The sequence below is a fragment of the Spiroplasma endosymbiont of Seladonia tumulorum genome, assembly GCF_964020235.1.
GTDB lineage: Bacteria > Bacillota_I > Bacilli_A > Mycoplasmatales > Mycoplasmataceae > Spiroplasma.
In genome coordinates, this window is record NZ_OZ026545.1 from 1,614,802 (window position 1) to 1,672,472 (window position 57,671).

The following is a 57,671-nucleotide window of genomic DNA, read 5'->3' on the forward strand; positions in this document are numbered from 1 at the left end:
TACTAATAAAATTAAAAAGAAAGTTTATCATGCGGCATCAACATCAAAAGCAGATATTATTATTACTGAAATTGGGGGGCAGTTGGGGATATTGAATCGTTGCCTTTTATTGAAGCAATTCGTCAAGTTCGCATGGAACAAGGACGAGAAAATGTTATTTATATGCATGTTTCATTAGTTCCATATATTGCAGCATCAAAAGAATCAAAGACAAAACCAACGCAACATTCAGTGCGAGAACTATTATCACTAGAGATTCAACCAGATATTGTTGTTGCTCGAACTGAACAAGTTTTAGAGGATAATGTCCTTGAAAAAATGCGCTATTTTGTAATATTGAAAAAAATAATGTTTTAGTAGCTACTGATGTTGCTAGTATTTATGAAGTACCATTAAAAATGTATGAACAAAATGCTCAAATAGTAATTAGCAAGTTATTAAACTTAAAAGTCACAAAAACTGATATGTCAGGATGAAAACAATTTATTGAAAAAATTAATCACTCACAAGAAGTAATTGAGATTAAATTAGTTGGAAAATATATTGAGCTTCCAAATGCTTATTTATCAGTTAGTGAATCGTTTCGAATTGCTGGATATGAAAATAAGGTTAAAATTAAAATTGATTGAATTAAAGCCGAAGATATTAATAAAAAAAATTATCAACAATTATTAAAAAATGAAAAAGGGATTTTGGTTCCTGGTGGTTTTGAAGGGAAAATTTTAGCATGTCAATTTGCTCGTAAAAATAACATTTCATTCTTTGGAATTTGTTTTGGGATGCAAGCAGCTGTAATTGAATTTGCCCGTAATGTTTGTCACATTCAGGATGCTAATTCTTCAGAATTAACAGAAACAAAAAATGCAATTATTGATATTATTCGTGGCAAGGATAAAACCGATGCTTTAGGAGGAACATTACGCTTAGGTAATTATAAGACAACTTTAGTTCCAAACACATTAGCACATAAGTTATATGGGAAAGATGAGATTTTGGAACGTCATCGCCATCGTTATAAAGTTAATAATGATTTTCGTGAACAATTAGCACAAGCAGGATTAGTATTTAGTGGTCTTTATGCTGAGAAAAACTTAGTGGAAGTTATTGAAATCCCGAACCATCCTTTTTATCTTGCTGCACAATATCATCCGGAGTTTACTTCTCGGCCAAATAAACCAAATCCATTATTTAATGGTTTTGTGCAAGCAGTAATTAACAATAAATAAGATGAAAAATTTGAAAAAATAGGTAGATTTATATTAAGATTAAACCGTAGAAAGGTTGGAAATAAGTTATGAGTGGTACAAATTATCGAACACTAGCGATTGTTGGGAGCCAGTGGGGTGATGAAGGAAAAGGCAAAATTACTGATTATTTTGCTCAACAAGCAGATGTTATTGTTCGTTGAGCTGGTGGTGATAATGCTGGACATACAATTGTCATTAAAGGAACAAAATATAAGTTAAGTATTGTTCCTTCTGGTGTTTTTAATAAAAAATCAATTAATGTAATTGGGAATGGTTGTGTTGTTAATTTACGTAAATTAGTTAGTGAAATTAATTATTTACAAGAACATGGTTTTGATTGTAAAAATTTACGAATTAGTGATCGTGCCCATTTAATTTTTCCATATCATATAAAAATTGATGAATTGCAAGAAGAGTATCGCCAAAAAGATTCAATTGGAACAACAAAAAAAGGAATTGGTCCTTGTTATCAAGATAAAGCAGAACGAATTGGGATTAGATTAGGTGATTTATTTGATGAAAAAAGATTTTTACAAAAATTAGAAAATAATTTAAAATTTAAAAATGAAGTTTTAACAAAAGTTTTTAATAGTGAAGGATTTGACCCAAAATTAATTTGAAAAGAATATTTGGCGTTATTTCAACAAATTAAAACACTAGTAACTGATACTTCAATTTTAGTTGATAATGCAATTCATACGCATCAAAAAGTTTTGTTTGAAGGCGCACAAGGAGTAATGTTAGACTTAGATCATGGTACTTATCCTTTTGTTACGTCATCAAATCCAACAGCAGCTTCAATTCCGGTTGGTGTTGGGATTGCACCGCGTTATATTAATAATGTTTTAGGAATTGTTAAAACATATAATACTCGTGTTGGAACCGGGCCATTTCCATCAGAAATTTTTGGCGAAGTTGAAGCATATATTCGTGAAACAGGACGTGAATATGGGACTGTATCGAGGCGTGCGCGCCGAATTGGATGATTTGATGGTATTTTAATGAAACATTCGTTGCGAATTAGTGGTTATACTAGTATGGCAATTATGTTATTAGATGTTTTAACTACTATTAAGGAATTAAAAATTTGTATTGGCTATGAATATCAAGGACAACAAATTGATTATGTTCCAAGTACAATTAAAGAATATGAGATGTGTAAACCAATTTTAATAACAATGCCAGGCTGAGATGAGGACATTAGTAATGTTACAACATTTGAAGATTTACCACATAATGCTCAACAATATTTAATGAAGTTAGAAGAAATCGTTGGTGTTCCAATTAGTTTATTTTCTGTTGGTCCTGACCGTGAACAAACTATTTTAATGAATAAGGAGATTTTTTAATGATTGAACGTTATTTTGTTCCAGAAATTGGAAAAATTTGAAGTGATGAAAATAAATATAATACCTGAGCAAAAGTAGAATTATTGGTTTGTGAAGGATGGACACAATTAGGATTAATTCCCACAACAGATATTGAAAAAATTAAAACTAATTTAACAGTAAACTTACCACGAATGTTAGAACTGGAAGCTGAAACAAAGCATGATGTTGTTGCTTTTACTCGAATGTTATCAGAAACATTGGGACCAGAAAAAAAATGAATTCATTATGGTTTAACATCAACTGATATTGTTGATACTAGTCAAAATTATTTGATTAAAGAATCAAACTATATTGTTAAAAAATATATGCTTGAATTAAAAGAAGCGTTAAAAGAAAAAGCTCTTACTTATAAAAATCAATTAATTATGGGTCGTACCCATGGAATGTTCGCCGAACCAACCTCATTAGGATTAAAATTTTTACTTTGATATGCTGAATTAGAGCGTAATATTACGCGGTTTGATGCTGCAGGTTCAGCAATTGCTGTTGCAAAAATATCAGGTTCAGTTGGTAATTTTGCGCATGTTGAAGTTCAAGTTGAAGAATATGTAGCAAAACAATTAGGGCTAAACCTTGACCCAATTACAACGCAAGTAACATCACGTGATTATCATATTGCATTATTTACAAGTTTTAGTCAAATTGCTAGTTTGTTAGAAAAAATGGCGCTTGAATTTCGCCATTTCCAACGTTCAGAAGTGGCTGAAATTGCGGAAGGATTTAGCAAAAGTCAAAAAGGTTCATCTTCAATGCCACATAAAAAAAATCCAATTAGTGCGGAAAATATTGCTGGTTTAGCTCGTTTAGTGCGTAGTAATATAAATGTTACATTTGAAAATAACTTATTATGACATGAACGTGATATTTCCCATAGTAGTAATGAACGAATTATTATTCCCGACACATATCATTTAGTAGTTTATTTATTGAAACGAATGATCGGTGTTATTAATAATTTGGTTGTTAGTCCGGAGAAAATTATTGAACATTTACAACAAGCCAATCAAATTTATTTTAGTCAAGTTGTTTTAACAAATATTTTAAAAGAAACTAATTATTCACGTGAAGAAGTTTATGATTTTATTCAAAAATGTACTTTAATAGCACAACAACAGCAAATTGATTTTAAAAATGTTTTGATTGATAATAATATAGCAAAATATTTAGCCTTACCAAAATTAGAAAAATTATTTGATAACAATTATTTTTTACGAAATATTGAACAGATTTATCAACGAGTGCTAAATTAAAAAAGGAGCGAGATAATGAAGTTAATTGTGGGTTTGGGGAATCCAGGTAATGAATATACTTATACAAGACATAATATTGGTTTTTTAGCCATTGCTAAGTTGGTAGATAAATTTAATTTAGCAAAGCCAAAAAATGCTTTTAATGCTTTAATATGAGAAACAACAATTAACAACGAGAAAGTTCTTTTTTGTCAACCACAGACTTTTATGAATCTAAGTGGATTTGCAGTTTATCAAATTAAACAATTTTATAAATTAACATTAGAAGATATTATTGTCATTTATGATGATAAAGATATTCCTTTCAATGTTATTAAGTTAAAAAAGAATGGTTCAAGTGCTGGTCATAATGGAATTAAAGATTTAATTCAAAAACTAGGTAGCGAAAATTTTTTACGGATTCGTTTAGGAATTGGCAAGGATGTCCAAATTCCAACCCGAAACTGAGTACTAGGAAAGTTTTCTCCTAGTCAGTTAGAACTTATTAATAATAATTTATTAGAAAGAGTTTATCAAATTATGGTGCAATATTTAAAAAAAGCAACTAGTTTTGATAAATTAATGAGTCTTTATAATGGCAAATAAAATTAAACAATATAGTTTTAAAAGTAATAATCCGAAAATTTACTTAATTGCAACTCCAATTGGTAATTTGCAAGAAATGACACCACGAGCAATTGAAGTTATTAAACATGATGTTCAAAAAATTTATTGTGAAGATACGCGGAACACAATTAAACTATTAAATTATTTTAATTGTAAAAAACAGTTAATTTCTTTAAATAAAGAAAATGAAATGCAACGCTTAACAGAAATGCTAAATGATTTAGCACAAAACTTATCAATTGCAATTATTAGTGATGCCGGTTATCCACTGATTAGTGATCCAGGTTATTATGCTGTTAACCATATTTTGGAACATTATCCCTATGATGTAATTCCGATTAGTGGTGCTAATGCTGCTTTAAACGCCATTGTTAGTTCGGGTCTTAATCCGCACCATTTTTTATTTTTTGGTTTTTTAAATAAAGCAAAAACAAAAAAAATTAATGAGTTAGAACAACTGCTATCATTTCCATATTCTATTATTTTTTATGAAGCACCGCATCGAATTTTAGAAACATTAAAAATAGTTAAATCAGTTTTTGGTGAGCGTAAAATTGTCATTGGTAAGGAAATTACAAAAATTCATGAGCAATGATATCGTGGACAGTTAAGTGAAGTGCTTTTGTTTTTACAACAAGAAGAAAATGCTGCTTTTGGTGAGTATGTCCTTGTTGTTGATGGGGCGGCGAATCTTCCAGTTCCTATTATTGCAGATGAAATTTTAGTTGCCGAAATTGACCAATTAATTACAAAGCAAAATTATCGCGTTAAACAAGCAATTGATTTTGTTGCAAATAAATATAAAATTAGTAAAAATGTTTTATACAATAAATATCATCAACAAAAGGAGCACGATGGAAAAAACAGAACGAATTAAACACTTAGTGTTTTGTAGCATTCTTTTTAGCTTAGAAATTATTGTTTTATTCTTAACTTATTTTTATAGTTTAATTTATTATCAATTAAATTGATTAAGTTATTTGTGATATTTTGTTAGTTGATGAAGTGTCCAAACTGATTTTTTAATTTTATTATTTGCCTTCGGAGGATTAATTTACTTTACAAAATTACAAAATTGTCATTTTGTAACAAACCAGTTTTTTATTTTATACATTGTCTTTGCTGCCTTGTTAACATTTTTATTTTTTTACACTTGGGACAGTTATCGGTGCCATTACTGGTGAAAAGTTTACTGCAAGTTGGTATAGCTTCGCAATTTATTGAATTAGTACAACAGTGCAGCATTGATTGTGTCCCGCGATTTTCATTATCTATTTTTGCATTGTGGTTGAAAAAGAATGTATTAATTATAAAAATTTTTATTTACAAAAGTTATATAAGTTTTATCTTCATCCAATTTTTTATACTATTTTTATTGCTGTTCGGGAAGGAGTTTTATTATTAATTCCAATTGATGAAAAATTGTGAAATTATAGTATGCCAGCAAGTAACTACTATGTACCATATTTTTTTTCAAGATTTTCGTCGGTTAGAATATTATCTTTTATATTTAATTGTGTTAAGTATCATTATTGCTTTATTAATAACATTCGTTGTTAATTTAAATAATTTATTAGTTAACCACCAAAAAATTAAAGAAAGTCAAGAAAAAATAAATTAAATTTAAATAATTCTTATTTTACGGTAAAATTGAAATACATAAAAATTATAAAAGAATAGAGGGAAAAAAATGACAGAACAGAGTAATTTCTGAACAGATGTTGAAAAAGGAATGATGAGTTATTTAACAAAATATATTAATCTTTTTGAAACAGACTATGCAAAAGACACAGCGGAAAAAAATCCAAAAATAGAAGCTTTTTTAGCAGGAGCAAAGTTTAAAACTAATTTTGAAGATTTATTTAACTTTGTGAAAACAGAAATCAAACCATTATTTGATGATATTAGAACAGAATATTTACAAGATAAAAAACCAGAAGAAATTGATCAGAAAAAAGTTACAACATTAATTGAAGTAAGCAAATTATTTAACGCAATTATTCCATTGCCACGATTTTTAAATGATTTTATGACTAGTGCAAAAGAAACTAGTCCGGTTGATTTAAATAAACTTTTTGTAAATATGATGAAAGTAGAAATTGGTGAGTTAACAAAAATTTATGATGATGAGATTAAAGAACTTGACCCAGCGCTTGATAAATGTTTAAAAGAGATTAATAATGCTAATGATGCCTTGGAAATTTGAAATTTAGTAAATCAATTAGGTTTATTTTTACAACGTGATATTATGTTAACTGATTTTTCTCCTGAAAAAGAAGAAGAAAAGTTAAAAGGACAATTAGCAAATATTGATCAAATTGAAAAAGATTATAATGATGGAAAAATTAAATTACCAGAATTTAATAAAGAAAAAATTATTGAAGAGGTCCAAGCATATCATAATTTTGTCATTGCATTAAGTCCGGGAAAACGATTAAAAATTGCTGAAAAAACAACAGAATATCGTAATAAAGTCGTTCCTTTAGTTCAAATTATTCAATGCTTACATGATTTATTAATTAATATCTTAACTGCAACAAATATCATTAATACAGCAAAACAATAAAAATTTATTGTTTTTTTATTTCTAGTAATAAAAAAATAATAAAAAACTTTAAAGACTTGTTTTTAAAATTAAAAAGAATAATATAAAAGTATAAGGATAAAAAAAGTAAACAATGGCATTTTTATTTATGCAATATCGAAAAGTGTATTGCTTAAATATATTTGATAAAAGGATAGCATAATCAATTTTAAGTATATTTATTTTAATGGCATTAAAGGACATTACAATTTGATAGGTATTCTGTGTATTTAACAGCAATTTGCATTTTTTTAGTTTTGCATGTTTATCTTTAATTTTTATTAAAGGATTTTAATAAAAATGGACGTAAAAAGAGAAAGAGGACAAGTAACATGACAGAAAAATATGGTATTAATGTTTATTCAGAAATAGGTAATTTAAAAACAGTATTGTTACATCGCCCTGGTGATGAATTAGCTAACTTATCACCAGATTTATTGGAACGATTATTGTTTGATGATACACAAGATTTAGCAGTTGCACAAAAAGAACATGACTTTTTTGTGCAAACTTTTAGGAACTTAGGTGTTGAGGTGTTGTATATTGAAAAATTAGTCGCTGAAGTTTTAGACACTGATTCAAAAATGCGGCAAGAATTACTAGAACAGTTTTTAAAAGAATCTGGTGCAAAAGAAGAATACATTAGTAAGTTACGTACTTATTTAGGCAAATTAGATAATCAAGATCTTGTTAATAAAATGATAGCATGGGTAACAAAATACGAGTTAGGAGTAGAAATTACAGATAATTATCCGCTAGCGGTTGATCCAATGCCAAATATTTTATTCAAACGTGATCCATTTGCATCAATTGGAAATGGAGCAACTATTCATAAAATGTTTACGGTTACTAGAAATCGTGAAACATTATTTTCTGATGTTGTTTTAAGACATCACCCCCGTTTTAAAGGAAAAATTAATTTTTAATATGATCGTAATGAAAAAGAAACTTTAGAAGGTGGAGACATTTTAGTTTTAAATGCAAAAACATTAATTATTGGTGTTTTACAAAGGACATCTCAATGAAAGTTATTAAAATAGTAGCAAAAAATCTAATTGAAAATAATTCAGTTAGTTATGAAAAAGTTATTGCATTAGATTTAAAAACAAAAAATCGTGCTTTTATGCATTTAGATACTGTTTTTACTAATATTGATTATGATAAATTTATCGCACACCCATTAATTTTTGAAGCAATGGGTGAGTTTAAAATTTTTGAAATTACAAAAAATGGAGTTAAAGAAATTAAAGAAACAATTAAAGATTATTTATCAGAAGAAGTTGGTAAGCCAGTTCAAATTTTTAAATGTGATGGAGAAGATCCAATTGCACAGGCAAGAGAACAAAGAAATGATGAGACAAATGTTATTACAATTCGTCCTGGTGAAGTGATTGCCTATTCAAGAAATCAAATTACAATTGAAATTTTAAAACAAGCTGGTGTTAAAGTGCACATTATTGATTCAGCTGAATTATCACGTGGACGTGGGGGACCTCGTTGTATGTCAATGCCAATTTGAAGAGAGGATATCTAAAATCTTAATATTATATTTTAAAAGGAGAGAAAAAATAATATGGCTGTAAATTTAAAAGGAAGAAGTTTTCTAACTTTATTAGATTTCACGCAAAGAGAAATCTATTATTTATTAGATTTAGCAAGACAATTGAAAGAAGCAAAATATGCTGGAACTGAGCAAAAACCATTAGCTGAAAAATCTGTTACTTTATTATTTGCAAAAGATTCAACACGAACAAGATGTGCTTTTGAAGTCGGAGCATTTGATTTAGGAATGCACCCTGTTTATTTAGGACCAAGTGGTAGTCAAATGGGGAAAAAAGAATCAATTGAGGATACTGCAAAAGTATTAGGAAGAATGTTTGATGGAATTCAATTTCGTGGGTTTAAACAAACTGATGTTGAAGCATTAACAAAATATTCAGGTGTTCCAGTATGAAATGGATTAACTGATGAATTTCACCCAACGCAAATGTTAGCTGATATTTTAACATTGCAAGAAGAAAAAGGACAACGCAATATGAAAGGGCTAAAATTTGTTTATTTTGGTGATTCTCGTTTTAATATGGCAAATAGTTATATGGTTGTTAGTGCTAAATTAGGAATGCATTTTGTTGCTTGTGCGCCAAAGGATTTATGACCAAATGCAGAATTATTGAAAAAAGTACAAGCAATTGCAAAAGAACATGGTGGGTCAATTACGTTAACTGAAGACCATAAAACAGCGGCAAAAGATGCTGATGCAATTGCCACTAATGTTTGAGTATCAATGGGAGAAGATCCTGCTGTTTGAGGAAAAAGAATTAAGGATTTAACACCATATCAAGTAACAATGGAAAAAATGAAACAAACAAAAGAAGATGCTATCTTTTTACATTGTTTACCAAGTTTCCATGATGGAAATACGGATACTGCGCAACAAGTGATTAAACAATTTGGTGGAACTGGCGAATTAGAAGTTACTGATGAAGTTTTCCAATCAAAATATTCACGTGTTTTTGAAGAAGCAGAAAATCGTTTACATACTATTAAAGCAGTAATGCTAGCAACAATTCGTGGCTAGGTTATTAATTATGAAAGGTTAAAGGGGGTGCAAAAATGGATGTAAAAAAGAAAAAAAAGTTTAAATTTAAATTGCCGACAGCATTTACAATTTTATTAGGAATTACGCTCTTAATTATTATTGTCTCTTGAATTCCAGGAACAACTGGTTCATGAAAAGATGCTGATGGTGAACTTCACAATGGTGGACCTGCCGGAATTTTTGACTTATTTTTAGCTCCGATGCAAGGATTTAAAAGTAAAGTTGATGTTATTGTCTTTATTTTAGTTTTAGGAGGTTTCTTAGGCATCGTTATTGAATCAAAAGCATTAGATGCTGGGATTGGGCGTTTAGTAGCAAAAAAGAAAGGCCGTGAAATTTGAATTATTCCAATTGTAATGTTTTTATTTTCAATTGGTGGTACAACTTATGGAATGGGGGAAGAAACAATCGCTTTATACCCAGTTATTATTCCTGTTTTATTAGCTGCTGGTTTTGATGTGTTAACACCGGTAATGGCAATTTTATTTGGTGCTGGAATTGGTTGTATTGGTTCAACATTAAATCCATTTGTTATACAAGTTGTTGTTGTTGTTGTGCCTGATTTAACATCAACAACAGGAATTATTTGAAGAGCCGTGTCATGATTATTATTGACAGCAGCTGGAATTTTATTTGTTGTTTGATATGCGTTACGTGTTCGTCGTACACCAGGGAAATCACCATTATTTGATAAAAAAGATTTTTATGAAGCAGAATTTGCAATTGTTGATGATTTACCAGCATACAATGGTAAACGAAAAGCAATTATGGCGATTTTTATGATTAGTTTTGTCTTAATGATTTTTTCATTAATTAAATGGGATAAATTTGGAATTCCTGTCTTTGTTAATTTTACAAAATTAGTTAGTGAGCATGCCCCATTTATTGCTAATTTCTTTGCTCCATTAGGGCAATGATCATTTATGGAAATTTCAGCATTATTCTTTATTGCATCAATTAATTGAAAAGGAGAAGAAAAATACGTTAATAGTTTTATTAGTGGTTCAGCTGATATTCTATCTGTTTGCTTGGTTATTGCCCTTGCAGCTGGGATTAGGTTTATTATGACAAATACTGGAATGCAAAACAAATTAGTTAGTGGATTATCTACACCAATGTCAACATTAGGAAAACAGGCTTTATTATGGTAGCCTTCTTCTTCCTAATTATCTCATTTGTAATTCCATCTAGTTCAGGATTTGCCCAAACTGTTTTCCCAATTTTGGGTCCTGTTGCTAATGGGGTAGCAACAGGTTTAACATCAGGAACAATTACTGCCTTTTAATTCGCAAGTGGAATTATTAATTTAATTTCACCAACAAGTGCAATTTTAATGGCAGCATTATCAATTTTAAAAGTTCCTTATGGTAGTTTTATAAAAGCATCATGACCATTAATTGTTGGAATTATTGTTGCAACAATCATCTTGTTAGGAATTGGAACTTTATTACCAATTTCAAACACTACTCCTTGATTCTCAATGCCAATTGAGTAAGCAAGTTTTCATTTTAAGAGAAAGGATATGTAAATTATGGCAAGAATAGTTGTTGCGTTAGGAGGAAACGCATTAGGAAATTCCCCCAGTGAACAACACGAAATTGTAAAAGATACTGCGAAGGCAATGGTCGACATTGTTGAAAATAGTGATGAATTAATTATTGCGCACGGGAATGGACCACAAGTTGGAATGATTAACAATGCTTTTGATGAAGCAGCCCATGTTAATAATAAAATTCCAATGATGCCATTTCCCGAATGTGGAGCAATGTCACAAGCCTATATTGGCTATCATTTGCAAAATGCAATTTTAAATGAATTAAATAAACGTAAAATTAAGAAAAATGTTGTAACAATTTTAACACAAGTTGAAGTTGACCAGAAAGATCCTGCTTTTAATAATCCAACAAAGCCAATTGGCGCATTTTATCCTGAAGCAGAGGCAAAAGCATTAGCTGAAAAAAATGGCTTTACTGTTAAGGAAGATGCTGGACGGGGATGACGCCGAGTAATTGCATTACCACAACCAATTGATATTGTTGAAAAAGAAATTATCGAAGATTTAATTAAGCAAGGACATATTGTAATTACCGTTGGTGGTGGAGGTATTATCATTGTGAAAACAGGAACTGCTTATCAAGGAGTTCCTGCTGTTATTGATAAAGATTTTGCTAGTGCAAAGTTAGCAGAATTAATTAAAGCTGATAAATTGATGATTTTAACAGCGGTAGCAAAAGTTGCAATCAACTATGGAAAACCTAACCAAAAAGCATTAGATGTTTTAACTTTAACTGCAGCGGAAAAATATATTACAGAAAATCAATTTGCGCCAGGTAGTATGTTACCAAAAGTACAAGCTGCAATGAAGTTTGCTAGTTCTGGATTGCAAAAAATAGCAATCATTGTTGAATTAGCACAAGCTAAAGCAGCATTAGCTGGTAAAGCTGGTACAACAATTAGTAAATAAATTCATAGGAATTATTTAAACCTTTTTTTCTAAAAATTACACTTTGTAGGAAGTATAATTAAGAAAAAAGGTTTTTATTATCGTAAAGTTAATAAGAATAAGGGTTAAATAACAATTAGAATTTTTTTAAAAAAAAATATTTTTCTCAAAATTTGAGTAATAATTAAATTAAGAAAAAACAATTAATCAAACTGTTTATTAATAGCTTATAAAATAATAAAATTTAATACAACCATCATTTTAAGGAAGAAAAATGTGATATAATCAAGTCTAAAACAATAGAAGATATTAACTATTTTAGGCACAGAGGTAAAGAATGAAAGAGGATTTAAATAGTATTCAACATCAAATATTAACACAAGAAGATAATTTGGATAATTTTGTTACTGATTTATATTATTTTAGTACACTATTAGAAACCTTAAAAAAAGATTTTAAAAATCATTTAACAGATTTAACCAGGTTAAAAAAGAATAAAAAAATAACTACAGAAGAATATCAAACTAATTTAAAAATATTAAAAAATTTATATAAATCCAAAATGATGGAATTAAAACAAGATATACTAAAAATAGCTGATTTATGTATGCTTACATTTGAAAAAAATATTGCTTTTAAAAAAGCACATAAAATAGAAGTTTCAGCAGAACTTATAAAATTAAATAGTGAAATCAAAAGTTTAAAGAAAAAAATAAGTCAAGAGCAAGCAACAATGTTACAAGCTCTAAAAGAGGAAAAGTTAAAAACCAAAAAACCAATTAGTACTAAAACTTTAGTCTTAATAAGCATTATTAGTTTACTACTATTAATTATTGGTACGTTATTAATTAATTATTTACTTTATTTTCCAAAAACAAGAAGTGAAAGTTTTGATTTAACAAAAAAAAAAGAATATTTAATTGCTTTTATTATTGTTTTAATAACCTTAATAGTTATTATTGGTTATTTTATTTTAATGTTAAAAGTTATTAAAAAAACTTATATGGATCGTGAAAAAAATATTTTTAAAATAACTGCAATTGGTCTTGTTGGGTCATTTTTATATACAATTGGAGTTGGTAGTTTTGCGGTTGCAACGGCAGGATTAAAAGCAACAAAGATTATTAAAAATGATTCATTATTACCAGGAACACTAAATATTGGGTTAGGGATACCAAACTTAATTGCTGGAACCATTTTTGTTGCGGCAATTAATGTTGAAGTATTAACGTTAGTATTACTAGTTGTTGGTGCAATTTTAAGAAGTTTTGTTGGTGCTGAATTAACAAAAAGAGTTAGTGCCAAACATATTAGTTTAACGATGGCCATTGTGCTAGCAATTGTTGCGATTTTATTGATTTTAACACAATTAGATGTTTTACCAAGTGGAAATAAAACTGGTTTAGAAGGATGACAATTAGGGCTTGCCTTTCTTTTATTTATGGTTTATGGTGGTTTACAAGCATTCGGAATAGGGTTATATGCTCCGGCGTTAGCGACAATTGCATTATTAGGAATGGATATTAAAGTTGCTTTTCCAATTATAACATTAGCATCAGGGTCAGCTTTTCCAGTTGCGGCATATTCTTATAATAATAAATATCAGCCAAAAACAGGTTTTGGTTTAATGCTAGGGGGGCTCTTGGTGTAGTATTAGCTTTTTTAACAGTTTTTGTTGGCATTGAAGTTGGATTAGATGTTAAGCCATCTGTTTTTACTAATTATTTAAAATGATTAGCAGTTATTGTTGTTTTTTATGTATCTATTATGTTATTACTATCTTATTTAAAAATTAGAAAAAAACCAGATACTAATAAATTAGCAACAAGAAAGACAATATTTTCACTTGAAAGTTATGATCAGTGAAATGAAAAATTAGTTAATCAACTTGATGATTATTTACTATCATATTATGACAAACGACAATTTTATAATGATTTAATGAATAAGTCATTAGGAAAGGAAACAAAAATATGAAAATAGGAATTCCAAAAGAAATTAAAGCACAAGAAAATCGTGTTAGGGTAACACCAAGCGGCGTGATTGAACTAGTAAAACATAAGCATGAAGTTTATGTTGAAAAAAATGCTGGTCTTGGTAGCGGTTTTACTGATGATGATTACAAAAAAGCAGGAGCTATTATTTTAGATAATCCGACCGAAGTTTGAACAAAGGAAATGATTATTAAAGTGAAGGAACCATTAGAAAGTGAATATAAATATTTTTATGAAGGGCAAATTATTTTTACATACTTTCATTTGGCTTCAGATAAAGCATTAACTAAAGCATTACTTGATGCAAAAGTAACATCAATTGCTTATGAAACAATTCAACTTAAAGATAATTCATTGCCATTGTTAAGATTAATGAGTGAAGTTGCTGGAAGGTTAGCAGTTGCTAATGCAATGTATTTTATGTTTAAAACAACTGGTGGTAGTGGTTTATTAATGAATGGAACACCTGGAACAGAACGAGCGAAGGTTACTGTTATTGGTGGTGGTGTTGCCGGAACAGCTGCAGCAAATATGACAGCAAGCATTGGCTGTGATGTTACATTAATTGAATTTAATGAAAATAGAATTCGACAATTGTATCACTTGTTTGGCAAATAAGTCCATATTTTAAAATCTAACCATGCTAATATTGAAAAATCAGTTTTAGCAAGTGATGTTGTTATTTCAACGGTTTTAATCCCAGGAGCATCAGCACCAAAATTAGTAACGGAAGAAATGGTCAAAAAAATGAAAAAAAATAGTATTATTATTGATGTTGCTATTGACCAAGGTGGTAGTGTTGAAACAATTACTAAGGCAACAACCCATGATAATCCAACTTTCATTATGCATGATGTCATTCATTACTCAGTAGCAAATATGCCAGGGTCAGTCCCAAGAACAAGTACGATTGCTTTAACAAATGCCACAATCCAATATGCTCTAGCAATTGCGAATACTGATTTTAAAACATTATGCAAAACACATCCGCCAATTCGAAAAGGAGTTCAGACAGTTGAAGGTAAACTTGTTTTTGCCCCAGTTGCGGAAGCACATAACTTGGAATATGTTGATGTATTATCAATTTGTTAATTATTAATTTAGTAAAGTAAAAAAGTGAACATCTAAAATAAAGTAGACATAAAAAATAAAAATTATATTAAAACTTTATTAAAAAGATGTTCTTTTTATATGAAAAAGTGGAAAAACAGTAAAATTACTTTAAAAGGAATATAATATTTCACGAAATACCATTTATTTATGAATTAAAACATATAATTTAAAAGGTGAAAAAAAGTTTAGAATGAGGTCACGAAACACAAGTTAAAAACATAAAAAGGAAACATTCTGTTACCAATACACCATTAGAGTTAATGACAAAAAAATTTATGAATATGCAAAATAATTTAAAAAATTATCAAAGTATTTATTCCTAAGTGTAAAAAAAGTATAAAAAAATTTATGAGTGATCTAATATTTATACAATTGTATTATTGTGTAAAGTATTTAAGGTTTCTAGAACTGGTTATCATAACTGATTATGATTGGGAAAACCAAAATATAATAAATGAAATAACTTAATTGCGGATATTATACAAACAATATATCATAATTTTAACGGTATTTATGACTACAACATGATTACATTATGTTTAAAAAACTATATAATTTAAAAATGAAATTAACAGTTATAATCAGAAAGAAAAAATTTAATTATAAAAAACTTTTTGATCTATTAAGATATGAAAATATTTTAAATAGAAATTTTTCAACAACTGGAATTAACCAAAAAATTGGGACAGATATCACATATTTAACTATTAATAATAAAACATATTACTTATCAATAGTAAAAGATTTTCATACAAATGAAATTTTAGATTATCAAATTAGGAAAATGCTTGATATGCTTTTTATAATAAAAAATATAATTAATGCTTGAGTAAAAGCGAGAAAACCTAAAATATGAATTCTATAAACTTTATGTTTACAAACTTGTGTAAAAAAATAGGAATAACAATTTCAATGTCACGAAGAGGTTCTTCACCAGATAATGGTTATACAGATTCTTGATTTAAAACTTTTAAAATTGATTTTTTTGAAACATTAAAACGTATTTTTAGAAATAAAGAATATGTATATTGAATGGTTTCAGAATATCTTAAATTTTATAATGAAATTAGATCACAAAGCAAATTAAAAGGATTGAGCTCTGTTGAACACAGAATAACTCAATCCTAAAGCAATTTTATTTTTTATGTACACTTTTTTCCATATTCAAAGTTTGCTTATTATTTATATCTACAATATTTGCATAAATACTTTTTTTTATTTTTATACATAATAATCTATTTATATTTTTTTCTTCAAATTTTTGTTGTGTAGCATTTAATTTATATTTTTCTTGTTTATTTTTTAAAATAATTAATAATTGCTTTAAATATCAAAATGTTGGCGCAAATATTTGGCTGGACCATCTTTTTGATTTGATAATATAATTTCATCAGCAATTGCTTTTAACTCATCAATAGCATTAGAAACAGCAAGTCCATGTCCTGCATCTCGAATTAATTTAAGATCATTATGTGAATCACCAAAAGCATAAGTATTTGCAACATCAACGCCTAGATGCTGCGCTAAAAATTGTAAGGCACTTCCTTTTGAAATTCCTTTGCAAGAAATTTGAAAAAATGTGTTCTTATAGTATGATACCACATCTAATTTAGGTCATAATTGTTGCAAGTCCTTAATGAAAGTTTTAGCTTCCTTATCATTTAAACCAACTTCAAATGATATTCCAATTGTTTTAATATTTTCGGTAATTTCTTCTGGGTTAGTCACAATATGATAATTTGTTTGTGTTCATGTTGTTCATTTATGAGTTACTTCATTATATTTATTAACATAAGTACTATTATTACTAAAAAAAGAAGTTTTATATTTTTGATAAGTAAAATTAAAAATTTCCTTAATTTCTTCTTTTGTCAACGTTATATCTAATAAAAAACTATTTGTTTTAAATGAATAAATGCTACAACCATTGTTTGATACAACATAAAACCACCATATTTATCCACGTTTAATTGTCGTGCAACTTCAATTGCATTTTTTGCTGCTCGTGCTGTTGACGGAATAAAGGGAATTCCTTTTGCTTGAATTAAGTTAATTGTTTCTAATGTAAGCGGACTAAAATTTCGGTTATTATCAAATAAAGATTTATCTAAATCACAAAAAATTGCTTTGTTCATTTTTGTTAATTCCTCTCTGTAAGTTTTAATATAATTTAATTATTTAAAGATATGTATTTAATATTAGTTTGATAGTAGTTTTATAGTCTAGTAAAATTATATATGAAAAATTTTTAAAATAGAAAAAATATTTCATAAAATATTTAATATTATTTTTTCTAATGAAAGTTTAATTTTTATTATTTCAATTTCAATCTGAAATTCACGATCAATTTTTTAATATTTATCAATTTTATTTTGAGTATCTAAGAAATATACATAATTAGGATTATTTTTATTTTGATATTCTGGTTTTATTAAATATTTTCACCGATAAAATGTGATTTTTCCATGTTGAAAAATAATTGTTCTTTGAAACAATCCTTTTAAAATAAAACGCGTTTGGACATATTCAGATTTTAATAGTTTGTAATCAATTAATTCAATTGCAGATTTAATAATTCTTTCTAAAAAATAAATATTTTTATGTTGAAATCATTCTAATAAATTTTTAGGTGTAATTTCTACTTTAGCAAATTTAAATAAAGTAGGTAAATCAATTTTAAATTTATTTAGTAAGTTTGATATTTGGTTTATAATCATAAGACATAGGGTACCTTTCTAATTAATTTTTTAATAAACTAATTATAAAAAAGATAACCCTTTTTTATTTTCCCCAAAAAATAAAACAGCATCTTTATTAATAACGCTAATAGAAGAAAACATTATTTTATGATATAAATAAATATAAGCGATTAATATAAGTAGGGTAAACATATGTGTCAAAACAGTAAAAAGGGTCATAGCAGTAATTGTCACAATAATTGTCGGATTCATCACCATCCGAATTTTTTTAATTATTATCAATATCCTGTTTTTCCTTCTTATGGGTGTGGAACACCACCATTAATTCAGTATTCAATTCCGCAACCTCCATATCCACCGTTATTTGCACAATATCAATATTCTCTAATTATTCAGTATCCAATGACAGGACTACAACCAAATCAAAGTTTGTTACTAGGACAACCATATCAATATAGCCCACATAATGTTGGACAAAATTTTAATAATTTAGCCAATAATGCTAGAATTAATGATAATTTTCAATATCAATCTCAACCTGTTAGAGAAGATTATTATTTATCTCCTTATAATTCTCGTATTCCACTAGGGACAGAATGATATTATAATGATTTTCGTTGTCCAAGTTTACCATTAAGTGTTGAAGAAGAATATAATTGAGCAGTACATATTTCTGATATTTTGGATGAGTTTATTGGGCGTCATCGCAGTCGACCAAAATCTAATTTTGATGAATATCAAAACTTAAAACAGACATTAGATACTTCATTACGCCATTTGCAAGAAGCAGAAGCACTAAACCAAAAATTGGTTAATACTTGAGCAAAAAAGGATGATAATTCAAGTAATAATAATTCTGTACATTTACCAACAGATAGTATTGATTCTAAATTATTAAAGTCAAAATCTAACCAATCTGATGCTTTAAATGAAAAAAAGTTTCTCCAATAATTGTTAGTTCTGAACCAGAAAAAAGTTCATCTTTAACTGAAAATAATGTAGAAGATAGGTTTAATTTCCTTGATTTTGAAGATAATTTAAATGATAACTCTAATCCTAAAGATGATACGCATAGTTTCTTTTTTAATGATGAATTTAAAGTAGGAGATTCACCTGAAAAAAAGACAATAATATTGCAAAAAATGATAATGATGTTAATAAAATTGCTGATGAAGATATTCATGATTTTTTAGGTGTCAAATCACCAGAATTTGATTTAATAGAATCTAATCCAGAAATAATAGAAACGGATGTTTTAGATGATGAAATAACCTTTATTGATATTGAAAAAGTAAAGGATACAAAACCAGCTTTTGGGACATATAAGGATTATATAATTAAGACATCATTAGGGGAAAAACGAGCTAGTGAGATTTATCCAAAAATATTTGATGAATATGGTCATCTTAAAATGGATCATTATGAAGCAATGGCCCAATTTGGATTAACAGAAAAACAATATGATCAATTAATTGAAAATTTTTATCATGCAAAAGAAAAAAAACAAAAAAAATTAAAAAAAATAAATTTGGAGTAGTTACTAAATCAAAATTTAATGCTAAAACTTTTTGAATTACGATCAGTGTTTTAGGTGTTATTTTATTATTAATTGCAATAACTGTTATTTTGTATTTTACTGTTCCTAGTGTTACTGAAGGAATTGATACAATAATTGCTAAAATAAAAAAAATACTTTAATTTAGAATAATAAATTTCAAAATAGTTTTTTAAAATATTATGTATAATAATTATTGATGTGTTTTAAAAAAAAGGAGAGAAAACATGGCACAGACGCTGGTAATAATGGAGTCCCCAACTAAAACAAAAGCAGTTGAAAAATATCTTGGCGAAAATTATTTAGTTTTATCATCAGAAGGACATATTCGTAATTTATCAACAAAAGGTGAGTATGGATTAGGAGTAGATATTAAAACTTTTGAACCAAGTTATAAAATGGAACGTGGAAAAAAAGAAATTGTTAAAAAATTAAAACAAGAAGCCAAAGCAGCAGATTTGGTTATTCTAGCAACCGACCCTGACCGAGAAGGAGAAGCAATTGCTTATCATTTAAATGAAGTCTTAAATTGTGGTGACAAATCTCGCCGTGTTCGCTTTAATGAAATTACAAAAGAAGCAGTGTTAGATGCATTTCAACATCAAACAGATTTAGATATGAATTTAGTTCATTCACAAGAAACTCGACGAATTTTAGACCGTTTTATTGGTTTTCGCTTAAGCAAATTGTTACAGAAAAAGATTAAGTCAAAATCAGCAGGACGAGTACAATCGGTTGCTTTAAAGTTAGTTGTTGAACGAGAAAAAGAATGGCAAAATTTTGTGCCAGAGGAATATTGGACTGTTGAAGGATTATATAAAAAGGCAGTTGTTAAATTAACAAAATTTAAGGATGAAAAAATTGAATTAAAAGTAGAAGCAGATGTTCTAAAAGTTAAAAAAGTTTTAAAAAAAGATTTTGTTGTTGTTCAAATTAAAGAAAGTGAAAAACAGCGAAAATCACCGAATCCACATACTACTTCAACAATGTTACAAGAAGCAAGTAGTAAAATGGGTTTTGCTTCAAATAAAACATCATTAATTGCTCAGCAATTATACGAAGGAATTAAAGTTAAAGATAATATTACTGGATTTATAACATATCCGCGGACAGATTCAATTCGATTAAGTGACAAGTTTGTTCAGGATGCTTTTGACTATATTACAATTAAGTATGGAACAGAATATTTAGGCGAAGTTAAAACACCACCAAAAAATAAAAAAAATGTGCAAGATGCTCATGAAGCAATTCGTCCAACTGATTTAACAATGACACCAGAAGCGGCAAAAGAATATTTAAGTCGTGATCAACTACGCTTATATAAAATTATTTATAATCGTGCGTTAGCTAGTTTAATGGCGAATGCAAAGTTATTAAGTAAAGCAATTATTTTAGATAATAATAATTATGAATTTCGGATGACAGGAAGTACGATTCAATTTGATGGGTTTTTAAAATGTTATGTTTTAGAAGGTGATGAAGAAATTGCAAAGTTACCAATGTTAAAACCAAATCAAATTATTAATTTAAATGAATTATATGGAATTCAACATTTTACTAAACCACTGAGTCGTTACTCTGAAGCGAAATTAATTAAGACATTAGAGGAAATTGGGGTTGGACGTCCATCAACTTATGCACCAATTATGCAAACATTAAAAGATCGTGGTTATATTATTGTAGAAAACAAAGCAATTAAAGCAACTGAAAAAGGGATTTTAACAAGTGATAAATTACAAGAATATTTTAGTGATATTATTAACGAAACATACACTTCAACAATTGAAGAAAGTTTGGATGTGATTGCACACGGTGACGCAGAACCAAAACCATTATTAAAAGAATTTTGAGAACGATTTGAACCACGCATTGAAGCAGCAATGGAATTAATGGAAGAAATCCCAGTTGAGAAGGTGGGGATTGAATGTCCAGAATGTGGAAATGATTTAGTATATCGGTTTGGAAAATACGGGAAATTTATTGCATGTTCAAGGTTTCCAAAATGTCGTTATATTCATCAAACTGGTCTAAAATTTGGTCCTTGTCCAGAATGCGGCGTTGGTGAAATTATTTTAAAATTTAATAAGCGACGTCAACGTTTTAAAGCGTGTACTAATTATCCAAATTGTAATTACACTGATTCATATAAAAAAGAAAAGACCGAACAAGAAGAAAATAATAGCGAAAATAATGGATTGTATCGAATTAATTTATTAAAATAATAAACGATACTTTTTTTATGCTAGATATTTATGCAAAATATTTTATTATTTAGAAAATGATTTTCATAGTTCTAGCGTTATAATTAGTACAGTTTCAGAAAGGGGATGTGACAAATTATGTATGTAAAAGGAAGTAAAGTTCTTGTAAAAGTTACAAACATTACACCGTTTGGTGCATTTTGTGAATTAAAAAATGCTGTTGGATTAATCCACATTAGTGAGATTTCAGATTACTATGTAAGAGATATCAAAGAATTTGTTAATATTGGTGACAATGTTGAAGTAGAGGTACTAGACTATGACCCAGTTAAGAAACAAGTAAAATTAAGTTATAAGAATTTCCGACCTGAATTATTAAAAAAGAATAATAGTCAAATTCAAGAAACAGGAGTAGGATTCCAAATGTTAAGTGAAAAAATTAATTCACTAACAAGTAAATAAATTAAAATTTTTACAAATGTAAGGTTTTTTAGATAGAAAGCAGGCATATTATTAAAATGATTAAAGTAGATTTTACTAATGCATTAGCCGAATCTGTTTTTAATAAATATTTAGGGCGAGTTAAAGATATTCACCAAGTGATTCATAATAAAACAGGATTAGGAAATGATTTCCTTGGTTGAGTTGAGTGACCAAATAATTATGATCAAGCAGAGCTTGCAAAAATGAAACAAACAGCAAAGAAATTAGCTAGTGAAATTGACGTTTTATTGGTAATTGGAATTGGCGGGAGTTATCTTGGCGCGCGAGCAGCAATTGAAATGATTAATGGGTTATATAGTCAACAAAAAATAGAAATCATTTATATTGGAAATACAATGTCTTCAACTTATATAGCACAAGTTTTGAAATATCTTCAAGACAAAAAATTTGGAATTTGTGTTGTGTCTAAATCAGGGACAACAACTGAGCCAGCAATTGCATTTCGTCTTTGCAAAGAGCTTGTAGAAAAAAAAGAAGGAAGCCTAAAAGCAGCCAACTTAATTGTTGCTATTACAGATAAAGAGAAAGGTGCTCTAAAAATATTAGCTGATAAAGCAGGTTATCAAACCTTTGTTATTCCGGATGACATTGGGGGAAGATATTCAGTGTTAACCCCAGTTGGTATTTTTACAATGTTAGTAAGTGGTATTAATGTTGATAATGTCTTTAAAGAAGCACAACAAACTTATCAAGATACTTTAATTAATGATTTTACTAATCATGCCTATAAATATGCTGTTGGACGTTATATTTTAAATCAAGAGGAAAAATATAAAGCAGAAATGCTTGTAACTTATGAGTTACAAATGCAAATGATTACCGAATGATGGAAACAATTATTTGGGGAATCAGAAGGAAAAAATTCAAAGGGTTTACTACCATTATCGTGTGTTTTTTCGACAGATTTACATTCTCTTGGCCAATTCATTCAAGAAGGGACAAAAAATATTTTATTTGAAACAGTTATTGCAATTAAAGAACCACAAATTAATCTTAACCTGCCAAAAGCAGCAGTAGATACCGATGGTTTAAATTATCTCGATGGAAGAACATTGCATGAAGTAAATACCATTGCTGTTGAAGGCGTTGTTGCTGCTCATACAAAAGTTGGGCATGTTCCAAATATTGTTTTAGAATTTGCAACAATGGATGATAAAATGTTTGGTTATTTAGTATATTGATTTTTAAAAGCTTGTGCAATGTCAGCTTACTTGTTAGAGATAAATCCATTTGATCAACCAGGAGTTGAGATTTATAAACAAAATATGTTTAATTTATTAGGAAAATAAAAGACAAAATAAAAAATATTGAAACTCAATATTTTTTTATTTTTTTAATTGCTTAATTTGGTTTAAAAAAGTTGAAGAAATTTCATTCAAATCATAATCGGCAATAAAAAAAATTGTTTCAAGATCTTTATTTAATTGTTTATTAGCAAAAGCTAATTCCATTTCATATTTTAAATCGTTATTATTTCGTAGGCCTCGAATAATATATTTAGCCCCTAATTGTTTAGCAAAATCACTAGTTAACATTTGGTCATTAATAACAATTTCAATATTTAAATTAAGGTTTTGACAAGCTATGGCAGCTTGTTCAGCACGCGTTTTAATGTTTGTTTGATTTGATTTTTCTAAATTATTCGTAATTACAACATATAATTTTGAAAAGAGAGTACTTGCTTTTTTAATAATATTAAGATGACCATCATGAATTGGGTCAAAACTACCTGGAAAAATTGCTTTCAAGATTATTTACACATCCTTTTAAATATTATTATTTTAACTCAAAAAATGTGTTATAATGATTGAAATATGATATTTTTCCGATTATTTGGATATTTTTTTAATAGTAATGTATAATAATTAAGATTACATTTATTTAGAGAGATTACATTTGTATTAAGGGGAAAAATGTATAAATACATTTAAAAAATAAAATGTAAATAAGTATTAATTAATGAACAGCGAATAGAAAGTAGACGATTTTAGTTATGGCAAAAATTAATTTTTTCGCTCTTGGTGGATTAGACGAGCGAGGTAAAAATTTATACTGCATTGAGGTAGAACAAGATATTTTTATTTTTGATGCGGGAACAAAAAATCCGGAACGTGGAATTTTAGGAATTGATGTAGTAATTCCTAATTTTGATTATCTAAAGGAAAACCGTACTCGAATTAAAGGTGTTTTTATTACAAAACCTTCGGATGAATGTTCTGAAGCACTTACTTATATTTTAAAAGAATTGGCACTCCCAGTTTATGGAAATGATTTAACTTGTAATATTTTAAAATTCCATTTACAACGTTTTAAAGTTCGTGGTAAAGAAGAATGTTTTCATGTTATCAATGCAAAAGATATTCTTGATTTTGGTTTATGCAAGGTTGAAGTATTTTCAACAACAACAAATATGCCAAATAGTTTTGGTTTTGCATTGCATACACCTGATGGCACAATTATTTATACTGGAGATTATATTTTTGATGCTAAAGCAGACCCTAATTTTGCAACAGATTTACAACATTTAAATCAAATTATTGCTAAAAATAAGGTACTATTATTTTTATCAGAAGCCTCATCAGCTTCACGCCGTGATTATACAGCACCAAACCATAAGATTAAAAATTATGTTGAACGAGCTGTTAAAGAAACAGAAAATCGTATTATTTTAGCTTGTTTTGATCAAGATTTACATAAAATTAGTGAGTTATTTGATTTAGTTCGTGAAAATAATATTTCAGTTGGAATTTATGGTCAAACTTTATTAGAGTCATTAAAAGTGTTATCGGATAGTAAAAAACTAAATTTCAATGGAATTAATTTAAAAGGATTACAAGAAGCAGTTAAAGAAGAAAAATCATTAATTATTGTAACTGGTAGTGGAGAACGTTTATATAGTCGTTTGATTAAAATTGCTTCTGGTAATGATGATATTCTAGATATTAAAGAAAGTGATACAATTATTTTAGCAACACCACCAAACCCAGGAAGTGAATTAAATCATGCCAATGTTTTAGATGAATTAGCACGAACTGTCGCAAAAACAATTGCTTTATCGGATAAAAAAGTTTGAACAATGACAGCAAGTTATGAAGATGTTAAATTAATGAGTTCAATTATTAATCCAAAATATTTTGTGCCAGTGAAAGGTTTATATAAAGATTTTGTGCAAGCAAAAATGGCAGCAATTGAAGCTGGGATTAATCCAGAACATATTTTTATTGTTGATAATGGCGAAGGTCTTGAATTTATTGATGGTGAATATACAAAAAAAAGCAATAAGGTAAAAACCGCTGATTTATATGTTGATGGGATTGGCGTTGGTGACATTGGAGCAGTTGTTTTAAATGAACGAAAGCAATTAGCTACTGATGGAGTTGTTATTATAGGAGTTTCAATTGATAGTAAAACAAAGGAATTGGTTTCTTTAATTGACACACAAATGCGAGGAGTAATTTATATTCAAGAAAATAATGATATTTTCCATAAAATGCAAAAAGTTATTATTGAAATTATTGAGAAACATTATAAAAAAGCTGTTGTTGGTGAAATGTATGATGTCAATGAAGTAAAAAATGAAATTAGATCGACAATTAGTTCATTTGTTAAAACAGAAACAGGAAAAACACCAATTATTTTAGCAATTGTGAATGAAATTTAATTTTATGATATATTTATAGTAGATAAATATTTGAAGCTTTTAAAATGTATGGTCATATTTAAAGTAATTTCTAAATATTTAGAATTTTAGGAGGGCTGCACTATGGAAAAGAAATCTTATGATGATCAGTTATTAAATGATCAGAATGAGAAAACTGCAATCTTAAAAGTCGAAAAAAAGCAGCGTCGTAATGATTCCATCGGGTGAGTAATTGGGGCACTATTAGTGACGTTTTTTACTATTCTTGCCATAGGGCGAATTACTTTAATTGGGCAATTTATTGATGATGTTTTATTTACATTTGCATTTGGCTGGTTTAAGTATTTAATGTATTTTGTATGCTTAGTGCTAGGTTTGACAATTTTTATTGGAGTACGGATTCGATTAAAATCACGGGTAATTTGAATGGTGGTAACCTTTATCATTTTGTCCTGCTGATTGGTAAGTAGCATTTTGTTAATTTATCAATATGCTAAAGGGCAAATGGCGTATTTTGATAAAACTGTTTTTTTAGATGTTGTTAAGAATTATTTGCAACGCTGACAAGATGCATCAATTTTTAATTCTAATTTAAACCATCCGATAACATTTGTTGGTTTTAATGGTGCTTGAATTACTTTATATGCTGGAGGGGGTATGATTGGCAATCTTTTAGCTGGGATTGCTAGTTATACTACCATTTTTGGTTCATTAATTTTGTGTTTATCAGTTTTTTTATTATGAGGAAGTTGAGTCGCAACCGGAACGGCAATTGGGATGTTTTTACCAAAAAATGAACGTCAGCAACAAGGTGTACGTGTATTACGTTTATCAGCAAATCGACGTCAAAAGCAAAATATTTACCAAAATTTTAATATTCCTGATGAGGAATTATTTTCAGCTCGGCAAGTTATGCATACAACAGAAGCATCAGATATTACAATTCAAATGCCATCATATACAGCCTTACATGACCAACATTTAATTGATGATTTAATTGCCGATGATTTTGTTGGTAAGAAAAAAATGAAACAAAATTATGTTCGTTTTGATAATCAAACTAGTTCTACACCAGAATTACGAAAAGAACCTTTTAATGCAAAAGAACCTTTTAATGATTATCATTCAGGGCCTTCACAGTCACCACATTCTTCGCAATTGCCGCACCGTTCACGAATGCAATTAACACCGGATCAATATATTCAACCACGTAATCGCCGTAGTAATAATACGCTTAATAAAAAACTTGATGATTTACCAGTGTATGGTTCTTCTTATGGAAAAGATATTAATATTGATGTTGCACGCGATAAGTTGAATTCAGCAACTGATATCACGCCTTTTGGAAAAATTAATCGAGGTAGTAATTCAACAACTTTAAAGCAAACATCATTTTATGATGAACAATTACCAACAGAAGAATTTAATCCAACGCCATCAGAGCAATTTAAAACAGTTGATATTAATGAAGGAATTTATCATCGACAAAGTAATTCAGAATATCATCATCCATTAGAACCATATCAAGATGAATATTATTCGAATTATGAGCTACCATTAATGGAACAACAACATTTTGACATGCCGTATCAACCACCCCATTGTGTTATGAAACCCAAGTCAATTGAGATTAATAAAAAAAATAGTCAAACTATTTCGCGCCGAAATACTTTTAATAATCCACATTACAAATTACCAAATTTAGGTTTATTAAGTCCAAAGGAAGATAACCGTCGTAATAATGAACGAAATAAACTTGCTGCGCAAAAGAAAGCAGTGAAAATTAATCAAGTTTTTCAACAATTTAATATTGCTGCTAGTGTCCAAGGAATTAATATTGGCCCAACTATTACAAAATTTGAAGTTCAAATGCAACCAGGAGTGAAAGTTAACAAAATTATGCATTTAGAAAATGATCTAAAATATGCTTTAGCGACTCAAAATGTTCGAATTGAAGCCCCAATTCAGGGAAAGTCAGCTGTTGGAATTGAAATTGCTAATGAAATTAGTAATAAAGTAACATTACGTGAAATTATGGAACGGTTACCATTAGAAAAACAAGATCGTAAATTATTAGTTGGCATTGGTCGCAGTGTGAACGGAGAAATTATTTTTGTTGAATTAGATAAAATGCCACATTTATTAGTTGCTGGTTCAACAGGTAGTGGAAAATCTGTTTGTATTAACACCATTTTATCATCACTAATATTACGAACAAAACCATCGGAAGTTAAATTATTATTAATTGACCCAAAACAGGTTGAACTAGCTGTTTATAATAATTTACCCCATTTATTAGCGCCAGTTATTACAGATACTAAATTAGCAAATTCTGCCTTAAAAAAAATAATTGCTGAAATGGAACGTCGTTATAGTATGCTATCAGAGTGTGGAGTCCGCAATATTGAATCGTTTAATAAAAAAGTTACAGCAAAAGATCGCTTACCTTATATTGTTGTTATAATTGATGAATTAGCTGACTTAATGATGACAGCTGGAAAAGATATTGAAGATTCAATTATGCGAATTACGCAATTAGCTCGTGCTGCTGCAATTCATATGGTGATTGCAACACAACGCCCATCAACAGATGTTATTACCGGGGTAATTAAAACAAATATTCCATCGCGAATTTCTTTTTCAGTTACCTCAGCAATTGACTCTCGCACAATTTTAGACCAAGGTGGGGCTGAAAAACTAATTGGGTATGGTGATATGTTATATGCGCCTGCCGGGCAAAATATTCCAACCCGTGCGCAAGGGGCATTTATTTCTGATGATGAAATCCAACGATTAGTTGAATTTTGCTGTGCTCAACAAGAACCTGATTATGATGAAGAGTTTTTAAATATTGAAATAAATAGTGAAACAGGAAGTAGCAATGAAAACGATAATATTGATTCATTGTATCAAGAAGTTAAACGTTTTGTGATTTTAAATCAAAAAGCTTCGACATCTTTAATTCAACGAAAATTCTCAATTGGATATAATCGTGCTAGTCGTTTAATTGATGCTTTAGAAGAAAATGGGATTATTGGTCCACAAAATGGAGCAAAACCACGGGATGTCTATGTTCAAAATATTGACTTAGATGATAATTCTTTTAATGATGGCGGTTATTGATAGAGCGCAGATAATTTACAAAAAAGTAATGATTTATTGTGTATTTATAATTTTTATATATAATTAATGGTATAATTGGAAAGATAAAATTTCAATTAATATTTTTAAATATTGAGTATATAATTAAAATATTATGTAAAAAAACATTAAGGATGAAAAGAAATGGCAAAAAAAACAAAAAAAATAAATGCAAAGTTAGAGAAACTAAATGATATTTCATTAAAATTAACTGATGTTGAATTTCGCTATCGGGAAAATCATCCTAATGCTGTTGATGGAGTTAGTTTTGAAATTAACCATGGGGAATATGTTACAATCATTGGACATAATGGTAGTGGAAAATCAACAATTAGTAAAATTATTATTGGTGTTTTACGCCCACAAAAAGGGAAAATTGAAGTTTTTGGTAATGAAGTTCATTCATCAACAATTACGGGAATTCGAAAATTTTTAGGAATTGTGTTCCAAAATCCAGATAATCAATTTATTGGATCAACAGTTCGTGATGATATTGCATTTGGACTTGAAAATCGCCAAATTCCGCAAAAAGAAATGCAAGCAATTATTGATAAAGCTGCGGCAAAAGTTGGTATGAATAATTTTCTTGACCATGAACCACTAATGCTATCAGGAGGGCAAAAACAACGGGTTGCAATTGCTTCAGCATTAGCATTATCACCAGATATTATCATTTTTGATGAAGCCACAAGTATGTTAGATCCAAAAGGACGAAAAGAAATTAAACAAATTATGGTGGATTTAAAAGAATCACGCGAAAAAACAATTATTTCAATTACGCATGATATGGATGAAATTTTAAATGCTGATAAAGTGATTGTTATGAATAAAGGTCAAATGGTTAAATGTGGAAAACCACATGAAGTTTTGTATGATGAAGAGTTTTTGAAATCAATTCATTTAGATGTTCCTTTTGTTTCAAAAGTCGTTGATAGTTTACGCTTAAATGGTTTAAAAGTGAAAAATACACTAGATCTTAGAGAGTTGGTGGATGAGATATGTCAAAAGTAAAAAAACAACCTAAAATTGAAACATTACAAAATGTTGATATTACATTCACAAATGTGTCTTATGTTTATGCTCCTAAAACACCTTATGAATATACTTCCTTGCAAGATATTAATGTTGTTATTAAACCTGGGAAAATTACTGCTATTATTGGATCAACAGGAAGTGGCAAATCAACCTTAATTCAACATATCAATGGTTTATTAATTCCAACGACAGGAGTGGTTGATGCAAATGGTTTTATTATTAAAGCAAAACAAAAACGCATTAAAAATATTAAACAATTACGAAAATCAATTGGCTTAGTGTTCCAGTTTCCAGAATATCAATTATTTGAAGAAACAATTGAAAAAGATATTATGTTTGGTCCAGTTCACTTAGGTGAAAGTAAAGAAGTTGCTCGAGAAAATGCCAAAAAATACTTAGAAATGGTTGGTTTACCATTAAATTATTTAGAGCGTTCACCGTTTGATTTATCAGGAGGGCAAAAACGCCGGGTTGCGATTGCAGGAATTTTAGCGATGGAGGGTAATACTCTAATTTTAGATGAACCAACTGCTGGATTAGATCCTGAAGGTGAAGAGGATTTTATTAAGTTATTTCAACGGATTAATAAGGAACAAAATAAACGGATTATTTTAGTAACGCATAATATGGACCATGTTTTAGAAATTGCTGATGAAGTTATTGCTTTAAAAGAAGGCCGAGTTTTAAAAGTTGAATCACCATTTGAAATTTTTAAGGATAAAAATTTATTACAAGAATTATTAATTGAACCACCAAAAATTTATCATTTGATTTATCAATTGCAAGAAAAAGGTCTTGATTTAACAAATGTTAATATTCGTAATATTGACCAATTAGCAAAAAAAATTATTGAACATAAAGAACAAAAAAGAAAGGGATAAAAGAGATGCGCTTATCATTTGGACGTTATATTGCTTATAATTCCCCAATTCATCGAATGGATCCACGGGTAAAATTATTTATGTTGTTATCATTAATGATATCAATCTTTTTTTCAACTGGTTTTACCGGTTATGCCATTTTAGGAATAACAATTTTTAGTTTGTTCTTTTTAGCCAAATTACCGCCAAGGTTATTACGAGCATTACTAAAACCAATCTTATTTATGTTTATTATTTTGTTGTTAATTAATTGCTTTTTAGTTACGGATGGTTATATTGGATGACATTGAGGTGGAAAAGCAACAGCAACAGGACCTGTTGCTGCGGGAGGAAAAAGTTGATTTGCTTTTTCTGAAAAAGCTATTTTTAATGCCCTTTATATGGCATGCCGGATTTATTTAATGATTTTAATTACAACAATTTTAACGGCAACAACGCGCCCATTAGATTTAACTTTAGCGTTAGAAGATTTATTAAGTCCATTAAAACTAGTGCGCTTTCCAGTTCATATTTTATCAACAATTATTTCAATTGCCTTACGAATGATTCCAACTTTAATTGAAGAAGCGGGACGGATTATGAAAGCGCAAGCCTCACGTGGGGTTGATTTTAAAAATGGCCATTTTAAAGATAAAATTAAGTCAACAACAGCGTTAATTATTCCATTATTAGTATCAGCATTTCAAAAAGCTGAAGATTTAGCATATGCAATGGATGCTCGTGGTTATGACCCTCATGCCAAACGAACACGTTATCGTCATTATCGAATTCATTTTCCTGATGTGTTATTATTTATTTTTGGGGTTGGAATTGCTAGTATTATTATTGCTCAATCAGTAACAATGGGGCAATATGAAACTTTTTATCAAGTTTGACATTGAGATAACAATTCTAATGGATGAATATTTGGTAAAATTAAAACAGGATTTTTACAAATTCGGATTCCACATATTGATGAATTTGTTTTAGGATGATAATGTTATATTTATTATTAAGTATTGAATATGATGGTTATGATTATAGTGGCTGAGTTAAACAAAAAAATGCTCGAACAATTCAAGGTGAATTGGAAAAAGCATTTTTTGGTATTTGTCATCAAAAAATTTGAACTTTAGGAGCTAGTAAAACGGATGCTGGTGTGCACGCTTGTGATCAAAAGGTATTAGTAAAACTACCATTCCAACCACGACATTTAGCTTTTTTTATTAAAACCATTAGTCAAACTTTACCACCAAATATTAATATTAAAGGATATCAGTTTGTAGCTGAAAATTTTAGTGTTCGAACTGCAAAAGTAAAAGAATATGTTTATACAATTAATGATCAAGAGTATGTTTTTTTTAACCACCGTTATGAACTTAAAGTTAATGCACCATTAAATGTTAAAAAGTTACATCAAATTAGTCAAATTTTTGTTGGAACATACGATTTTGCTTATTTTGCAGGGGTTAAACCAACCGAGGATATTGCAACAGTACGAACAATTAACAAAATTTGGGTTAAACGAAACAAAGCAAAAAAAATTGAAATTCATTTTAGGGGGAAAAGTTTTATTCGTTATCAAATTCGCATGTTGACACAAAATATTTTAGCTTGTTATGCTGGCAAAGTTAGTTTAACTGAACTACAAACACAATTAAACTACCCGCCTAAAAAAGCAACAACAAAATATTGTGCAAAACCATATGGTTTATGTTTGAAAAAAATTAAATATTAAAATAATTTTAATTAGTATGCTTTTCTTTAAAAAATAAATATGATACTATATATTATTTTACTTTTTTATGGTACAATTTATTGTAACAGGTATGGGTAGAAAATAGGGCAAAAAGAGGTGCAAAAAATGAATAATGGTTTTTATATTTTACCAAATGAAGAAGGATATTTAGTAAAGTCACATGATACTAATAGTGAAATTGCGCTATTTAGAAGTCGTCGTGATGCAGAAGTGTTTATTAGCACTTTAACATTATCACCAACCCCTGCCTTTTCAAATAATTACTCATCAGGAACTTCAATTCCCCAATATTCATCGCAACCTCAGCAAATTATTATGCCATACCCGACCAATGGTGCTTCACCACAAGTATTTTTTATTCAACAACCAGCTCCAGCGCAACAAGTAGCCCCACCGCCATATCCATTTTATCCGATGATGCCACCAACTTCGCAAATGGGAAGAATGTGTCATGGTATGTATCCAAATTATTATGGGCAACAAAATAATCCTTATGGACCATGAGGTTGTACTTGTGGGCATAATAATTCAGATTATAATGAACATTTTGAAAGAAATCCGCACATTAAAAATAATGAAGGTTTAAAACCAGGTTGAAATAATGCCAGCAATGATTTGGATATAAAAAAAAATAATCAATTAAAAGATGATACAGTTCCTTGAACACAGAAAAATGATGAATATTCAAATAATGGGTATGAAAAACAACTAGTTCAATCGCCGGTTGAAGAATATAATCCTCAAACAGTTATTAATCAAGGCCAAAATAATCCGGTTGCAACTGATGAAATATTAGGACAACAATATAATGATGTTCCAGTTACTAATCCAGAGCCTATAATAACTCCAAATGTTTATTCAGAGGAAGTACAACAACAAAGAAATTATTCCCAACCAACCAACAATCAACCATACTATGAACAAGCTTTTGTTTCTAATCCGGTTTTTCTTAATCAACAATCAGAACAACCAGAACAATATGAGCAACCAAAACAAGTGACAAAACCAATTAATGTAGCTAATGATGATGAATTTTTTAATTTTGCTAATGAACAAGAATTTAATAACAATTCCAAAATTTCAAAAAAAAGAAACAAAACGTTTAATGAAAGAAGAATTAAAAGCAGCTAAAATGCAAACAAAATTAGAAAAACAGAATCGTAAAAAAGCAAAACGTAAAGGGGCACTTGATATTGAAGAATTAGACCCAATTGTAGAATAAAAAGCAAATTAATTTTGCTTTTTATTTTTTTTAAAATATTTTAAATTTATGGTTGTTTTTTAAATAAAATTAATGTTATAATGATCTAGGTTTTCGGGCTATAGCTCAGCTGGTTAGAGCGCACCCCTGATAAGGGTGAGGTCGATGGTTCAAGTCCATTTAGCCCGACCATTTTTTTATAAGAATTTTGGGCCCATAGCTCAGCTGGGAGAGCACCTGCCTTGCACGCAGGGGGTCGACGGTTCGATCCCGTTCGGGTCCACCATTTCAAAATAGATTTAAACAATTAATTAAAAAAGCATATTAATATTTAATATGCTTTTTTAATTGAATTTAATGGTTGCTTGTTACTATTATCCTGAATTTTTGTGAGGGAGGGTTTAATATAATGGCTTTTTTTGGTATAATATATTTAATGCAAAACAGAATATAAACAGGAGTGAAGTATGTCAATTTTTGATAAAAATGAAAACGAAAGATATGCATATTTTTTAACAAATTTTAAAGAAATCCTTGCAGATTGAGTAGTTATGATTAATAATCAATTTATTAAGTCATCATTAGATAATTCATCAACTAAATTATTTGGAATGAATGTTGATAAAGCAATTTTATTTTTTGATATTAATTTAGATGCAAATAATGAATTACATGAATTAGGAACTATTAAAGAAAGTTATAGTATTGATTTAACAAATGATTTAGATTTGAATTTAGGGAAAAAAATAAATAAGAAAAACAAAGGAAAAAATTATGATTTAATTTATAACCAAATTGATAATTTTTTTATTCAAGATTCAGAATTATTAAAATTTTGTGAATATACATTAAATATTACTAATTTATCAATGGAAACGGATGGACCAACAATTAGTGCTTTGAATAATTACAAATCAGTTGCTTTTAATAGTTATCCAACAAAAATTTATGAATTATTAGATTGATTTGGTATTGAAATTGTTGATGCATTTAATAATGGATTAAAAGTAAAACGTTTTGGTGTTAAAGACAATAGTACTGGTAGTAATAGCAAGATAAGAAGAAAACCAAGATTAATGTCAAATAAAACTTTAAAAAATATTGATAATGATGATAACAAAATTAATAAAGAAATAATTTTTACTGAGTATTTTGCAAATAATGGTAATATTAGTGCTAAGTTAATTGCTTTAAATAAGTTATTACCACTGTTAGAAGAAAAACGAGCTGAAATTAAAGATTTTAATCCTAAGTTAGAATATGATATTTTTAGTTTTTTACAACATACAAAATATCGGAATTCTTTAACATATCAAGAAAATAGCGAAGCTGAAAAACGTTTGGATAAAGTTTTTTAAAAAGCGGTGCTATCGTTATATTTATTAGATATTGCTTAAAAAGCAAAGAAAATAATTCGTTTTTTATTTATTAAAATTATTTTAAGAAGTTTTCCGTTATAATTTGTAGTAGGTGATTATGATGAAAGTTATTTTAATTAAAGATATTAAAGGAAAAGGAAAAGTTAATGATGTAATTGATGTTGCTGATGGCTATGCAAAAAATTATTTAATTAAAGAAGGTTTTGCAATTCCAACAACTTCTGCTAATTTGGCTAAATTAAATGTTGTTTTATTACAGCAAGCAGCACAAGAAGCAGCAACAAAAGATTCTTTAAAAAAATTAAAAACAGCATTAGAAGAATTAACATTGAATTTTAAATTAAAAGTTCATAATAATAAAAAATTTGGTTCTGTTTCTTTAACACAAATTGAAGATCGATTAGCAAAAGAATTTAACTTAAAAGTTGATAAAAAGAAATTTATTGATAATAATAATTTAACAAGTTTTGGGTTACATTACCTAAAAATTAAATTAGCTCCAAATATAATTGCAACATTAAAAGTGATGGTAGAAAAAAAGGAAAGTTAATTAATGGAAAACATCAATAAAACAGAATTAAATAAACTTAATGTTATTAATGATGCGGAAAAAAATGTTTTAGCAATAATTGCACACTCCATTACAGCAGCTGAAGAAGTTTTTTCAATTTTAACAGAAGAAGATTTTACTGTAATGAATTACAAAGTAATTTTCAAAACTTTACAAGAACAATTTTCAGCAAAGGTTGCTATTAATATTACAACATTAAGCAATTATATGTTAAAAAATAATATTTTAAATAAAATTGGTGGCATTGAATTTTTAACTGATTTATTTCAATCATATACAACAGATGCTAATTTATCTGAATATTTAGATATTATTATTAAAAATACAACCTCACGTCGATTAAAGGCTGTTGTTGATAGTATTAATCGTCAGATTGATGCTCATCAGCCAATTGATGAAGTTGTTAGTCACGCAGAAAAAGAAATCTTAGATGTTAAAAAGGAGCGAAAAGGGAATTTATTTAAAACTTCATATGATGAAGTTGATAAAGTACTTCAAAAAATTGAATTGTTAGAAAATTCCGGTGAAATGTTAACAGGAAGTCCAAGTGGTTTTCGTGATTTAGATCGTATGACATCAGGTTTTCAAAAAGGGGATTTTATTATTTTAGCGGCACGTCCTTCAATGGGAAAAACAGCATTAGCTTTAAATTTTGCTGTTAAATCAGCTGCTCAATCAAAAAAAGCAGTTGCTATTTTTTCAGTTGAAATGCCAGCGGAACAATTAATTCAAAGAATGCTAGGAAGTTATTCAACAGTTGATTCTGTTAAAGTTCGAACTGGTAAAGGGTTACAAACACGTGATTGAGAAAATATCACCAAGGCGGCGGATTTTTTAAAACAAACAAAATTATTTATTGATGATACACCAGGTTTGAAAGTCATTGAATTACAGTCAAAGTTAAGAAAATTATGTCGTGAAAACGAAGTTGGTTTAGTTGTTATTGATTATTTACAATTACTTAGCACTGGAACTCATTTTGGTGATTCACGTCAACAAGAAGTTTCAACAATTTCGCGGCAACTTAAAGCATTAGCACGTGAATTAGAGGTTCCGATTATTTGTTTATCCCAATTATCACGGTCAGTTGAAAAACGAGAAGACAAAAGGCCAATTATGTCTGATTTACGTGATTCAGGAGCAATTGAACAAGATGCGGATATTATTATGTTTTTATTTCGAGAAGAATATTATACTGCTCACGATTCAAATAATATGGAAGGACCAATGTTAGAAACGGAAAAAGCACAATTAATTTTATCAAAGCATCGAAATGGTCCAACTGGGAGTGTTGAATTATTATTTGTAAAAAAACACGGTTCATTTGCTGATTATGGTTTGCAAAATACAAAAATTTAGGATACTATATTAATTAGTAAAAAATAAATTAGTGTTTAAGAAAAGAGGACTATAATGCGTAAGTTATTATCAATTTTTGCAGCAACAACTTTGGTTACAACATCATCAGCATCAGTTGTTGCTTGTGGTGGTGCACCACAAGGAAATCCTATTCCTACTTTTATGTATAATGGAAATCAAAAATTTAGTCATGCTCCAACAGCAACTGGTAAATCAACAAATGGAATTGATGATGTAACACAATCAGGAAAAAATGAAAATGGTGCTCCTTATGAATACAGTTTAAAGGAAGGGCAATTGAATTTAATTAATAATGCAATTAACCCTATTTTACATGGTATAAATTTAACAAAAGATAATAGTGTAACAACTGGTAAAGGAGCAAAGTGAACTGATGAACAAATTGCAGCTGGTTTAAAAGGACAAAAGGATGAACTAATTAAAACTGCAAAAACTGATGCGCAGGATCCTCTTGATAATAGTAAAAAAATTAATCAAAAAGTATTATGAGAAGAATTTTTTAACAATTATTCAACTAGTTATGACTCATACTATAGTCAAGTTGCTTTCCTAGCAAATGAAAATAAAACAATCTTAAATAAAACAAATGATAATTTGGTTACAATGACTGGAAATGCAGAAAAGACAAAAAATAAAAATTGAGTTAAAGAACAAACTTGACCAGATGGCAAAAAAACTCCTTATACACCTTCATCATTAAAAGTATTATCACCTATAGCAACGATTCTTAAATGATTAAATGATCCAAAAAATGGCTATAATCAAGGTTATGATCAAATTGATCAAAATCGTGGATATCAATCAGCACGTTATCTTGCAATTGTTATTCCTAATGTGACAATTCGCTTTGAGTTTCAAGGAGAACATAATCGTTTTACTTTTACAGCAACAATTGATAAATTAGTAGGTTATGCAAATTATCTTGTTTACGAAAATCCAAATAGTACAAAAGATAGTTCAACTTATGGTCATCAATGATTTTTTTTAAGTTATGGTTTTTATGACTTTGAGAATTTAAAAGATGATTATCATCACTATAATTTTAATGCGATTCCAGATGCTGCTAAGATTGAACAAAATATTAAAATTGCATTAGGTTTTGTTAAAAAAAAGGATGATAAAGGAATTTTAACCGATGAGGAAGATAAGAAAGTTGGTAAACGTGGTCAATTCCCAACACCAGAAACAGATTATACTTTCCCAGCTCTAAAATGAACAATTAATGTTGATTCAATTACTGACCAATATAAATAATGGATATTAAAATTCTGGCAATTGGTTCATTAGATAAAAAGTATCTAATAATGGGCTGTGAAACTTTTTTTGAACGAATTAAGCATTATGCAAAATTAGAAATTATTGAATTAAAAGAAGTTAATAATAAGAATAAACAAGTAACAATTAATGAACAAACAGCATTAGTAATAAAAAAACTATTAGATTATTCAGAATATTATAAAGTATTATTAGCATCACAAGGTCAAATTTTAACAAGTGAACAAATTGCTGCATATATTAAGGAAGTTAAAGATTTTAAAAAAGCAAAGTTATTGTTTATTATTGGAGGCAGTCATGGTTTTAATAATAATGAATTATTGTCAAAGGTTAATTTTCAATTAAGCTTTGGAGCAATAACTTTACCACATCAATTATGCCGATTAGTATTATTAGAACAAATATATCGTAGTTTTAAAATTATTAATAATGAAAGTTATCATAAGTAATTTTAAAAAAGAACAACCAGATTATATTTTTTTGGTTTTTTCTGTAAATTGTACTATAAAGTGCTACACTTCATAGTACAATTTACAAATTTTATACATTGGATTATTTTTATCAATGATTTTCTTTTTATCTAACTGTGGTTTTTTGCTTGTTTTGCGGTAAATTTCATGGCTTCGTGATGTTTTACGTGCTAAAGTTTCAAGTTGAATTTTAACCACCTGTGCTTTATGTTCTTGAATTTTTTTATAACGCAAATCATAACCATTGTCCTTTGTTTTTTTCATATAATAGTTTTATTTTCTATTTCTTTTGCCATTTTTCTCCTTACTTTTTAACATGTAATTATTCCAATTTTATTATAATATTAATTATAAATTAGATGAAACAAAGAAGTAAAAAAAATAAAATATTTTATTTTTTTTCTTAAAAAAGACTTGCATTATTGCCTATTATCCAATAAAATAAATAAGCATGTATATTTTGTGGGAACATCTTTTGTGGTCTATCACTGATACACTGATAGGCGTTGTCAATGTTTACACAAAAAATATGAATAAATTAGGAGGAAAAGTAATGGCTCAAACTAAAATGAGAATTAAATTAAAAGGTTTTGATCACCGTGTGGTTGATCAATCAATTAAAAAAATCATTGAAGCAGCTCAAGCAGCAGGAGTAGAGGTAAAGGGACCAATCCCTTTACCAACTGATCGTAATATCATTACTATTTTAAGAGCAACTCATAAATATAAAGATTCAAGAGAACAATTTGAAATGAGAACACATAAAAGAATTATTGATATTATTAATCCTGATGGTCCAAAGGTAATTGACACTTTAAAAAGAGTGCAGTTGCCAAGTGGTGTGGAAATTGAAATGAAATAAATAACCATTCTTAAATTTAATTTATAGACAAGATATACATGACGTATTTTCAAGGAGGAAAGAAATGAAAGGAATCTTAGGACGCAAAAATGGTATGACACAAATTTTTGCTACCGATGGTAGATTAATACCAGTTACAGTAGTTGAAGTAGAACCTAATGTTGTTTTACGAGTATTAACAAAAGAACAAAATGGTTATCAAGCGCTTCAATTAGCTGTCGAAGATAAAAGAATTAGTTTGGTTTCAAAACCAGACCAAGGACAATTCAAAAAAGCGAATACAACACCTAAGCGCTTCGTTAAAGAAATCAGAAATATGGATGGTTATAATCCTGGCGATATTATTAAAGCTGATATCTTTACTGCTGGGGAATTCGTTGATGTTACAGGAACTTCAAAAGGGAAAGGATTTACCGGTTCAATTAAAAGACATAACTATTCACGGGGACCAATGGGACATGGTTCAGGTTATCACCGTGGTGTTGGGTCGATGGGAGCTATTGCCCCAAATCGGATTTTAAAATCTAAAAAAATGCCTGGACATATGGGAACCGAAAAAGTAACAATTCAAAATTTAGAAGTTATTGCAATTGATACTGAAAAAAATGCTTTATTGGTAAAAGGTTCAATTCCAGGTCCAAAAAAACAGTTTGTAGTTATTAAAGAAGCAATTAAAGGTTTAAAACCAAATACACCAACAGAACTAGTTAAAAGAACTGTTGAAACAAAAACACCAGAGCCCACAGTAAAAGAAGAAAGACCAGTTGAAGGAGTTGTTGATGCAGTAGTTGATACAACGCCAACAGCAGTCACTGATGCACCAGCATCAAAGACAGAATAGTTTTGTAGAAAGGAATTTTAAAATGAAATTACAAGTACTTGATGCGAAGGGAACAAGCGTTAAAGAAATTAGTGTAAATGATGCCATTTGAGGAATTGAGCCACATCAGCAAGCAATGTTTGATGCTGTTATTGCGCAACAAGCCGCAATGCGTCAAGGCACACACAAAACTAAGACAAGAACTGAAGTATCTGGTGGGGGAAGAAAACCTTGAAGACAAAAAGGAACTGGTCGTGCTCGCCAAGGTTCAATTAGAGCACCGCAATGAAAAGGAGGAGGGATTGTTTTTGGCCCAACTCCAGAGAAAAATTATTTAAAACATGTTAATAAAAAAGTTAGAAAATTAGCAATTAAATCTGCATTATCGCTGAAAGTTCAAGATAAAAATATTATGATAATTGATCAATTTGGAATTGACAAACCTTCAACAAAAGCAATGGTTGAAGTTTTAAATAATTTAAAAGTTAATGGTGAAAAACTATTAATTATTACCACAGAAGGTGATGAAGTTAATTTTAAATCATCACGTAATATTGAAAAGGTAAATATAATTACATCAGCTGGGATTAATATATATGATTTATTAAATGCAAACAAATTATTAGTAACAGAACAAGCAATAAAAGCAATTGAGGAGGTGTACGCATAATGCATATTACAAATGTCATAAAAAAACCAATTTTATCAGAAAAAACATATCGTAATATGGCGAATGGGGTTTATACTTTTGAAGTTGCGCGTACAGCAAATAAAGTTCAAATTAAAAAAGCTTTTGAAAAAATCTTTGAAGTAAAGGTTGAAAAAGTTAATGTTATTAATTATGACCCAAAAGAAAAGAAAATGGGAAAATTTGTTGGAAAGACAACATACACAAAACGTGCAATTATTAAATTAAAACCAGGTGAGAAATTAGATTTATTAGGAGAAGATAAATAATTCCAGGATACACTATCTGGGACTGTTTATTGGCGAAATAGGAGGATAAATAAAAATGCCAATTAAGAGTTTTAAACCAGTCACACCGAGTCGTCGTAATATGACGTCATTAGATTATTCCGTGTTGACAACTGATCGCCCGGAAAAATCATTAATTGAAACTCGGAAAAAACATGCTGGTCGTAATAACCAAGGAGTTATTACAACAAGACATAAAGGTGGCGGTCACAAAGTTAAATATCGTATTATTGACTTTAAACGTAATAAGGATAATATTATTGGAAAAATTGCAACAATTGAATATGATCCAAATCGTAATGCCTTTATTTGTTTAGTTAATTATGTTGATGGTGAAAAAAGATATATTTTAGCACCAAAAACCATCAAAGTTGGAATGCAAATTGTTAGTGGTGAAAAAACAGATATTAAAGTTGGAAACTGCATGAAATTAAAAAACATTCCAGAAGGGACTGTTCTACATAATTTAGAATTACGTCCAGGCAAAGGTGGACAATTAGCTCGTTCAGCTGGTTCATCAGTGCAATTATTAGGGAAAGATGAAGATGGTAAATATGTCACAATTCGATTAACATCAGGTGAAGTTCGTAAAGTTTTAGGAGAATGTCGAGCAACAGTTGGTGAAGTTGGAAACGAAGACTACGCCCTAGTAAATTGAGGAAAAGCAGGACGAAACCGCTGACGTGGAATTCGTCCAACTGTTCGTGGGTCAGTTATGAACCCAAATGATCACCCCCATGGTGGGGGAGAAGGTAAAGCTCCGGTTGGACGAAAAGCACCAATGACACCATGAGGTAAAAAAGCATTAGGAGTGAAAACTCGTAACAAGAAAAAAGCTTCAACTAAATTAATCGTTAGAAGACGTACTAAATAATCTTGCTAATTAGGGTCAATCCGACAAATAATAGTTGAAAGTAAAAATCAAAATTAGAGAGATTATATATAGGAGGTAAAACAATGTCACGAAGTCTGAAAAAAGGGCCATTTGTTGATAAACATTTACAAAAAAAAGTTGAAGCATTGAATACTGCGAATAAAAAAGAAGTTGTTAAAACTTGATCAAGAAGAAGCGTTATCTTCCCAGAATTTATTGGTCATACTTTTGCTGTCCACAATGGAAAAGAACATATTCCAGTTTATGTTACCGAAGATATGGTTGGTCATAAATTGGGAGAATTCTCACCAACAAGAAAATTTGGTGGACATGGCGATGATAAGAAGAAGAAAAAATAATTAAATTCAGAAAGTGAGTATTATATAAATGGATGTAAGAGCAAACTTAAGAAGTATTAGAATATCGCCACGAAAAGTAAGACTAGTTACCGATTTAATTCGGAATAAAAAAGTGGGAGACGCAATAGTTATTCTTAACAACACAAACAAAAAATCATCAGTTCCAGTTCAAAAATTAGTTAAATCAGCGGTAGCAAATGCCGTTAATAATAATGGATTGGATGCTGATCGCTTATTTATTAAAGAAATCTTCGTTAACGAAGGACCAACATTAAAACGTTTCCGTCCGCGTGCACATGGGCGAGCATATGAAATATTGAAGAGAACAAGTCACATCACAGTTACTGTTAGTGATGGACAACAATAAGAAAGGAAGATAACAAGAGATGGGTCAAAAAGTTAGTCCAACAGGATTACGCGTTGGAGTTATTAAAACGTGAGATTCAAGATGATACGCTGAAAAGCAAGAATATGTCAAATGATTGCATCAAGATATCAAGATTAGAAAAGCTCTAATGAAAGAATTAAAAGGAGCAAGTGTTTCTAAAATTGAAATTGAACGAACAAAAAAAGAAATTGTTATCTTTATTAGAACTGCTCGTGTTGGTGTTGTCTTAGGACAAGAAGGAAAAAACATCGCAAAATTAGTAAAATTAGTACATGTTACAATTGGCGATCGTAAAATAGAAGTAAAAATTAATGTTGTTGAAATTAAAAACCCAGACACTGATGCACAATTAGTGGCAAATACCATTGCTGAACAGATTGTTAATCGTGCTTCATTTAGAAGTGTTCAAAAATTAGCAATTAAAAAAGCAATGAAAGCTGGAGCACAAGGAATTAAAACTTCCGTTTCAGGACGTTTAGGTGGTGTAGATATGGCACGAACAGAAGGATATACCGAAGGAACCGTACCATTAGCAACTTTACGTAGTGATATTGATTATGCTTTAGCCGAAGCTTTAACAACCTATGGCCAAATTGGAGTTAAAGTTTGAATTTGTAAGGGAGAAATCCTAAGCAAAGAATTAGTTTCTACAAGTGATGAAAAACCAAAGTTTGAAAAACGCGACTTTAATCGTTCAAACAATAATCGTCGTGATCAAGGACCAAAATCACACCCTGCTGCTAAGGAGGCAAAATAATGTTATTACCAAAAAGAACAAAATATCGTCGTCCGCATCGTATTAAATATGAAGGAAAAGCAAAAGGAAATACGAAAGTAGATTTTGGAGAATTTGGATTAAAATCATTAGATGGAGCGTGAATTACAAACCGCCAAATTGAAGCAGCGCGGATTGCAATGACACGTTATATGAAACGTTGAGGAAAAGTTTGAATTAGAATTTTTCCTCATATGGCGAAAACAAAAAAACCATTAGAAGTTCGAATGGGTTCAGGAAAAGGTTCACCTGAAGAATGAGTAGCAGTTGTTAAAACAGGAACGGTCATGTTTGAAGTAGCAGGTGTTTCTGAAGAAACTGCCCGTGAAGCATTACGATTAGCAATGCATAAATTACCAGTAAGATGTAAGATTGTTAAAAAAGGAGAAGAGTAATAGATGAATGATTTAACCAAAAAATCAGTTGAAGAATTGAAAAAACTAGAAGAAGAATCACGTGCTGAATTATTTGCGTTACGATTCCAATCAGCAATGGGGAATTTAGAAAAACCACATCGCATTGGGGAATTAAAAAAGCAAATTGCTCATATTTTAACAATCTTATCTGCTCGTAAAAATGCTGGGGAAAACACCGCAATTAATGTTAAAGTTAATTTAAATGAAACATATGCGAAAATTGAAAAAGAATCACAAGCATTTGCAAAACAACGCAAGGCAAAAATTGAGAAAATGATGGCTGAGCAACAAGATGCTGAAGGAGAAATGCCAAGTTTAATGGATTTACCATTAAATGACGCAATGGACTTAACAGAAGAAGCTGTTGTTTCAACAATAGGAGAAGCAAATGTTCTTGATGAACAAAAAACACCAGCTGCGGCAAAGAAACCAGCCGGTGGGAAAGAATTTCCTAAGAAAAAAGTTGTTGGGGAAGAAAAACCGACAATTGGAAAAGCAGCTACATCAGCTGTGAAAAAAGCCTCAGTGGCTAAAAAAGATGTTGTACAAGAAACTAAAACTGATAAAGATGCAACATTAAAAACTTTAATTAAAGAAAAAGCTGTGGCAAAGAAACCAGCAGCAAAAAGTAAAACAACACCAAGCGACAAAACAATAGTAACTGTTAAATCAGTTACTTCGGCTAAAGCAGACATTGAAGTACCAAAAGGAACAAAAAAAGCAGAGCCAACTAAGACAACTAAAAAAACAACTGAACTTAATGCAAAAGAAAAATTAGCAGCAATTAAAAGTTCTGTTGCGATGGGTGGCACTGCAAAAGAGCGTGGTTCAGGAGTTAAAATTGATTTAGAATTAAAAACAAAAGACCCTAACGCAAAAGAATATACTTATGGTACAAATTGAAAAGAAAATCGTGATAAAATCTTAACCGCTGGTAAAACAACAAAAAAGCCGATGACAAAACAACTAAGAAAGGGACAGGGAAAAAATAATGGAAAGAAATAGTCGTAAAGTCTTACAAGGACGTGTTATTTCAGATAAAGCTGAAAAAACAATTACTGTTTTAGTTGAAACATATAAAAATCACCCCTTATATAAAAAACGTGTAAAGTATTCAAAAAAATATTTAGCACATGATGAACAAAATCAAGCCCACATTGGAGATAAAGTAAGCATTATGGAAACGCGTCCTTTATCAAAAACTAAACACTTTCGTCTAATTCAAGTTATTGAAAAAGCAATTGGTTAGTAAGAAGAGGATAATAAAAAAATGATCCAACAAGAATCAAGATTAAAAGTTGCTGATAACTCTGGGGCAAAAGAAGTGTTAGTAATTAAAAATTTGGGTGGTTCATGACGAAAGTTTACTAATATTGGGGATATCGTTGTATGTACAATTAAAAAAGCAACCCCTGGTGGAATTGTCAAAAAAGGACAAGTTGTTAAAGCGGTTATCGTGCGTACTAACCGTGGTTTAAAACGAAGTGATGGAACACAAATTCAATTTTCAGAAAATGCTGTAGTATTAATTAAAGATGATAAAAACCCACGTGGAACACGGATTTTTGGGCCAATCGCCCGGGAAGTTAAAGATGCTGGTTTTGTAAAAATTGCATCATTAGCACCAGAAGTATTATAGGAGGCTATTTATGAATAAAGTTAAATTTAAAAAAGGTGACTTAGTGAAAGTTATAGCCGGAAAACATAAAGGAACAGAAGGTCCAATCATTCGTGTCTTACGTGAAAAAAGTCGTGTGGTAATTGAAGGAATTACAAATATTAAACATGTGAAACCTTCACAAGAAAACACTGAAGGAGGAATTCAACAAGTTCTCGCTTCAGTTCATATTTCAAATGTTGCATTAATTGATCCAAAAAATAAAAAAGAAATTACTAAAATTAGTTATCAAATTGCTGATAATGGTAAAAAAGTTCGCATTGCTCGTAAGTCAAAAGCGCATTTAGCGTAGAAAGGAATAATGATTAATAATGAATGTTAATTTAGAAAAAAAATATAAGAATACAATTGTTAAAGAATTATTCAAAGAGCAAGGTTTTCAATCAATAATGCAAGTTCCTGTTGTTAAAAAAATTGTTGTTAACATGGGAGCTGGGAATACAACACAAAATAGTAAAGTAATTGAAGATATTACAAATGAATTAGCATTAATAACTGGGTTACGACCAGTTGTTACCAAAGCTAAAGGTTCAATTGCTTCCTTTAAATTACGTGAAGGAATGCCAATTGGAGCAAAAGTTACTTTACGTGGGAAAAAAATGTATCAGTTTTTAGATAAACTAATCAACATTGCTTTACCACGAGTAAGAGATTTCCGTGGGCTTAATAAAGATGCCTTTGATGGGCGCGGAAATTATACCTTAGGAATTAAAGAACAAATTATTTTCCCTGAAATTGACTATGATAAAGTTAAAAGAGTACGGGGAATGGATATTACAATTGTCACAAGTGCAACAAATGATGCTGATGCTCGAGCATTATTAAGCAAAATGGGAATGCCATTTAAAAAATAGGAGGAAAGAAGATATGGCCAAAAAATCATTAAAAGTTAAACAACAATGCCATCCAAAATTCAAGGTAAGAGGTTATACTCGATGTGGAAACTGTGGACGACCTCATGCTGTGTTACGTAAATTTGATTTATGTCGTTTATGCTTTAGAAATTTAGCAAGTAAAGGACAAATTCCTGGGGTTAGAAAAGCTTCATGATAGAAAGAGAGACTAATTAATTATGATGATTGATACAATCGCTGATATGTTAACAAGAATTCGCAATGCTAATCAACGTTTACACAAAAGTGTAAAAATGCCGTCAAGTAAAATGAAAGTAAGAATTGCTGAGATTTTGAAAGAAGAAAGCTATGTCGAAGACTTTAAAGTATCAGGAGATATTAAAAAAGACTTAACGTTAACTTTAAAATATAAAGGTAAAACAAAAGTTATTTCAGGATTAAAACGAATCTCAAAACCAGGTTTAAGAGTTTATGTAACCGTTGAAGAAGTACCTCAAGTTTTAAATGGGATGGGAATTGCAATTATTTCAACAAACCAAGGAATTATGACAGACAAAGCAGCAAAACAAGCTCACTTAGGTGGGGAAGTTATTGCTTATGTGTGATAGAAATATTTAAAGGAGAGTAAAACAATGTCTCGAATTGGTAATAGAGAGCTAAAAATTCCAGTTGGTGTTGAAGTAACAATTCAACCAAATAATGTTATTGCAAAAGGCGCAAAAGGACAATTAGAACAAGCAATTCCAAGTGTTATTACTGTTGCCGCCAAAGAAGGTGTTGTGACAACAACTAGAGCAAATGATGTGAAACATAGTAAGCAATTACATGGCACAATTAATTCTTTAATTCAAGGAATGTTAGAAGGTGTCAGCAAAGGTTTCAAAAAAGAATTAGAAATTAATGGAGTAGGGTATCGTGCGGCGTTAGCTGGTGATAAGTTAACGTTAAGTTTAGGATATTCTCATCCAATTGAATATAAAATTCCGCAAGGAATTACAATTACACTTCCAAAACCAACACAAATTATTGTAGAAGGAATTTCAAAACAATTAGTTGGGGAAGTAGCTGCAAACATCAGAAATTATCGTAAGCCAGAACCTTACAAAGGTAAAGGAGTTAAATACAAAAACGAACACATTATCCGTAAAGAAGGAAAATCTGCTGGTAAATAGCAGAAGAAAGGAATATCAACAATGGCAAATTTACAAAGTCAAAGTCGTAGTGCAAAACGAAAAAGAAGACATTTTCGTGTTCGCGCCAAAATTAATGGTACAACAGTTGTTCCTCGTTTAAATGTGTTTAAATCAAATGGGCATTTTTATGCTCAATTAATTGATGATGTGAAGCAAAAAACAATTGTTGCAGCCTCAACATTAAAAATGGCTGGTTTAAAATCAACAAGCAATATTGCAGCGGCAGAAAAAGTTGGCGCTGAAATTGCAAAAAAAGCACTTGATAAAAAAGTTACAACGGTAGTATTTGATCGCGGTGGATATTTATACCATGGCAAAGTAAAAGCATTTGCAGAGGCTGCTCGTAAAGCAGGACTGAAATTTTAAAAGGAGCAATAAGAAGATATGGCAGAGAATAAAACAGATTTAAAACCAAATACAGGAAACTCAGCTCAACCAGCAGCAAAAAAAGAAGGACCACAACATAATTTTCGGCAAGGCAATCAACGTTTTGAACGTAATAATGATCGTCGTGGTGATGAAAATATGTTTGAAGAAAAAGTCGTAACAATTCGTCGGGTTACTAAAGTAACAAAAGGAGGACGTCATTTCCGCTTTGCGGCAGTTGTTGTGATTGGTGATAAAAAAGGTCGCGTTGGTTTTGGGACTGGAAAAGCAAACGAAGTTCCTGATGCAATCAAAAAAGCAATTAAAGAGGCAAAAAAACAATTAGTAAAAGTGCCACTAGTGGGAACAACTGTTCCACATGAAGTTATTGGTCATTTTGGAGCAGGAAAAGTATTAATTAAACCAGCTCGCAAAGGGACAGGAGTTATTGCTGGCGGACCAGCCCGAGCTGTGATTGAATTAGCAGGTTTAGCAGATGTTTATACAAAATCATTAGGATCAAATACCCCAATTAATATGATTCGTGCAACATTAGATGGTTTAAGTAATTTACGAACAATTGATCAAATTGCAAAATTACGTGGTAAAACCGTAGAAGAGTTACAAGGATAAGAGGACAGAACAATGAAATTAAACGGATTACAGTATACTGATGGAGCTCGTCATAGTAAGAAACGACTAGGACGAGGAACTTCATCAGGATTAGGAAAAACAGCTGGTAAAGGACATAAAGGGCAAAATGCTCGCACCGGTGGTGGTGTTCGCCCTGGATTTGAAGGGGGACAAACTCCTATCTTCCGTCGTTTACCAAAGGTTGGTTTTACTAATTTAACAACCAAAAAATATGTCTTATTAAACTTAAGTGATTTGGAAAAATTAGGATTGAATGAAATTAACCATCAAACATTAGTTGCCAAAAAAGTGCTAAAAAATGAAAAAGAATTAATTAAAATCTTAGGTAATGGTACAATATCTAAGAGTGTTAATGTTAAAGTTAATAAAGTTTCGCAAACTGCAAAAACAGCAATTGAAAAAGCTGGAGGAAAAGTGGAGGTAATATAGTGAAAACTAAAGCGAAAAAAAGAAAAATGACTCGCCATAATCGCGAGGTTGACATTGTTAAATCATCAAACTTTTTTGTTAAAAATAAAGATTTGATTAAACGAATTTGTTTTACTTTATTAATTTTAGTTTTAATTCGTTTAGGTAGTTATTTAACAGTCCCAGGCGTAAAAATTTCACCTGACTTTCAAGATTTATCAAACAATGATCAGTTCTTTAGTTTGATTTCAATGTTAGGAGGAGGAACGCTTGGAAAGTTTTCAATTTTAGCTTTAGGAGTATCACCATATATTACTGCTTCGATTATTGTACAGTTATTATCAACTGATGTAATTCCGCCTTTATCACGCTGAGCAAAAAGTGGAGAACGTGGGCGGAAAAAATTAGATCGCTTAACAAAGTGATTAACAATTCCATTTGCAATTATGCAAGTAATTGCCACAATTTTTACTATGGCAAACCAAGGCATTATTTCTCCAAAATGAGATTCATCTGATTTTGGAACGGGAAGTTCAATCTTTTATTATACATTAGTTCCAACCGCTTTAATTGCAGGAACAATGTTAATGCTTTGATTAGCAGATCAAATGACAATTAGAGGGATTGGTAATGGGGTTTCATTAATTATTTTTGCTGGAATTGTTGCGCAATTACCAAATAATTTACAAACAACTTTTAAATTCTGAATTTCAGGACAAGAAGACATTAACTTATTATTTGATGGAATTTTAAAATTCTTAGTGTATGTTGTAATGTTCTTATTAGTGGTTTTATTTGTTGTAATGTTAAATGAATCAGAACGGAAATTGCCAATTCAGCAAACAGGAAGTGGTTTGGTATCTGGAAATGAAGAAACCCGCCCCTTCTTACCATTAAAAATTAATTCCGCTGGAGTTATTCCCGTAATTTTTGCCTCGGCATTAATTTCAGCCCCAATTACTGTTGCACAGATTATTAGTGTAAGTAATCCAAATAATGGTTTTGTGCAATTTACCAATAATTATTTATCGTTTAGTACATGACCAGGAATTATTATTTATGCAATTTTAACAATTTTATTTACTTTCTTATATTCACAAGTACAAATGAATCCTGAAAAAATTGCTGAGAATTTTCAGAAGGCCGGAACCTTTATTCCTGGTGTTCGCCCTGGGAAAGAAACTGAAAAATACATTAAGGGAACAATTAACCGTTTAAGTATTTTAGGGTCAGTCTTTTTGGCGGCAATTGCAATTTTACCTTATGTGATTAGTAAATTAACAGCTTTACCAAGTGCATTAGCAATTGGAGGAACAGGATTAATTATTATGGTATCAGTCGCATTAGAAACAATGCGTCAAGTTAAAGGACGAATTACGCAACAAGCGTTTATTGATAAAAAGTTGCAACAATTAACGGATGATACTAAAGATTCATATTTATGATAGAAAGCCAGAGGAAAGTTAATGCGAAATTTTATTTTGTTAGGAGCTCCTGGTAGTGGAAAAGGAACCCAATCAGACCATTTAGTTAAAAAGTTTGGTTTTACGCATATTTCAACCGGTGATATTATTCGTGATAATATTAAGCAAAACACACCATTAGGTATTTTGTGTCAACAGTATGCTGACCAGGGAAAATTAGTTCCTGATGATATTATGATTCAAATGGTTGAAAATCATTTACAAACAGTAACTGGTGATTTAATTTGAGATGGTTTTCCGCGCACAATTGCGCAAGCAAAAAAATTAGATCAATTATTGCAAAAACTAAATAGCAAGGTTGATCATACATTATATTTTGAAATTGATGAAGCAAAGTTAATCGAACGAATTACGGGACGTTTAACTTGTCCAACTTGTGGACGAACATATCAAAAAACAGCAGTGCCCCCAAAAGTGGCATGAGTTTGTGATGATGATCAAACCCCATTAGTACAACGTAAAGATGATAATGAAGAAAAAATTAAAATTAGATTAGCGGCATATCATGCTGATACTGCACCGTTAATTGAATATTATTTAAATCAGCAAGTATTAACCGTTATTGATGCTGATATGGAAGGAAATGCTGTCTGAGACCAAATTATGGCAGTTTTAAAATAACGGAGATTGGAGGTAATAGATAAAATGGCCAAAACTGATTTATTAGAAGTACAAGGAACAATTTTAGAAGTATTACCAAATACAATGTTTAAGGTGCAATTAGAAAATGGTGCAACTATTTTAGCTCACGTTTCGGGTAAAATCCGGATGAATTACATTCGCATTTTACCCGGCGATACAGTAGTTGTTGAAATGTCACCTTATGACTTAGAACGTGGGCGTATTGTTTTTAGACATAAATAAACAAAATAACAAAAATTTTGGTAAAGGAGAATACACGATGAAAGTAAGATCATCAGTTAAAAAAATCTGCGACAAATGTCGTGTAATTAGAAGAAAAGGGCGTGTGATGATAATTTGTTCACAGCCAAAACATAAACAACGACAAGGTTAAAAAGGGAGGAAAAGAACATGGCACGTATTGGCGGAGTAGATATTCCAAATGATAAGCGCGTAGTAATTGCGTTAACATATATTTATGGAATTGGAAAACCACAATCACAACAAATTTTAAAAGAAGCAAAAATATCAGAAGATATTCGTGTGAAAGATTTATCAGAAGATGAATTAACAACAATTAGAAATGAAATTGCAAAATTAAAAACCGAAGGAGACTTACGACGTGAAGTTGCCTTGAATATTAAACGTTTAATGGAAATTGGTAGTTATCGTGGAATGCGTCATCGTAAAAGTTTGCCAGCACGCGGACAGTCGTCAAAGCAAAATGCACGAACAGTTAAAGGACCACGTAAAACAGTTGCTAATAAGAAAAAATAGTAGATAAGGAGAACAATTATGGCTGTTAGAAAAAAAACGAATAAGAGAAAAGTTAAAAAAAATGTCCTAAAAGGAATTGCACATATTCATTCAACTTTCAATAATACAATTGTTACCCTTTCTAATGAAGCGGGTAATGTCATTTCATGAGCATCAGCAGGAGCAATGGGTTTTAAAGGAAGTAAGAAGTCAACTCCTTATGCTGCCCAAATGGTTGCTGAAGCAGCTGGAAAAGCAAGCCAAGAACACGGAATGAGTAGTGTTCAAGTTGAAGTAAAAGGGCCAGGCCCAGGGCGTGATGCTGCGGTACGGAGCATTCAAGCAATTGGATTAGAAATCACTTCAATTAAAGATGTAACGCCAATTCCTCACAATGGGGCACGTCCACCAAAAAGACCAAGAGGATAGGAGAAAGATTAGGCGATGAAACAATTTATTAGACCAGAATTTAAATTACAAGCAGAAGATAAAGCCAATAATTACGGAAAATTTTTAGTTGAACCGTTAGAACGAGGATTTGGTGTTACATTAGGAAATGCGATACGTCGAACATTACTATCAGCAACACCAGGAGCCGCTGTTTTTGCTGTTCGAATTAAAGGTGCCTCGCATGAATTTACTGCTATTCCCGGTGTTGTTGAACATGTTACAAAAATAATTTTAAATATTAAAAATTTAGTATTAAAAATTAATCAAGATATTATTCCAGATGGAGAATCAGTAATTTTAAAAGTAGTTTCTTCAAAAGAAGGAGAAATTTACGCAAGAGATTTAGTTGTCCCAACTGGAGTAGAAGTTATTAATGGTGATTTATTATTAGCAACAATTGCTAAAGGTGGAGAATTAGACTTGGAGCTATATGCTCGTAATTCACGTGGGTATAAATCATTTACAGATAATAAAAAAGAAAAGAAATATGCTGATTTAATTGTAATTGATTCAAATTATTGTCCAATTCAGCGTGTGGCATATAATGTTGAACCAACAAAGGTGGGGAAAAATGCTGACTTAGAAAAATTAGAATTAGAAATTCAAACTGATAGTTCAATTACGCCAGTTAACGCTGTTGCAATGGCAGCAAAAGTTATTACTGAGCATTTAGAATTCTTTGTTAACTTGAATGAAGCAATTAAAGCAACCCAAATTATTTCATCTGAAGCAGAAGCGGAAGAAGATGAATTAGATCGTAGCATTGATGAACTAGAGTTTACGCAACGTTCACAAAATTGTTTAAAAAGAGCAAAAATTGATATTTTACGTGATTTAGTTTCAAAATCAGAAGATGAAATTCAAGAAATTAGAAACTTAGGGAAAAAATCATTAACAGAAATTAAAGATAAAGTGGCCCAATTAGGTTTACACTTTCGACGTGATTAAGAGAGGTGAAAAAGGATGTCATACCAACAAAAAAGAGGGAAAAATACTGCATGAAGAAATGGCTTAATGCGTAATTTAGCAACCGAATTAATTATTAATGAACGGTTGGAAGTAACAGAAACACGCGCCAAAGAATTACGCCGTCATGTTGATAAATTAGTGACACTAGGAAAACGACAAGATTTACATGCTCGTCGTCGTGCTGCTAGTTTTTTACGTGATATTGAGGCAAATGAAAAGGAAACCGCATTACAAAAATTATTTAATGGCATTGCCAAAAAAAATAAAACTCGTAATGGTGGTTATACACGCATTTTAAAATTAGATAATCGTAAAGGAGATAATGCTCCGATGGTGATTATTGAATTAGTCTAACCAAAAAAAACTAACTGTTGTGTCGTTAGTTTTTTTCTTTTTATGATAAAATAAAATCTGAAAGGAATTTAACTATGATTACAATTAAAACAGACCAAGAAATTGAATATATGCGCAAAGCTTGTTTAACATTAAAACAAATTCATCAAGAATTAAAAGCAATGATTAAACCAGGAATAACAGGCGTAATACTTAATCATCGCGCAGAAGAAATTATTCGAGCAAATAATTGCCAACCAAATTTTAAAGGTTTATATGGTTTTCCCGCGGCCATTTGTGTTTCTTTAAATGAAGTTTTAATCCATGGGATTCCAAATCATACACCATTTGTGGAAGGTGACCTTGTCTCTGTTGATGCGGGTTGTTCATATGAAGGTTATAATAGTGATGGTGCTTTTACTGTAATTGTTAGAAAACCGCGCACAACAGAACATGTGAAGTTATTAACTGTCACTGAAACAGCATTAGCAAAAGCAACCGCAATTTTGAAACCAGGAGTACGAATTGGTGATATTGGTGAAACAATTCAAACATATGTTGAAGGAGAAGGTTTTTTCTTACCAACTGAATTTGCCGGCCATGGAATTGGGCGTGAATTACATGAAGAACCAATGATTCCTAATGTTGGAACAGCAGGAGTAGGAATGCGCTTACAAGCTGGAATGACGATTTGTATTGAACCAATGGTTCAAATTGGAACTAAAGCAATTAAAATGTTAGATGATAATTGAACGCCAGTGTCAGCTTTAAACTTATGTAGTGCCCATTTTGAATATACAATTTTAATTACTCCGACTGGATATGAAGTTTTAACTTAATTATTTTTAAAAATAATAACCGTACCAAATCCTTAATAAAGTATTTGACCCATTTTTTAATTTTCTTGTGAATGAATTGAAAAATTGGTAATTATTGTGTACCATAAATGAGTAGGGCTTTATGTTTAACATGAAGGGAGCTATTATGCGATTTAAACAAAGAAATTAAGTTTGAAAAATTAATATTTTTGGCAAACATATTAAAGCTGGAGCAGGAAAACGAAATCCGTTTGATTATGCCCGAGTTAAAAAATGACCCGAGAATTAATTAGAAAACAACGATTAGAAGCAAAAGCAAATAAAAATAATAACTATCAATTTTAAAAAACCATACTTTCTTAGTATGGTTTTTTAAATTATTTATTAAGTTGATAACTATTTTTAATTTTTTGATAAATCATTGTTTTGTAATCTTTATCAAGAAAGCTAATAAATGTAAAAACACCAACAAAATGATAACCAATACCTAATTTTTTTCATTTAATTTTGCAAAAGTAATTAATTGGGTTTGACGTTCTAATTGTTTTTCACCTAATTTTTGTTGTTTTGTCTGATCATTTGTGTCATTAAAATAATAAATATAATTTCAGTCATCGGACATATAATTCGCATATCTTTTTTTTAATTGCTAATGCTTTTGGGGTGAGAGAAACAATATTAGGAAATCAAACTTGTTGATAATGATTAATATTATAGCCACTTGTTAAAGTTGAAAGCTAATTTTCATCAGTAAATAAGGTGCTCAAGACATCAAAAATTGTTCGAAATATTATTTTATCATCAGTTGTAATTTCTTTTTGTTGCAAAATTTTTTGTAATGTTTCATTTGTCATTTGATGAACCCTTCTTTTTAAACTTGTAAATTATTTTACTTTTCTAATATAATAATTATACTAAAAAGAGATAAAATGTTATAATTATGGCAAGAATTGATTGAGAGAGGGGATTAGAATGTTTTTATCATTTCTTATTGTAGTACAAAATAATCAGACAAAATTAATGAAGACTTTACTATCAATTAAGGAACAAACAAGTGACGATTATGAAATTGTTTTAATTAATGATAATGGATTCCAACCAAAATCACCACTCTTAGAATTTATGAATGAATGCTTTTATAATAATATTGGTAAACAAATTCAAGTAATTACAAATTTACGAAGTCAAGGCTTTTCATATGGTATTAATACTGCTATTTCAATTGCACAAGGAGATTTTTTTATGATTGTTGATGAAGGACAGACAATTCATAAAACAGCAGTTGCAGTTTTAAAAGAAAAAGTTGAAACATATCAAGTTGAACATAAAAAAGTTGATATGCTTGAATTTAGGTTACATTATGCGAATTCAAAGGAAAAAAGTGAAATTTGAAATAAATGTAATGTTTTACTGTCGCCTAAAACTAATAAAGAAGTGTTAGCATATGTTAATTGCTCATTTTTTACAAAGATATTTCGTCGAAACCTTATTTTACAAAAAAATATTACATTACTTGATTATCGTCGTACTGATACTTTCTTTATTTATAACGCATTAGTTTATACTGGGGGATATGTTGCAATTAAAGATGTGCTAGTTGATTATGAATTAGGAATTGTCAATTATAGTGTTTTTGATTTAATTAAACAATGAATTTATATTTTTAATTTATATCGTGATTTAAATTTATATCGTGAATATCAAGAAGAATTAGAGTATGCTTTTATTCGCTTTTGCTTAGTAACATTTTTAGAAATTGTTAGTTTACAAAACAATAAAAGATTATCAATTAAAGCTATCCATAGTGCCGAAAATAAATTAGAACGTCGTTATAAAAGTTTTATGAAAAATAAATATCTTAAAAATGTAAAAGAACCACAATTTAAAATGATTGTTGCTGATATTAAAGGTTTTATTAAACATTGAAAACTGGAAAATACAAAATAAATAATGCAAGAATTAGCAAACAATAAAAATTCAGCTGCTACGATGATGTCAAAACCAGAAGAAGAATATCAGCTTCATCAATTAGCGCGTCCAGTTCGTGTGATTTTTGTTCGTTTCTTTGATATTATTTTAACGAGTTTAATTCCCTTAGTATTAACTTTAACGATGAAGTATTGAGATCAAGCTCGAACAATTTGAACGCCTATTTTAGTTATTGCTGTTACTTTTGTTCTTTTCTTTCTTTATTTTGTTCTTATTCCTTATTTTTGAGATGGTAAAACAATTGGAAAATTTTGTTTTCAAATTAAATTAGTTACGAGTGAGGCAAAATTAAAGTTAGCAGTTATTTTTACCCGTGAATTATTTATTACATTTTTACCTTGATTTGTTGTTTTATTGACAAATTTAAGTTTAAATTTAATTTTTGAAGTTAGTTTAAGTGATTTGTTTCGGACAACTAATAAAAATCCAATTGCATTAATTATTATTCGAACTATCACAACAATTTATTTTTTATGATACCTTGGTTTAATTTTTGGTTTAGTGTTAAATCCAAATCATCAAATTTTATTTGATCGTCATTTTCATTTATTTACTGTCAAGAAAAAACCAATTCCTAAAAAAGAACCAACAATACCAAAAGAATTAATAACAAGAAAAACAAAACATATTCATTTACAAGAAAACCAACCAGGAAATATTTCTGATGAAATTTTAAAAGAAATTGATGAATTATAGGGTAAAATGTAATTGTTTGTAAAGAAAGGCAGAATA

At 29.7% G+C, this 57,671-nt stretch carries 70 protein-coding genes, 2 tRNA genes and 3 pseudogenes (1 of these 75 running past the window's edge); 68 read left to right on the forward strand and 7 right to left on the reverse strand.

Annotated features, from left to right (window positions below; translation table 4 throughout):
- From AACL22_RS13905 to AACL22_RS13915, 18 genes and pseudogenes are all read left to right on the forward strand, one after another.
- Positions 1–1,226: pseudogene (locus AACL22_RS13905) on the forward strand (CTP synthase) (it extends 332 nt beyond the left edge of the window).
- 68 nt (positions 1,227–1,294) lie between these two features.
- Complete coding sequence (locus AACL22_RS10305; protein ID WP_338991936.1) at positions 1,295–2,596, forward strand: adenylosuccinate synthase; 1,302 nt, start codon at positions 1,295–1,297, stop codon at positions 2,594–2,596.
- Positions 2,596–3,888, forward strand: coding sequence for an adenylosuccinate lyase (gene purB, locus AACL22_RS10310; RefSeq protein ID WP_338991938.1), 1,293 nt, complete (start codon positions 2,596–2,598; stop codon positions 3,886–3,888). Before AACL22_RS10305 ends, purB begins: the two co-directional genes overlap by 1 nt.
- Before the next feature lie 15 nt (positions 3,889–3,903).
- Entirely contained in the window at positions 3,904–4,473 is a 570-nt protein-coding gene (pth, locus tag AACL22_RS10315) for an aminoacyl-tRNA hydrolase (RefSeq protein ID WP_338991940.1), read from the forward strand.
- Complete coding sequence (rsmI, locus tag AACL22_RS10320; RefSeq protein ID WP_338991942.1) at positions 4,463–5,371, forward strand: 16S rRNA (cytidine(1402)-2'-O)-methyltransferase; 909 nt, start codon at positions 4,463–4,465, stop codon at positions 5,369–5,371. The genes pth and rsmI overlap by 11 nt, the downstream gene beginning before the upstream one ends.
- 537 nt (positions 5,372–5,908) lie before the next feature.
- Positions 5,909–6,115 carry a hypothetical protein gene (locus tag AACL22_RS10325; protein ID WP_338991944.1) on the forward strand — a complete coding sequence of 69 codons (207 nt, stop codon included), beginning with the start codon at positions 5,909–5,911 and terminating at the stop codon, positions 6,113–6,115.
- 69 nt (positions 6,116–6,184) lie between these two features.
- Positions 6,185–7,060: a hypothetical protein gene (locus AACL22_RS10330; RefSeq protein WP_338991946.1), complete on the forward strand. Its 876-nt coding sequence runs from the start codon at positions 6,185–6,187 to the stop codon at positions 7,058–7,060.
- 350 nt (positions 7,061–7,410) lie between these two features.
- Positions 7,411–8,612 (forward strand): annotated as a pseudogene (locus AACL22_RS13910) (arginine deiminase).
- A 39-nt stretch (positions 8,613–8,651) separates the two neighbouring features.
- Positions 8,652–9,656 (forward strand): ornithine carbamoyltransferase, encoded by a 1,005-nt coding sequence (gene argF / locus AACL22_RS10345; RefSeq protein ID WP_338991949.1) that lies wholly within the window; start codon positions 8,652–8,654, stop codon positions 9,654–9,656.
- A gap of 35 nt (positions 9,657–9,691) precedes the next feature.
- A complete protein-coding gene (locus AACL22_RS10350; RefSeq protein WP_338991950.1) occupies positions 9,692–10,828 on the forward strand; it encodes a YfcC family protein in 1,137 nt (378 codons plus the stop codon).
- Positions 10,822–10,962: a hypothetical protein gene (locus tag AACL22_RS10355; RefSeq protein WP_338991952.1), complete on the forward strand. Its 141-nt coding sequence runs from the start codon at positions 10,822–10,824 to the stop codon at positions 10,960–10,962. Before AACL22_RS10350 ends, AACL22_RS10355 begins: the two co-directional genes overlap by 7 nt.
- Before the next feature lie 48 nt (positions 10,963–11,010).
- Positions 11,011–11,172 carry a hypothetical protein gene (locus tag AACL22_RS10360; RefSeq protein WP_338991953.1) on the forward strand — a complete coding sequence of 54 codons (162 nt, stop codon included), beginning with the start codon at positions 11,011–11,013 and terminating at the stop codon, positions 11,170–11,172.
- 36 nt (positions 11,173–11,208) lie between these two features.
- The gene (gene arcC, locus AACL22_RS10365) at positions 11,209–12,141 is read left to right on the forward strand and encodes a carbamate kinase (protein WP_338991955.1); all 933 of its coding nucleotides are present in this window, start codon (positions 11,209–11,211) and stop codon (positions 12,139–12,141) included.
- A gap of 316 nt (positions 12,142–12,457) precedes the next feature.
- Entirely contained in the window at positions 12,458–13,771 is a 1,314-nt protein-coding gene (locus tag AACL22_RS10370; protein WP_338991957.1) for a hypothetical protein, read from the forward strand.
- 116 nt (positions 13,772–13,887) lie between these two features.
- Entirely contained in the window at positions 13,888–14,103 is a 216-nt protein-coding gene (locus AACL22_RS10375) for a hypothetical protein (RefSeq protein WP_338991959.1), read from the forward strand.
- Positions 14,094–15,206 (forward strand): annotated as a pseudogene (ald, locus tag AACL22_RS10380) (alanine dehydrogenase). Before AACL22_RS10375 ends, ald begins: the two are co-directional and overlap by 10 nt.
- A gap of 556 nt (positions 15,207–15,762) precedes the next feature.
- On the forward strand, positions 15,763–16,092 hold the full coding sequence (locus tag AACL22_RS10385; RefSeq protein ID WP_338991961.1) for a hypothetical protein: 330 nt from the start codon (positions 15,763–15,765) through the stop codon (positions 16,090–16,092).
- Positions 16,093–16,259: 167 nt separating this feature from the next.
- Entirely contained in the window at positions 16,260–16,355 is a 96-nt protein-coding gene (locus AACL22_RS13915) for an IS3 family transposase (RefSeq protein ID WP_422397511.1), read from the forward strand.
- 195 nt (positions 16,356–16,550) lie between these two features.
- Here AACL22_RS13915 and AACL22_RS10390 read toward each other — a convergent pair whose 3' ends face one another.
- The 3 genes from AACL22_RS10390 to AACL22_RS10400 form a co-directional block, all read right to left on the reverse strand.
- Positions 16,551–17,183 carry an HAD-IIB family hydrolase gene (locus tag AACL22_RS10390; RefSeq protein ID WP_338993067.1) on the reverse strand — a complete coding sequence of 211 codons (633 nt, stop codon included), beginning with the start codon at positions 17,181–17,183 and terminating at the stop codon, positions 16,551–16,553.
- Positions 17,111–17,362, reverse strand: coding sequence for an HAD family hydrolase (locus AACL22_RS10395; RefSeq protein ID WP_338991963.1), 252 nt, complete (start codon positions 17,360–17,362; stop codon positions 17,111–17,113). Before AACL22_RS10395 ends, AACL22_RS10390 begins: the two co-directional genes overlap by 73 nt.
- A 216-nt stretch (positions 17,363–17,578) precedes the next feature.
- Positions 17,579–17,944, reverse strand: coding sequence for a hypothetical protein (locus tag AACL22_RS10400; RefSeq protein WP_338991965.1), 366 nt, complete (start codon positions 17,942–17,944; stop codon positions 17,579–17,581).
- 384 nt (positions 17,945–18,328) lie between these two features.
- On the opposite strand from AACL22_RS10400, the gene AACL22_RS10405 reads away from it, so the two are divergent.
- The 5 genes from AACL22_RS10405 to AACL22_RS10425 all read left to right on the forward strand — a co-directional run bounded on the left by AACL22_RS10405 (position 18,329) and on the right by AACL22_RS10425 (position 23,475).
- Positions 18,329–18,877, forward strand: a complete 549-nt coding sequence (locus AACL22_RS10405) for a hypothetical protein (protein ID WP_338991967.1) — start codon at positions 18,329–18,331, stop codon at positions 18,875–18,877.
- A gap of 460 nt (positions 18,878–19,337) precedes the next feature.
- Positions 19,338–19,463, forward strand: coding sequence for a hypothetical protein (locus tag AACL22_RS10410; protein ID WP_338991969.1), 126 nt, complete (start codon positions 19,338–19,340; stop codon positions 19,461–19,463).
- Between the two features lie 245 nt (positions 19,464–19,708).
- Complete coding sequence (topA, locus tag AACL22_RS10415) at positions 19,709–21,703, forward strand: type I DNA topoisomerase (protein ID WP_338991971.1); 1,995 nt, start codon at positions 19,709–19,711, stop codon at positions 21,701–21,703.
- A 117-nt stretch (positions 21,704–21,820) separates the two neighbouring features.
- Positions 21,821–22,144: a S1 RNA-binding domain-containing protein gene (locus tag AACL22_RS10420; RefSeq protein WP_338991972.1), complete on the forward strand. Its 324-nt coding sequence runs from the start codon at positions 21,821–21,823 to the stop codon at positions 22,142–22,144.
- 56 nt (positions 22,145–22,200) lie between these two features.
- Entirely contained in the window at positions 22,201–23,475 is a 1,275-nt protein-coding gene (locus tag AACL22_RS10425; RefSeq protein ID WP_338991974.1) for a glucose-6-phosphate isomerase, read from the forward strand.
- A gap of 36 nt (positions 23,476–23,511) precedes the next feature.
- Here AACL22_RS10425 and coaD read toward each other — a convergent pair whose 3' ends face one another.
- Positions 23,512–23,934, reverse strand: coding sequence for a pantetheine-phosphate adenylyltransferase (gene coaD, locus AACL22_RS10430; RefSeq protein ID WP_338991976.1), 423 nt, complete (start codon positions 23,932–23,934; stop codon positions 23,512–23,514).
- 245 nt (positions 23,935–24,179) lie between these two features.
- Between coaD and AACL22_RS10435 the strand changes: the two genes are divergently transcribed.
- The 14 genes from AACL22_RS10435 to AACL22_RS10500 all read left to right on the forward strand — a co-directional run bounded on the left by AACL22_RS10435 (position 24,180) and on the right by AACL22_RS10500 (position 38,876).
- Positions 24,180–25,847: a ribonuclease J gene (locus AACL22_RS10435; RefSeq protein ID WP_338991977.1), complete on the forward strand. Its 1,668-nt coding sequence runs from the start codon at positions 24,180–24,182 to the stop codon at positions 25,845–25,847.
- A gap of 102 nt (positions 25,848–25,949) precedes the next feature.
- Positions 25,950–28,952 (forward strand): DNA translocase FtsK, encoded by a 3,003-nt coding sequence (locus AACL22_RS10440; RefSeq protein WP_338991979.1) that lies wholly within the window; start codon positions 25,950–25,952, stop codon positions 28,950–28,952.
- A gap of 159 nt (positions 28,953–29,111) precedes the next feature.
- Positions 29,112–29,978 (forward strand): energy-coupling factor transporter ATPase, encoded by an 867-nt coding sequence (locus AACL22_RS10445; protein WP_338991981.1) that lies wholly within the window; start codon positions 29,112–29,114, stop codon positions 29,976–29,978.
- Positions 29,966–30,883: an energy-coupling factor transporter ATPase gene (locus tag AACL22_RS10450; RefSeq protein ID WP_338991982.1), complete on the forward strand. Its 918-nt coding sequence runs from the start codon at positions 29,966–29,968 to the stop codon at positions 30,881–30,883. The genes AACL22_RS10445 and AACL22_RS10450 overlap by 13 nt, the downstream gene beginning before the upstream one ends.
- A gap of 5 nt (positions 30,884–30,888) precedes the next feature.
- Positions 30,889–31,860 carry an energy-coupling factor transporter transmembrane component T gene (locus AACL22_RS10455; protein ID WP_338991984.1) on the forward strand — a complete coding sequence of 324 codons (972 nt, stop codon included), beginning with the start codon at positions 30,889–30,891 and terminating at the stop codon, positions 31,858–31,860.
- Positions 31,860–32,600 carry a tRNA pseudouridine(38-40) synthase TruA gene (gene truA, locus AACL22_RS10460; protein ID WP_338991985.1) on the forward strand — a complete coding sequence of 247 codons (741 nt, stop codon included), beginning with the start codon at positions 31,860–31,862 and terminating at the stop codon, positions 32,598–32,600. Before AACL22_RS10455 ends, truA begins: the two co-directional genes overlap by 1 nt.
- Positions 32,601–32,726: 126 nt before the next feature.
- Positions 32,727–33,752: a hypothetical protein gene (locus AACL22_RS10465; protein WP_338991987.1), complete on the forward strand. Its 1,026-nt coding sequence runs from the start codon at positions 32,727–32,729 to the stop codon at positions 33,750–33,752.
- 185 nt (positions 33,753–33,937) lie between these two features.
- A tRNA-Ile gene (locus AACL22_RS10470) sits at positions 33,938–34,014 on the forward strand.
- 18 nt (positions 34,015–34,032) lie between these two features.
- A tRNA-Ala gene (locus tag AACL22_RS10475) sits at positions 34,033–34,108 on the forward strand.
- A gap of 181 nt (positions 34,109–34,289) precedes the next feature.
- Positions 34,290–35,180 carry a hypothetical protein gene (locus AACL22_RS10480; protein ID WP_338991988.1) on the forward strand — a complete coding sequence of 297 codons (891 nt, stop codon included), beginning with the start codon at positions 34,290–34,292 and terminating at the stop codon, positions 35,178–35,180.
- Positions 35,181–35,298: 118 nt separating this feature from the next.
- Positions 35,299–35,751, forward strand: a complete 453-nt coding sequence (rplI, locus tag AACL22_RS10485) for a 50S ribosomal protein L9 (RefSeq protein ID WP_338991990.1) — start codon at positions 35,299–35,301, stop codon at positions 35,749–35,751.
- 3 nt (positions 35,752–35,754) lie between these two features.
- Positions 35,755–37,131, forward strand: coding sequence for a replicative DNA helicase (gene dnaB, locus AACL22_RS10490; protein ID WP_338991992.1), 1,377 nt, complete (start codon positions 35,755–35,757; stop codon positions 37,129–37,131).
- A gap of 54 nt (positions 37,132–37,185) precedes the next feature.
- Positions 37,186–38,406: a lipoprotein gene (locus AACL22_RS10495; protein ID WP_338991993.1), complete on the forward strand. Its 1,221-nt coding sequence runs from the start codon at positions 37,186–37,188 to the stop codon at positions 38,404–38,406.
- Positions 38,406–38,876 (forward strand): 23S rRNA (pseudouridine(1915)-N(3))-methyltransferase RlmH, encoded by a 471-nt coding sequence (locus AACL22_RS10500; protein WP_338991995.1) that lies wholly within the window; start codon positions 38,406–38,408, stop codon positions 38,874–38,876. Before AACL22_RS10495 ends, AACL22_RS10500 begins: the two co-directional genes overlap by 1 nt.
- A 63-nt stretch (positions 38,877–38,939) precedes the next feature.
- Here the strand turns inward: AACL22_RS10500 and AACL22_RS10505 are convergent, their stop codons facing one another.
- Entirely contained in the window at positions 38,940–39,161 is a 222-nt protein-coding gene (locus AACL22_RS10505; RefSeq protein ID WP_338991996.1) for a hypothetical protein, read from the reverse strand.
- A 289-nt stretch (positions 39,162–39,450) separates the two neighbouring features.
- Between AACL22_RS10505 and rpsJ the strand changes: the two genes are divergently transcribed.
- The 29 genes from rpsJ (at position 39,451) to map (ending at position 54,971) form a co-directional block, all read left to right on the forward strand.
- The gene (gene rpsJ, locus AACL22_RS10510) at positions 39,451–39,759 is read left to right on the forward strand and encodes a 30S ribosomal protein S10 (protein WP_338991997.1); all 309 of its coding nucleotides are present in this window, start codon (positions 39,451–39,453) and stop codon (positions 39,757–39,759) included.
- Positions 39,760–39,823: 64 nt separating this feature from the next.
- The gene (gene rplC, locus AACL22_RS10515) at positions 39,824–40,600 is read left to right on the forward strand and encodes a 50S ribosomal protein L3 (protein WP_338991998.1); all 777 of its coding nucleotides are present in this window, start codon (positions 39,824–39,826) and stop codon (positions 40,598–40,600) included.
- A gap of 22 nt (positions 40,601–40,622) precedes the next feature.
- The gene (rplD, locus tag AACL22_RS10520; RefSeq protein WP_338991999.1) at positions 40,623–41,249 is read left to right on the forward strand and encodes a 50S ribosomal protein L4; all 627 of its coding nucleotides are present in this window, start codon (positions 40,623–40,625) and stop codon (positions 41,247–41,249) included.
- On the forward strand, positions 41,249–41,536 hold the full coding sequence (rplW, locus tag AACL22_RS10525) for a 50S ribosomal protein L23 (protein ID WP_338992000.1): 288 nt from the start codon (positions 41,249–41,251) through the stop codon (positions 41,534–41,536). The genes rplD and rplW overlap by 1 nt, the downstream gene beginning before the upstream one ends.
- 55 nt (positions 41,537–41,591) lie before the next feature.
- Complete coding sequence (gene rplB / locus AACL22_RS10530; protein WP_338992001.1) at positions 41,592–42,428, forward strand: 50S ribosomal protein L2; 837 nt, start codon at positions 41,592–41,594, stop codon at positions 42,426–42,428.
- An 83-nt stretch (positions 42,429–42,511) separates the two neighbouring features.
- Positions 42,512–42,787, forward strand: a complete 276-nt coding sequence (gene rpsS / locus AACL22_RS10535; protein WP_114564651.1) for a 30S ribosomal protein S19 — start codon at positions 42,512–42,514, stop codon at positions 42,785–42,787.
- 28 nt (positions 42,788–42,815) lie between these two features.
- The gene (gene rplV, locus AACL22_RS10540) at positions 42,816–43,154 is read left to right on the forward strand and encodes a 50S ribosomal protein L22 (protein WP_004028427.1); all 339 of its coding nucleotides are present in this window, start codon (positions 42,816–42,818) and stop codon (positions 43,152–43,154) included.
- Positions 43,155–43,173: 19 nt separating this feature from the next.
- Positions 43,174–43,932 (forward strand): 30S ribosomal protein S3, encoded by a 759-nt coding sequence (gene rpsC, locus AACL22_RS10545; protein WP_338992013.1) that lies wholly within the window; start codon positions 43,174–43,176, stop codon positions 43,930–43,932.
- Complete coding sequence (gene rplP / locus AACL22_RS10550) at positions 43,932–44,345, forward strand: 50S ribosomal protein L16 (protein WP_004028429.1); 414 nt, start codon at positions 43,932–43,934, stop codon at positions 44,343–44,345. The genes rpsC and rplP overlap by 1 nt, the downstream gene beginning before the upstream one ends.
- Before the next feature lie 3 nt (positions 44,346–44,348).
- Positions 44,349–45,371 (forward strand): 50S ribosomal protein L29, encoded by a 1,023-nt coding sequence (gene rpmC / locus AACL22_RS13920; RefSeq protein WP_422397488.1) that lies wholly within the window; start codon positions 44,349–44,351, stop codon positions 45,369–45,371.
- The gene (gene rpsQ / locus AACL22_RS10560; protein WP_338993069.1) at positions 45,355–45,615 is read left to right on the forward strand and encodes a 30S ribosomal protein S17; all 261 of its coding nucleotides are present in this window, start codon (positions 45,355–45,357) and stop codon (positions 45,613–45,615) included. Before rpmC ends, rpsQ begins: the two co-directional genes overlap by 17 nt.
- Positions 45,616–45,636: 21 nt before the next feature.
- Positions 45,637–46,005: a 50S ribosomal protein L14 gene (gene rplN / locus AACL22_RS10565; RefSeq protein WP_338992017.1), complete on the forward strand. Its 369-nt coding sequence runs from the start codon at positions 45,637–45,639 to the stop codon at positions 46,003–46,005.
- Between the two features lie 10 nt (positions 46,006–46,015).
- The gene (gene rplX, locus AACL22_RS10570) at positions 46,016–46,336 is read left to right on the forward strand and encodes a 50S ribosomal protein L24 (RefSeq protein ID WP_338992019.1); all 321 of its coding nucleotides are present in this window, start codon (positions 46,016–46,018) and stop codon (positions 46,334–46,336) included.
- A 19-nt stretch (positions 46,337–46,355) separates the two neighbouring features.
- Positions 46,356–46,898: a 50S ribosomal protein L5 gene (rplE, locus tag AACL22_RS10575; protein ID WP_338992021.1), complete on the forward strand. Its 543-nt coding sequence runs from the start codon at positions 46,356–46,358 to the stop codon at positions 46,896–46,898.
- A 13-nt stretch (positions 46,899–46,911) separates the two neighbouring features.
- The gene (locus AACL22_RS10580; RefSeq protein WP_004028437.1) at positions 46,912–47,097 is read left to right on the forward strand and encodes a type Z 30S ribosomal protein S14; all 186 of its coding nucleotides are present in this window, start codon (positions 46,912–46,914) and stop codon (positions 47,095–47,097) included.
- 19 nt (positions 47,098–47,116) lie between these two features.
- A complete protein-coding gene (gene rpsH, locus AACL22_RS10585; RefSeq protein WP_422397489.1) occupies positions 47,117–47,506 on the forward strand; it encodes a 30S ribosomal protein S8 in 390 nt (129 codons plus the stop codon).
- 24 nt (positions 47,507–47,530) lie between these two features.
- The gene (gene rplF, locus AACL22_RS10590; protein WP_338992024.1) at positions 47,531–48,070 is read left to right on the forward strand and encodes a 50S ribosomal protein L6; all 540 of its coding nucleotides are present in this window, start codon (positions 47,531–47,533) and stop codon (positions 48,068–48,070) included.
- Positions 48,071–48,091: 21 nt separating this feature from the next.
- Positions 48,092–48,457, forward strand: a complete 366-nt coding sequence (gene rplR, locus AACL22_RS10595) for a 50S ribosomal protein L18 (RefSeq protein ID WP_338992026.1) — start codon at positions 48,092–48,094, stop codon at positions 48,455–48,457.
- Positions 48,458–48,475: 18 nt separating this feature from the next.
- On the forward strand, positions 48,476–49,090 hold the full coding sequence (rpsE, locus tag AACL22_RS10600) for a 30S ribosomal protein S5 (RefSeq protein WP_422397490.1): 615 nt from the start codon (positions 48,476–48,478) through the stop codon (positions 49,088–49,090).
- A 12-nt stretch (positions 49,091–49,102) separates the two neighbouring features.
- Positions 49,103–49,540, forward strand: a complete 438-nt coding sequence (rplO, locus tag AACL22_RS10605) for a 50S ribosomal protein L15 (protein WP_053390521.1) — start codon at positions 49,103–49,105, stop codon at positions 49,538–49,540.
- A gap of 26 nt (positions 49,541–49,566) precedes the next feature.
- A complete protein-coding gene (gene secY, locus AACL22_RS10610) occupies positions 49,567–50,967 on the forward strand; it encodes a preprotein translocase subunit SecY (protein WP_422397512.1) in 1,401 nt (466 codons plus the stop codon).
- A gap of 18 nt (positions 50,968–50,985) precedes the next feature.
- Positions 50,986–51,624 (forward strand): adenylate kinase, encoded by a 639-nt coding sequence (locus tag AACL22_RS10615; protein ID WP_338992033.1) that lies wholly within the window; start codon positions 50,986–50,988, stop codon positions 51,622–51,624.
- 24 nt (positions 51,625–51,648) lie between these two features.
- Positions 51,649–51,867, forward strand: coding sequence for a translation initiation factor IF-1 (infA, locus tag AACL22_RS10620; protein ID WP_004028446.1), 219 nt, complete (start codon positions 51,649–51,651; stop codon positions 51,865–51,867).
- Positions 51,868–51,904: 37 nt separating this feature from the next.
- The gene (gene rpmJ / locus AACL22_RS10625) at positions 51,905–52,018 is read left to right on the forward strand and encodes a 50S ribosomal protein L36 (protein ID WP_004028447.1); all 114 of its coding nucleotides are present in this window, start codon (positions 51,905–51,907) and stop codon (positions 52,016–52,018) included.
- Between the two features lie 17 nt (positions 52,019–52,035).
- Positions 52,036–52,401 (forward strand): 30S ribosomal protein S13, encoded by a 366-nt coding sequence (gene rpsM / locus AACL22_RS10630; RefSeq protein WP_004028448.1) that lies wholly within the window; start codon positions 52,036–52,038, stop codon positions 52,399–52,401.
- 18 nt (positions 52,402–52,419) lie between these two features.
- Complete coding sequence (rpsK, locus tag AACL22_RS10635) at positions 52,420–52,809, forward strand: 30S ribosomal protein S11 (protein ID WP_338992036.1); 390 nt, start codon at positions 52,420–52,422, stop codon at positions 52,807–52,809.
- Between the two features lie 15 nt (positions 52,810–52,824).
- Complete coding sequence (locus AACL22_RS10640; RefSeq protein WP_338992038.1) at positions 52,825–53,778, forward strand: DNA-directed RNA polymerase subunit alpha; 954 nt, start codon at positions 52,825–52,827, stop codon at positions 53,776–53,778.
- Positions 53,779–53,793: 15 nt separating this feature from the next.
- Entirely contained in the window at positions 53,794–54,153 is a 360-nt protein-coding gene (gene rplQ, locus AACL22_RS10645) for a 50S ribosomal protein L17 (RefSeq protein WP_338992040.1), read from the forward strand.
- Positions 54,154–54,227: 74 nt separating this feature from the next.
- Entirely contained in the window at positions 54,228–54,971 is a 744-nt protein-coding gene (gene map / locus AACL22_RS10650; protein ID WP_338992042.1) for a type I methionyl aminopeptidase, read from the forward strand.
- Between the two features lie 356 nt (positions 54,972–55,327).
- Here the strand turns inward: map and AACL22_RS10655 are convergent, their stop codons facing one another.
- Both AACL22_RS10655 and AACL22_RS10660 read right to left on the reverse strand, forming a co-directional pair.
- Positions 55,328–55,492, reverse strand: a complete 165-nt coding sequence (locus tag AACL22_RS10655; RefSeq protein ID WP_338993073.1) for a hypothetical protein — start codon at positions 55,490–55,492, stop codon at positions 55,328–55,330.
- Positions 55,438–55,572: a hypothetical protein gene (locus AACL22_RS10660; protein WP_338992044.1), complete on the reverse strand. Its 135-nt coding sequence runs from the start codon at positions 55,570–55,572 to the stop codon at positions 55,438–55,440. The genes AACL22_RS10655 and AACL22_RS10660 overlap by 55 nt, the downstream gene beginning before the upstream one ends.
- 350 nt (positions 55,573–55,922) lie before the next feature.
- Between AACL22_RS10660 and AACL22_RS10665 the strand changes: the two genes are divergently transcribed.
- Positions 55,923–56,897, forward strand: a complete 975-nt coding sequence (locus tag AACL22_RS10665) for a glycosyltransferase family 2 protein (RefSeq protein ID WP_338992046.1) — start codon at positions 55,923–55,925, stop codon at positions 56,895–56,897.
- A 3-nt stretch (positions 56,898–56,900) separates the two neighbouring features.
- On the forward strand, positions 56,901–57,635 hold the full coding sequence (locus tag AACL22_RS10670) for an RDD family protein (protein ID WP_338992048.1): 735 nt from the start codon (positions 56,901–56,903) through the stop codon (positions 57,633–57,635).
- Positions 57,636–57,671 lie beyond the last annotated feature (36 nt).